The 57,671-nt window shown below is 37.9% G+C and carries 53 protein-coding genes, 5 tRNA genes and 1 pseudogene (1 of these 59 running past the window's edge); 26 read left to right on the forward strand and 33 right to left on the reverse strand.

The features are described from left to right. Positions 1-582 (reverse strand): cation:dicarboxylase symporter family transporter (locus FJ218_01570; GenBank protein ID MBM4165608.1); only part of this gene is annotated, 582 nt, incomplete at its 3' end. Positions 583-740: 158 nt separating this feature from the next. Here FJ218_01570 and FJ218_01575 point away from each other — a divergent pair. The 8 genes from FJ218_01575 (at position 741) to FJ218_01610 (ending at position 8,379) form a co-directional block, all read left to right on the forward strand. Then, positions 741-1,097 (forward strand): NADH-quinone oxidoreductase subunit A, encoded by a 357-nt coding sequence (locus FJ218_01575; protein ID MBM4165609.1) that lies wholly within the window; start codon positions 741-743, stop codon positions 1,095-1,097. Continuing rightward, positions 1,088-1,585 carry an NADH-quinone oxidoreductase subunit B gene (locus FJ218_01580; protein MBM4165610.1) on the forward strand — a complete coding sequence of 166 codons (498 nt, stop codon included), beginning with the start codon at positions 1,088-1,090 and terminating at the stop codon, positions 1,583-1,585. The genes FJ218_01575 and FJ218_01580 overlap by 10 nt, the downstream gene beginning before the upstream one ends. Before the next feature lie 12 nt (positions 1,586-1,597). Next, complete coding sequence (locus FJ218_01585; protein ID MBM4165611.1) at positions 1,598-2,149, forward strand: NADH-quinone oxidoreductase subunit C; 552 nt, start codon at positions 1,598-1,600, stop codon at positions 2,147-2,149. After that, entirely contained in the window at positions 2,149-3,402 is a 1,254-nt protein-coding gene (gene nuoD, locus FJ218_01590; GenBank protein MBM4165612.1) for an NADH dehydrogenase (quinone) subunit D, read from the forward strand. The genes FJ218_01585 and nuoD overlap by 1 nt, the downstream gene beginning before the upstream one ends. A 50-nt stretch (positions 3,403-3,452) precedes the next feature. After that, positions 3,453-3,917, forward strand: coding sequence for an NAD(P)H-dependent oxidoreductase subunit E (locus FJ218_01595; GenBank protein ID MBM4165613.1), 465 nt, complete (start codon positions 3,453-3,455; stop codon positions 3,915-3,917). Positions 3,918-3,992: 75 nt separating this feature from the next. Further along, a complete protein-coding gene (nuoF, locus tag FJ218_01600; protein MBM4165614.1) occupies positions 3,993-5,324 on the forward strand; it encodes an NADH-quinone oxidoreductase subunit NuoF in 1,332 nt (443 codons plus the stop codon). 57 nt (positions 5,325-5,381) lie between these two features. After that, a complete protein-coding gene (locus FJ218_01605; GenBank protein ID MBM4165615.1) occupies positions 5,382-7,028 on the forward strand; it encodes a PAS domain S-box protein in 1,647 nt (548 codons plus the stop codon). Then, positions 6,991-8,379 carry a sigma-54-dependent Fis family transcriptional regulator gene (locus tag FJ218_01610; GenBank protein ID MBM4165616.1) on the forward strand — a complete coding sequence of 463 codons (1,389 nt, stop codon included), beginning with the start codon at positions 6,991-6,993 and terminating at the stop codon, positions 8,377-8,379. Before FJ218_01605 ends, FJ218_01610 begins: the two co-directional genes overlap by 38 nt. 10 nt (positions 8,380-8,389) lie before the next feature. On the opposite strand, the gene FJ218_01615 is transcribed toward FJ218_01610, so the two are convergent. The 8 genes from FJ218_01615 to FJ218_01650 form a co-directional block, all read right to left on the reverse strand. Beyond that, complete coding sequence (locus FJ218_01615) at positions 8,390-9,358, reverse strand: polyprenyl synthetase family protein (protein MBM4165617.1); 969 nt, start codon at positions 9,356-9,358, stop codon at positions 8,390-8,392. 57 nt (positions 9,359-9,415) lie between these two features. Beyond that, a tRNA-Asn gene (locus tag FJ218_01620) sits at positions 9,416-9,490 on the reverse strand. Positions 9,491-9,911: 421 nt separating this feature from the next. Continuing rightward, a complete protein-coding gene (gene pyk / locus FJ218_01625; GenBank protein ID MBM4165618.1) occupies positions 9,912-11,342 on the reverse strand; it encodes a pyruvate kinase in 1,431 nt (476 codons plus the stop codon). Next, positions 11,339-12,103, reverse strand: a complete 765-nt coding sequence (locus tag FJ218_01630; protein MBM4165619.1) for an NAD-dependent deacylase — start codon at positions 12,101-12,103, stop codon at positions 11,339-11,341. Before FJ218_01630 ends, pyk begins: the two co-directional genes overlap by 4 nt. Further along, positions 12,100-14,295, reverse strand: coding sequence for a penicillin acylase family protein (locus FJ218_01635; GenBank protein ID MBM4165620.1), 2,196 nt, complete (start codon positions 14,293-14,295; stop codon positions 12,100-12,102). Before FJ218_01635 ends, FJ218_01630 begins: the two co-directional genes overlap by 4 nt. Positions 14,296-14,327: 32 nt before the next feature. Then, the gene (locus FJ218_01640) at positions 14,328-15,809 is read right to left on the reverse strand and encodes a hypothetical protein (protein MBM4165621.1); all 1,482 of its coding nucleotides are present in this window, start codon (positions 15,807-15,809) and stop codon (positions 14,328-14,330) included. Between the two features lie 41 nt (positions 15,810-15,850). After that, complete coding sequence (locus FJ218_01645; protein ID MBM4165622.1) at positions 15,851-16,828, reverse strand: hypothetical protein; 978 nt, start codon at positions 16,826-16,828, stop codon at positions 15,851-15,853. A gap of 74 nt (positions 16,829-16,902) precedes the next feature. After that, positions 16,903-17,793: a YjbH domain-containing protein gene (locus tag FJ218_01650; protein MBM4165623.1), complete on the reverse strand. Its 891-nt coding sequence runs from the start codon at positions 17,791-17,793 to the stop codon at positions 16,903-16,905. A gap of 61 nt (positions 17,794-17,854) precedes the next feature. Here FJ218_01650 and FJ218_01655 point away from each other — a divergent pair, with 61 nt between their 5' ends. The 8 genes from FJ218_01655 to FJ218_01690 all read left to right on the forward strand — a co-directional run bounded on the left by FJ218_01655 (position 17,855) and on the right by FJ218_01690 (position 27,604). After that, on the forward strand, positions 17,855-20,278 hold the full coding sequence (locus tag FJ218_01655) for a tetratricopeptide repeat protein (protein ID MBM4165624.1): 2,424 nt from the start codon (positions 17,855-17,857) through the stop codon (positions 20,276-20,278). Between the two features lie 20 nt (positions 20,279-20,298). Continuing rightward, positions 20,299-21,588, forward strand: coding sequence for a bifunctional folylpolyglutamate synthase/dihydrofolate synthase (locus FJ218_01660; protein MBM4165625.1), 1,290 nt, complete (start codon positions 20,299-20,301; stop codon positions 21,586-21,588). 190 nt (positions 21,589-21,778) lie between these two features. Continuing rightward, positions 21,779-23,032, forward strand: a complete 1,254-nt coding sequence (locus FJ218_01665; protein ID MBM4165626.1) for a transcription termination factor Rho — start codon at positions 21,779-21,781, stop codon at positions 23,030-23,032. Positions 23,033-23,188: 156 nt separating this feature from the next. Then, the gene (locus tag FJ218_01670; GenBank protein MBM4165627.1) at positions 23,189-23,785 is read left to right on the forward strand and encodes a methylated-DNA--[protein]-cysteine S-methyltransferase; all 597 of its coding nucleotides are present in this window, start codon (positions 23,189-23,191) and stop codon (positions 23,783-23,785) included. A gap of 95 nt (positions 23,786-23,880) precedes the next feature. Beyond that, entirely contained in the window at positions 23,881-25,548 is a 1,668-nt protein-coding gene (locus FJ218_01675; GenBank protein ID MBM4165628.1) for a choice-of-anchor B family protein, read from the forward strand. 11 nt (positions 25,549-25,559) lie between these two features. After that, complete coding sequence (locus FJ218_01680) at positions 25,560-26,183, forward strand: endonuclease III (GenBank protein ID MBM4165629.1); 624 nt, start codon at positions 25,560-25,562, stop codon at positions 26,181-26,183. A 45-nt stretch (positions 26,184-26,228) separates the two neighbouring features. Beyond that, positions 26,229-27,077, forward strand: coding sequence for an SDR family oxidoreductase (locus tag FJ218_01685; GenBank protein MBM4165630.1), 849 nt, complete (start codon positions 26,229-26,231; stop codon positions 27,075-27,077). Next, positions 27,077-27,604 carry a DNA-3-methyladenine glycosylase I gene (locus tag FJ218_01690; protein MBM4165631.1) on the forward strand — a complete coding sequence of 176 codons (528 nt, stop codon included), beginning with the start codon at positions 27,077-27,079 and terminating at the stop codon, positions 27,602-27,604. Before FJ218_01685 ends, FJ218_01690 begins: the two co-directional genes overlap by 1 nt. Positions 27,605-27,617: 13 nt before the next feature. Here the strand turns inward: FJ218_01690 and FJ218_01695 are convergent, their stop codons facing one another. The 6 genes from FJ218_01695 to FJ218_01720 all read right to left on the reverse strand — a co-directional run bounded on the left by FJ218_01695 (position 27,618) and on the right by FJ218_01720 (position 32,741). Beyond that, a complete protein-coding gene (locus tag FJ218_01695) occupies positions 27,618-28,295 on the reverse strand; it encodes a ribulose-phosphate 3-epimerase (protein ID MBM4165632.1) in 678 nt (225 codons plus the stop codon). Position 28,296: 1 nt separating this feature from the next. Then, the gene (locus FJ218_01700) at positions 28,297-29,052 is read right to left on the reverse strand and encodes a PASTA domain-containing protein (GenBank protein MBM4165633.1); all 756 of its coding nucleotides are present in this window, start codon (positions 29,050-29,052) and stop codon (positions 28,297-28,299) included. A 418-nt stretch (positions 29,053-29,470) separates the two neighbouring features. Continuing rightward, positions 29,471-29,659: a hypothetical protein gene (locus tag FJ218_01705; protein MBM4165634.1), complete on the reverse strand. Its 189-nt coding sequence runs from the start codon at positions 29,657-29,659 to the stop codon at positions 29,471-29,473. A gap of 131 nt (positions 29,660-29,790) precedes the next feature. Further along, positions 29,791-30,525 (reverse strand): sulfite exporter TauE/SafE family protein, encoded by a 735-nt coding sequence (locus FJ218_01710; protein MBM4165635.1) that lies wholly within the window; start codon positions 30,523-30,525, stop codon positions 29,791-29,793. Between the two features lie 52 nt (positions 30,526-30,577). Further along, complete coding sequence (locus FJ218_01715; protein MBM4165636.1) at positions 30,578-32,332, reverse strand: T9SS type A sorting domain-containing protein; 1,755 nt, start codon at positions 32,330-32,332, stop codon at positions 30,578-30,580. 97 nt (positions 32,333-32,429) lie between these two features. After that, positions 32,430-32,741: a hypothetical protein gene (locus tag FJ218_01720; protein MBM4165637.1), complete on the reverse strand. Its 312-nt coding sequence runs from the start codon at positions 32,739-32,741 to the stop codon at positions 32,430-32,432. 234 nt (positions 32,742-32,975) lie between these two features. Here FJ218_01720 and FJ218_01725 point away from each other — a divergent pair, with 234 nt between their 5' ends. From FJ218_01725 to gcvP, 10 genes are all read left to right on the forward strand, one after another. After that, positions 32,976-33,413 (forward strand): GatB/YqeY domain-containing protein, encoded by a 438-nt coding sequence (locus FJ218_01725; GenBank protein MBM4165638.1) that lies wholly within the window; start codon positions 32,976-32,978, stop codon positions 33,411-33,413. 128 nt (positions 33,414-33,541) lie between these two features. Beyond that, positions 33,542-34,093, forward strand: a complete 552-nt coding sequence (locus FJ218_01730; GenBank protein ID MBM4165639.1) for a hypothetical protein — start codon at positions 33,542-33,544, stop codon at positions 34,091-34,093. Continuing rightward, positions 34,063-36,447 carry an endonuclease MutS2 gene (locus FJ218_01735; GenBank protein MBM4165640.1) on the forward strand — a complete coding sequence of 795 codons (2,385 nt, stop codon included), beginning with the start codon at positions 34,063-34,065 and terminating at the stop codon, positions 36,445-36,447. The genes FJ218_01730 and FJ218_01735 overlap by 31 nt, the downstream gene beginning before the upstream one ends. Before the next feature lie 86 nt (positions 36,448-36,533). Then, complete coding sequence (locus FJ218_01740; GenBank protein ID MBM4165641.1) at positions 36,534-36,737, forward strand: heavy-metal-associated domain-containing protein; 204 nt, start codon at positions 36,534-36,536, stop codon at positions 36,735-36,737. 264 nt (positions 36,738-37,001) lie between these two features. Further along, positions 37,002-37,562 (forward strand): elongation factor P, encoded by a 561-nt coding sequence (gene efp, locus FJ218_01745; GenBank protein MBM4165642.1) that lies wholly within the window; start codon positions 37,002-37,004, stop codon positions 37,560-37,562. A gap of 62 nt (positions 37,563-37,624) precedes the next feature. Then, positions 37,625-38,074 carry an acetyl-CoA carboxylase biotin carboxyl carrier protein gene (accB, locus tag FJ218_01750; GenBank protein MBM4165643.1) on the forward strand — a complete coding sequence of 150 codons (450 nt, stop codon included), beginning with the start codon at positions 37,625-37,627 and terminating at the stop codon, positions 38,072-38,074. Between the two features lie 204 nt (positions 38,075-38,278). Continuing rightward, positions 38,279-39,619, forward strand: coding sequence for an acetyl-CoA carboxylase biotin carboxylase subunit (accC, locus tag FJ218_01755; GenBank protein ID MBM4165644.1), 1,341 nt, complete (start codon positions 38,279-38,281; stop codon positions 39,617-39,619). An 89-nt stretch (positions 39,620-39,708) separates the two neighbouring features. Beyond that, the gene (gene gcvH, locus FJ218_01760) at positions 39,709-40,089 is read left to right on the forward strand and encodes a glycine cleavage system protein GcvH (protein MBM4165645.1); all 381 of its coding nucleotides are present in this window, start codon (positions 39,709-39,711) and stop codon (positions 40,087-40,089) included. Next, entirely contained in the window at positions 40,086-40,583 is a 498-nt protein-coding gene (locus FJ218_01765) for a DUF3667 domain-containing protein (GenBank protein MBM4165646.1), read from the forward strand. The genes gcvH and FJ218_01765 overlap by 4 nt, the downstream gene beginning before the upstream one ends. 225 nt (positions 40,584-40,808) lie before the next feature. Continuing rightward, a complete protein-coding gene (gcvP, locus tag FJ218_01770) occupies positions 40,809-43,697 on the forward strand; it encodes an aminomethyl-transferring glycine dehydrogenase (protein MBM4165647.1) in 2,889 nt (962 codons plus the stop codon). Between the two features lie 32 nt (positions 43,698-43,729). Here the strand turns inward: gcvP and ispH are convergent, their stop codons facing one another. The 18 genes and pseudogenes from ispH to FJ218_01860 form a co-directional block, all read right to left on the reverse strand. Next, the gene (gene ispH / locus FJ218_01775; protein ID MBM4165648.1) at positions 43,730-44,647 is read right to left on the reverse strand and encodes a 4-hydroxy-3-methylbut-2-enyl diphosphate reductase; all 918 of its coding nucleotides are present in this window, start codon (positions 44,645-44,647) and stop codon (positions 43,730-43,732) included. Positions 44,648-44,749: 102 nt separating this feature from the next. Next, complete coding sequence (gene trxA, locus FJ218_01780; protein MBM4165649.1) at positions 44,750-45,073, reverse strand: thioredoxin; 324 nt, start codon at positions 45,071-45,073, stop codon at positions 44,750-44,752. A 124-nt stretch (positions 45,074-45,197) separates the two neighbouring features. Continuing rightward, positions 45,198-48,677 carry a DNA polymerase III subunit alpha gene (gene dnaE / locus FJ218_01785; GenBank protein ID MBM4165650.1) on the reverse strand — a complete coding sequence of 1,160 codons (3,480 nt, stop codon included), beginning with the start codon at positions 48,675-48,677 and terminating at the stop codon, positions 45,198-45,200. A gap of 149 nt (positions 48,678-48,826) precedes the next feature. Further along, positions 48,827-49,210, reverse strand: a complete 384-nt coding sequence (locus FJ218_01790) for a type II toxin-antitoxin system VapC family toxin (protein ID MBM4165651.1) — start codon at positions 49,208-49,210, stop codon at positions 48,827-48,829. Then, a complete protein-coding gene (locus FJ218_01795) occupies positions 49,210-49,464 on the reverse strand; it encodes a hypothetical protein (protein ID MBM4165652.1) in 255 nt (84 codons plus the stop codon). The genes FJ218_01790 and FJ218_01795 overlap by 1 nt, the downstream gene beginning before the upstream one ends. A gap of 78 nt (positions 49,465-49,542) precedes the next feature. Beyond that, the gene (locus FJ218_01800; protein MBM4165653.1) at positions 49,543-50,487 is read right to left on the reverse strand and encodes an ADP-ribosylglycohydrolase family protein; all 945 of its coding nucleotides are present in this window, start codon (positions 50,485-50,487) and stop codon (positions 49,543-49,545) included. Between the two features lie 80 nt (positions 50,488-50,567). Next, positions 50,568-51,230 (reverse strand): hypothetical protein, encoded by a 663-nt coding sequence (locus tag FJ218_01805; GenBank protein ID MBM4165654.1) that lies wholly within the window; start codon positions 51,228-51,230, stop codon positions 50,568-50,570. 80 nt (positions 51,231-51,310) lie between these two features. After that, positions 51,311-52,585: an AAA family ATPase gene (locus FJ218_01810; GenBank protein MBM4165655.1), complete on the reverse strand. Its 1,275-nt coding sequence runs from the start codon at positions 52,583-52,585 to the stop codon at positions 51,311-51,313. Between the two features lie 40 nt (positions 52,586-52,625). Beyond that, positions 52,626-53,168 carry a hypothetical protein gene (locus FJ218_01815; protein ID MBM4165656.1) on the reverse strand — a complete coding sequence of 181 codons (543 nt, stop codon included), beginning with the start codon at positions 53,166-53,168 and terminating at the stop codon, positions 52,626-52,628. A gap of 136 nt (positions 53,169-53,304) precedes the next feature. Then, positions 53,305-54,165, reverse strand: a complete 861-nt coding sequence (locus tag FJ218_01820) for a WYL domain-containing protein (GenBank protein MBM4165657.1) — start codon at positions 54,163-54,165, stop codon at positions 53,305-53,307. 97 nt (positions 54,166-54,262) lie between these two features. Beyond that, positions 54,263-54,546 (reverse strand): annotated as a pseudogene (locus FJ218_01825) (PHP domain-containing protein). Positions 54,547-54,659: 113 nt separating this feature from the next. After that, positions 54,660-55,403, reverse strand: a complete 744-nt coding sequence (locus FJ218_01830) for a queuosine precursor transporter (GenBank protein ID MBM4165658.1) — start codon at positions 55,401-55,403, stop codon at positions 54,660-54,662. Positions 55,404-55,456: 53 nt separating this feature from the next. Further along, positions 55,457-55,533, reverse strand: a tRNA-Val gene (locus tag FJ218_01835). Between the two features lie 28 nt (positions 55,534-55,561). Beyond that, positions 55,562-55,653, reverse strand: a tRNA-Leu gene (locus FJ218_01840). 35 nt (positions 55,654-55,688) lie between these two features. Then, a tRNA-Cys gene (locus FJ218_01845) sits at positions 55,689-55,760 on the reverse strand. 117 nt (positions 55,761-55,877) lie between these two features. Next, positions 55,878-55,953, reverse strand: a tRNA-Gly gene (locus tag FJ218_01850). Between the two features lie 70 nt (positions 55,954-56,023). Further along, entirely contained in the window at positions 56,024-56,509 is a 486-nt protein-coding gene (gene greA / locus FJ218_01855) for a transcription elongation factor GreA (protein MBM4165659.1), read from the reverse strand. Positions 56,510-56,660: 151 nt separating this feature from the next. Beyond that, on the reverse strand, positions 56,661-57,671 hold the 3' portion of the coding sequence (locus FJ218_01860; GenBank protein ID MBM4165660.1) for a bifunctional 3,4-dihydroxy-2-butanone-4-phosphate synthase/GTP cyclohydrolase II. It continues 222 nt past the right edge of the window; only the last 1,011 of its 1,233 coding nucleotides appear in the window; its start codon lies beyond the right edge, outside the window; its stop codon occupies positions 56,661-56,663.

The raw sequence follows: 57,671 nt of genomic DNA on the forward strand, positions 1-57,671 counted from the left end.
TTTTTCTTCTGCAATTTTTGTCAGCGCAGTTCCGAATAACAATGAGAATACAATGAGCGGAATCATTTCCATATTAACGATTGATTTTATAATGTTGCGCGGAACAAACATATCGAGAATTTGATTAACGATACCGAGTGTTCCCGATGCAACAGCAGTTCCGGTTTTTGCGCCGATTTCTTTTGTTTGCGATGCGTAAGAATTCATCAATGTTTCGCGGGCGGTTTGATCAAATCCTGCGCCGGGTTTTACTAATTCGAGCAACGTGATTCCGACAAACGCCGCGAAGGCAGACGTTATCAGAAAAAACAACAACGTTCGTCCGCCAATTTTTCCCAGTTTAGAAATATCGCCAAGTCCTGCAACGCCCGAAGTAAGCGATGCAAAAACGAGTGGAACAACAACGATAAAAAGCAAGCGAAGAAAGATTTGTCCGATGGGATGAGCAATCGAATCAATGAGCGTGTTTAATACTTGTTGCGCATTCGGATTTCCCGCGGCGGAAATATTTACAAGAGTGCCGACCAATGCTCCGAACGCAAGAGCGATGATGATGAGAGTGTGCGAAGAAAATTTTTTCATTTATGTTAGTGAAAAAGAATTGAAATACTCGTAAAAAAATCGCGTAGAAACTACAAATAATTTTTTTCTACTTCAAGCGAAATTGAAAAAGTTTAAATGAAAACTCTGTTTGTAAATGCTTCATTTTTCAATAGATTTACCGCACAATTTTTTTACTAATGCTCGAACTTTATCTTCCAATATTTATACTCTTCTTTTTCGCTGCTGCGTTTGGAATAATAATGTCCAACGTGAACAATTGGTTTGGTCCAAATCAGCCGACAGAAATTAAACTTACCACGTATGAAAGCGGAATGAAACCTATTCGCACTGCGCGAGAACGAGTTTCCGTAAAATATTATATGGTTGCAATGTTGTTCATCGTATTTGATATTGAAGTGGTGTTTCTTTATCCGTGGGCTGTGAATTTCAAATCGCTTGGAATGTTTGGCTTCGTTGAAATGTTCGTGTTCATTACAATTTTATTCATCGGCTATATTTACATTTTTAAAAAAGGAGCATTAAGATGGGATTAGAAATTGCAAAAGAAAGTTTTTTCACAACAACTATTGATGCAATGGTGAATTGGTCGCGGAAAAATTCTCTTTGGCCAATGCCGATGGGAATTTCATGCTGCGCAATTGAAATGATGGCGATGGCAAGTCCACGATTTGATGTTTCTCGTTTCGGAACGGAAGTGTTTCGTTTTTCTCCGCGTCAATCCGATTTGATGATTGTTGCTGGAACGGTAACGTATAAAATGGCGCATGTCGTGAGAAAAATTTATGACCAAATGCCCGAACCGAAGTGGGTAATTGCAATGGGCGCATGTTCTTCTTCCGGTGGAATGTATCGTTCGTATTCCGTTGTGCAAGGGATTGACCAATTTATTCCTGTTGATGTTTTTGTTGCCGGTTGTCCTCCTCGTCCCGATAATGTTTTGAATGCGTTGATTCATATTCAGAAAAAAGTTCAACTTGGAAAATCAGCGGGAGAGCGAGAAAAGATTTTTATTGGTGAGTAAAGTATATCTTCAATGAACAACATCCGCGAACTTCTTTTGAAAAAACTCAACGAACAATTTTCATCTGCGATTGAATCACTTAATAATTTTCGTGATGAAACAACAATAATTATCAAGAAAGAATACCTGATTTCCGTTTGTACATTTCTACGCGATGATACTGAACTTGCTTTTGATTCTCTGCGCGACGTTACTGCTGTAGATTATTCCGGATTTTTACAAAATCAACCACCGCACGACCACGATATTTCTGTTCCGGAAAAAATTCAACAGCAACTCGACACACGATTTCAAATCGTGTATAATGTGTATTCGATGAAAAATAATTTTCGAATTCGTTTGAAAGTAAAATTGAACGAAGATGAAAAAATTGCAACTGTTTCAACTGTTTGGAAATCTGCAAACTGGTACGAACGCGAAGTGTACGATATGTTCGGAATTACATTTGACGGACATCCCGATATGCGAAGAATGTATTTGCCTGAAGAATTTCAATTTCATCCGCTCAGAAAAGAATTTCCATTGATGGGAATTCCCGGTTCGCTTCCACTTCCAAAACACTAATGAGAAAAGTTCATTTCACAGAACCTTCTGAGCGCATCATTCAAGCCCTCAATGACCAAGACACAAGTTTTACAATTGATGACCCGCTTGAACATACGATGGTCCTCAATATGGGACCACAACACCCTGCAACACATGGCGTTTTGCGTTTGCTTGTTCGACTCGATGGAGAAACAGTTATTTCTTGCATTCCTGATTTAGGGTATCTTCATCGCGGGTATGAAAAATTGGGAGAGAATTGTTCTTATCACGAATTCATTACGCACACGGACCGACTCGATTATCTTTCTCCGCTTGCTAATAATGTAGCATACACACTTGCAGTAGAAAAATTAGCGAGGATAGAAGTTACAAAGCGCGTTCAATTCATTCGTGTTATTTGTGCAGAAATGGCGCGTCTTGCTTCGCATTTTGTTTTTCTCGGAACGATGTGTATGGATGTTGGCGCACTGACAATTTTGTTGTGGAGTTTTCGCGAAAGAGAAAAACTGCAAGACATAATGGATGTACTCACAGGAGTTCGTTTCACCAATAGTTTCGCCCGTATTGGCGGTGTTGCAAACGATATGAGCGACGAAGTGAAAAAAATGATTTCTGATTACGTTGAACAATTTCCAGAAAAAATTTATGAATGTGAAAAATTAGTTTTATCGAATAGAATTTTTATAGACCGTTGCGAAGGAGTTGGTTATATTTCTAAAGAAGATGCCATTTCTATGGGTGCAACGGGACCGATTTTACGCGGCAGTGGAATTGCGCATGACTTACGCCGCGACCATCCATATTTAGTGTACAACGAACTTGATTTCGATATTCCCGCTTTCAATGAAGGCGATGTGCTTGCGCGGTTTTATGTTCGCTTGAATGAAATGAAAGAGAGCATAAAAATTTTGAGGCAATGTTTGGAAAAAATTCCGCAAGGAAATGTGAAACCACCCGCGCCGAAAAAAGTTCTTCCTGATAAAGAAAAAATTTATTCGAAAATGGAAGAACTCATAAACGATTTTATGCTCATCAATTTCGGAATCAATCCGCCAATCGGAGAAGTGTACAATGCAATTGAAGGTTCAAAAGGCGAACTTGGATTTTATATAGTGAGTGATGGCGATGGAACTCCGTGGCGTTTGAAAATTCGCTCACCATCATTTTGTAATTTACAAGTTATGCCGCAAATGATAAAAGGAAATATGATTTCTGATATTGTTGCAATCATCGGCAGTGTTGACCCGGTGATGGGAGAAGCGGATAAATAAATGAGAGATTTTATGCAAAGCGTTTGGAAAGCCAATTCATAATTACATATATGCTTTCACAGGAAAACTTACAACAATTTGAACGACTTCAAAAATTTTATCCAACAAAAAAAGCGCTGACCCTTCCCGTGTTGTGGATGATTCAAGAACAAGAAGGATGGATCTCCGTAGAAGCAATGATGTATGTTTCTTCATTGTTAGAAATTCCCGTTGGCGATGTGTACGGCGTTGTTACGTTTTATACAATGTACAACCAACAACAGAGAGGGAAATATCATTTGCAGATTTGCACGAATATCTCTTGCCAATTGCGCGGTGCAGATAAACTTGTTGAACACGCTTGCAAAACCTTGAACGTGCAAACAGAAGAAAATACGAAAGACGGAAGATTTACCATTTCAAAAGTCGAATGTCTCGGAAGTTGCGGCACTGCACCAATGATGCAAATGAATAATGATTTTGTTGAAAATTTATCTGTTGAACAATTAGATATACTTTTGAACGAATTGAAATAATACCTCACGCAAAGAAGCAAAGATGCAAAGAAAATTTTTTTCAGCGACTTCGCGTCTTTGCGTGAGAAAAAAAATATGCAATTAGATTTTACAGAAAAACTTATTCTTCCAAACATTTCGAATCTTCACCAACTTTCTGTGTATGAAGAAAACGGCGGCTATCAAGCAATTCGGAAAGCATTTACAATGCAACCCGATGCTGTTACGAATGAAGTGAAACAATCCAATCTGCGCGGAAGGGGAGGAGCGTGTTTTCCCACCGGTTTGAAATGGACATTTATGCCGAAGTCCACTACAGCGGACAAGCAAACCGAAAAACCAAAATATCTTTGTTGCAACGCTGATGAAAGTGAACCGGGAACATTTAAAGACAGACAAATTATTGAGTTCAATCCGCATTTACTCATCGAAGGAATTTTATGCGCAGCGTATGCAATGGGAATAAAATCAACATACATTTATATTCGCGGAGAATATTACAAGTGGTATAAAATTTTACAAAACGCAGTTGAAGAAGCGTACGCGAAAAACTATATCGGTGAAAAAATTTTTGGAACAGAATTTTCAACTGACATCGTTGTTCACCGTGGAGCCGGAGCATACATTTGCGGAGAAGAATCTGCGTTGATGAATTCTGTAGAAGGAAAGCGTGGTTATCCGAGAGTGAAACCGCCATTTCCCGCAGCGTTTGGTTTGTGGGGATGTCCAACGACTATTAACAATGTTGAAACACTTTGCAACGTTCCACATATAATTAATCGTGGTTGGGAATGGTTTTCAAAAATTGGTTCACCAAAACATCCTGGAACAATTTTACTCGGTGTTAGTGGACATGTGAATAAACCCGGTGTATATGAATTTCCCACGGGAATTTTACTTTCCGATTTGATTTACGAAGTCTGCGGTGGTATTCCTGGAAATAAAAAAATCAAAGCAGTTATTCCTGGCGGTTCTTCGACAATGTGGATTCGCGGTGAAGAAATTGATGGTGTTCGAATGGATGCAGAATCATTGAAAACAGTTGGAACATCAATCGGGACGGGCGGTGTGATCGTGATGGATGAAGATACAGATGTTATCAAAGTTCTCTCGCGCATTGCTCATTTTTATCATCACGAAAGTTGCGGACAGTGTACACCATGTCGCGAAGGAACTGGGTGGATGGAAAAAATTCTTCACAATTTTGAAAGTAGTGAAGCAACACTTGAAGATATTGATTTACTTCTCGATGTTGCAAACAACATTGAAGGAAACACGATATGTGCTTTGGGAGATGCAGCAGCGTGGCCCGTGCAAAGTGTGATTAAAAAATTTCGCGGAGAGTTCGAACGACGTGTAAGAAAATCTCCAAAAGTTTCATCGTCTATAAAACCTCCACATCTGGTTTTTGCGCACGCAACTCCATAACTATTTCATTTCATTGAACACAGTAATTCTGTGACTTCTATACAATCCAGAGAAAAAATGAAATCTCCAAAAAAATTTACAAAATCTCAGTTGCGCAGTGGAATCATTTTTTTTGAACAGGATGAAAATCTTCAAAAAAAAATTTTCGAGTTAGAACTTGCCGTACCACTGAGACATTCTGCATCATTCGAGACAACAACGAAATTTCTTAACAATTTTCCCGAAGATATACTTTTAGCAAATGTCTTTTTGTTTCCCAATGACGGATTTGAATTGTCGCGTAAATTTCACAGCGAAGATTCATCGCGTTGTATCATTTTATATTCTTCCCTAAAAGTTTCTGAGGAAGAACACCGCCGTGCGTATCAATGCGGTGCATTTCAAATTGTAAGCGTCAATGACGGTTTTGCCGAATTATATCAGGCGATTCAGGAAGCACAATTATTGCTGCAAAAATATTCTCAATATTCGAATACGAAAAACGCAACTTCGCATTCGATGCTCATGTATTCAACGAAGAAAGAGCAAAATCTTTTAAGAGAAATCGAGCAACTTCGCGCAAGTGAAATCCGTTACAAGAATTATTTTGAGAATGCAAGTTTTCCGATTTTTGTTCTTGATCCGAAAAAAGATATTGTGTTGGAAATGAATGAACAAGCGGAACAGTTTCTTGGTTATTCTCGAGGCGAATTGAAACAAATGGGAAAACTTCCGTTCGTTTCTCCATCAACGCGTCTTCGAGACATTGTAAATTGGGGAATTCAACTAACAAATACTGCTACAATGCGCACAAAAAACGGAGAGTTCGTTGATGTTGAATTAACAGCAGGGTTGATTGACCAATCGTTGAACAACAACGTCAATTCTTCATTTCTGATATTATATGTCAAAGACGTTACGGAACAAAAAAGATTGCGTGAACAATTAGTGCAAGTGGAAAAAATGAGTTTGCTTGGAAGATTATCTGCGGGCATCGCTCACGAAATCCGCAATCCTTTGACAGCAGTAAAAATAAATTTGCAAGAGTTTGATTTACAAATTACTGAAGACCATCCGCTTCGCGATTCCCTTGCGTTAGCGTTAGAAGGCGTAAAACAAATTGAACAAATAATAGAAAACACGCTTGAGTTTGCACGCCCCACAAAACCGGAGCATGAAAAAGCAAACATCAATGAAGTATTAGAAAAGTCACTTTCATTTGCAAAAATTGCGTTACAAAAAAAACGAATTCAACTTCGTTTCAACTTTGCAACTTCGTTACCGTTTGTTCACATTGATACGCAACAAATTCAGCAAGTATTTTTAAACTTGTTAACCAATTCGATTGAAGCGTCAGAAAGCGGCGGTATCATTGAAGTACGTACATTTCTTGAAAAAAATTTTACTCCTTTCGTCATCTCAGCATATACAATAATCACCGAAAGCGAAAACTATCTTGCGCCCGAAGAAAACGATTATGCTGTTGTTGAATTTAAGGACTACGGTTCCGGAATTCCTAAAGAACATCTTGAGCACGTGTTCGAACCTTTTTTTACAACAAAGGCAAAGGGAACAGGATTAGGTCTTGCAATTAGTAAACAAATATTGGAGTTGCACAATGCCTTCGTTGCGATTTCAACAAATGAGGCCGGTACATCTTTCTTATGCTATTTCCCGATTTTAAAAAATGGAGAAACGAAAACTAAAAATTCTCGTCGCCGATGATGAAGTCCTTTTGACGAATTCGCTCAAAAGTATACTTTCCAGAATGGGATACGAAGTGCGTGTTTGTTACCATGGAGGAGAAGTATATGCGCTTGTCAAAGAATTTCAACCAGATGCAGTTTTGTTGGATATATTTTTGGGCGATGTCAACGGTATAGAATTGATGAAACGTCTGCGGGAAGAATTTGCAGAAATTCCTGTCGTGATGATAACGGCAAATTCCGATGTTTCGATGGCGGTTCGCGCAATGAAAGAAGGGGCAATGGATTATGTTGTCAAACCGTTTGATTTGGATATTCTCAACATTATCATTCAAAAAGCAGTTGAAAATGCAGCGTTGCGTACTTCCTATCGTCCTCAATCCCTTGGGAAAAAATCGTTATTTCTTCCTACCATCATTGCTGAAAGCGAAGAAATGAAATTGATTATGAACTTGGCTCGTCAGTTTGCATACAGTAATTCAACCACAGTGCTTATCCAAGGAGAAAGCGGAACTGGAAAAGAACTTGTGGCGCGTGCAATTCATCAGTTAAGTAATCGAACAAACGGTCCATTTATTTCACTTAATTGCGGTGCAATTCCACGTGACCTTGCAGAGAGCGAATTTTTTGGATATGAAAAAGGTGCCTTCACCGGAGCAACGGAAAAATTGAAACAAGGAAAATTTGAACTTGCGCATTATGGAACATTGTTACTTGATGAAGTTGGAGAATTAAGTTTAGATATGCAAGTAAAATTATTACGCATCTTGGAAGAAAAACGATTTTACCGATTGGGTGGAACGAAAGAAATCGAAGTAGATGTGAGAGTACTTGCTTCTTCCAATAGAGATTTAATTCAGGAAGTTGCCGCACATCGGTTTCGTGAAGATTTGTTCTATCGTTTGAATGTTGCAACAATCACGATACCTCCACTACGGGAGAGAAAAAGAGATATAATTCCGATGGCAGAAACGTTCTTAAAAGAATTTTCACAAAAATTCAACAAAGCCGAATTCATATTGTCCGCGGAATCGAAAATATTTTTAGAGAATTATCTTTGGCGCGGTAACGTACGAGAATTGAGAAATGCACTCGAAAGAATCGTGCTCCTTCACTCGCCGTGCGAAATTACCGTATCACAATTTTCTTTCCTCAAAACTCCTGATAACGGATTCAGTACAATGAAGAATTTTTATTATAATGCTCTTCCGATTGCACAAGAAACAAATTCTGTTCGCGACTCAATTATGAAAGCGTTGGAGCAATCGAAAGGTAATCAATTAAAAGCCGCAAAAATTCTCGGACTCACGCGTTCCAAACTTCGTTACAGAATAGAACAACTGCATATAGATATTTCGCAGTACAAATAGAATCATTGCACTACGAACTTCTTGCAATTAAATGACGGGAAAAATTCACCAGTAATTGTTTTTCATGTGAGGAAGGAAAGACATCGAGTTCGTTTAACGCTTCATCGGTGTATTGCTTGACAAGATTCGATGCTTCGGTATGCAAATTCATATCGCGGAATTTTTTTATTACAGCGGAAATCTGACTGCTCGAAATTTTTCGTGAAGCAAGACGAAGTATCATCTCATCGCGCGGATTTATTTCTAATGAGCGAACTAAAAAAAAGGTTCGTTTCCCTTCCAGAATATCGCCTCCGATTTTTTTCCCGAACGTTTTTTCGTCGCCGAAATTATCTAAATAATCGTCCTGAATTTGAAATGCTATCCCTATGTTTTTCCCAAATAATTCTAACGCGCGCAGTTTGCGTTTCGTACAATGTGAAGAAATTCCTCCTAACATCGCCGCAGTTGCGCACAATGCCCCCGTTTTTTTTTCAATCATCGAAATATATTCTTGAAGAGAAATATCCAATCGCGCTTCAAATTGTTTATCTAATGCTTGCCCTTCGCACACATCGGAAAATCCTTTTGTGAATACAGTAACGTAAGCAATGTTGTTTTTGAAATTAGTTTTGCTGAAAATATTGTAGGCAAAAGAAAGAAGCAAATCTCCGGTAAGTATTGCAGTTCCTACGTCCCATTTTTCATGAAGCGTTTCTCTTCCGCGCCGGAAACTTGCATTATCCATGATGTCGTCGTGAACAAGAGTGAACAAATGCAATAGTTCTATCGCAGTGGCAACTCCGAGTGTATTTTCAAGTTTCCCTCCACACATAGAACTCGATAGAAACGTAAGAATCGGTCGAACCCGTTTTCCGCTTTGGAGTAATTCATACGAGATGAATTCCTTGAATGCAGAATTGTTTTTTTTCATCACTAATGTTAATTCTTTCTCAATGGTATTTTTCAATGCTTGCACTCGAGATTGCAAAGATTTCATCAACGTTAAATAAACAATTCTGAAAAAAAATGAAAAGCCAATTTTTCAATTGGCTTGTTGCTCCACAGGCGGGACTCGAACCTGCAACCCTCCGGTTAACAGCCGGATGCTCTGCCATTGAGCTACTGTGGAATGATATATTGTAATTTTTTTTAAAAAAATTCGGGGAAAAGATACAAATTTTTCTTTTTTAATATAGAGATACAATAAATTATTTTTTTGGAAAAATTTCCAGCAGTGTTATTTTTTCAGTAATGCTTCAGAAAAGTTGATAAAGGGAAAATAGAGAATAAAAAGAGAATTTTTTCACAGTCATCAATGGTCGTGCTGAAATGCAACAACTCTTGTGAACCACGGCAAAATTTTTCAGTAAATCGTCAAGCAGTGGATGTTTCCCGCGTTTGCATAACGCACAACGCAGAGACATAAATTTTCAATCTAACTTTCTTTTAATTTGTTCCATATTCTACTTTCATCTCCGCTCTAAGTTTTATAGCCATCCAAATTTTATGTGTTTCATCATTTAAGACAATATGTATAATGAACTAGATTTCTATTCTAATTTTTCTATTTTAATGGTATCGGTATTTCTCGATTCAAAAAAAGGGATTCCGGAAACTTCAACGATAAAATCTCCGCGGTATGCGAAGCCGTCTTCAACTAAAGATTTTCTTATGATGCGAAATCCTTCCTCTGCATGTTCTGGTGTACGTTCGAGAACAAATCCGTGAACACCCCAAACGAGATTTAATTGTCTGAGCGTTTGTTCATTGTCGGTAATAGCAATGATACGTGCTTTCGGTCGGAATGAAGAAATTTTTCGCGCAATTTCTCCATCGTGCGTTAGAACAGCGATTCCACTTGCATTTACTTTTTTTGCAAGAACACACGCCGCTTTTCCGATTGCATCGTTAATGTCAGAATATTTTTCGTCCGAAGTTCTTATGTCTCGAACGGGAAGAATCTCTTCTGCTTTGCGCACTATTTTATCCATCATTGCTACTGTTTGTACGGGAAATTTTCCAATGGAAGTTTCTCCGCTCAACATTACAGCATCTGCGCCATCAAGTACTGCATTAGCAACGTCATTTGTCTCTGCACGTGTTGGGAAAGGATTTTCTGTCATCGTCTCCAACATTTGTGTTGCAACGATAAGTAATTTTTCTTTTGCCGCCGTTTGATATGCAATCATTTTTTGTAATACAGGAACTTGTTCCATCGGCATTTCAACTCCCAAATCTCCACGTGCAACCATTATTCCATCAGCAACGTCAATGATATTTCCAATTTCGTTAATCGCTTCCGGTTTTTCTATCTTTGCTATAATCGGAATGTTGAAACCGTTTTTCAGCATAAATTTTCTAAAATACTGAACATCGGATGCTCGCCGAACAAACGATAATGCCATATAATCTACACCATTATGCAATCCGAATAATGCATCTTCTTCATCTTTTTCCGTTAATGATGGAGAACTGACGTTGACACCTGGCAAATTTATTCCTTTGTTGGGTTTTAAAATTCCTCCGACTATAGTTTCGCACAACACTTCCGTTGGTTTCGTAGAGATTGCACGAAGTTCTAACTTTCCATCGTCTATCAAAATTTTGTCTCCCGGTTTCACATCTTCGGCAAAACGTTGATACGTCGTTGACACGATTTCTTTTGTTCCGAGACGTTCGTTGATGGAAATAGTAATTGCATCTCCAGCACGTAATTCAATTTTTTCGGCAACAAGTTTTCCAATACGGATTTTTGGACCTTGCAAATCCTGAAGAATTGCAATTGACTCGCCAACATTTCGCGCAGCTGTTCGAACGGTTTGCAAGCGTATCAAATGGTCGTTATGATTTCCGTGCGAAAAGTTTAAACGCGCAACGTCCATTCCTGCGTTCATCATTTTTTCTAATGTTTCTACGGAACTGGAAGAAGGACCAAGGGTGCAAATTATTTTTGTTTTACTATACGAACGAAGAATATTCATACTTGTGTTTGGGATAATTGATGGATAAGTTCGGGAAATACTTCACCTGATTTCAACGAAAAATTTTCGTCCATTATGGATGTTAACGGTGTTTGTTCAATATTTATTTCTACGAGATATGCAGAAAATTGTTTTGCCAGTTCTATTAGTGACGCTGCTGGATATACAATTGAAGACGTGCCGACAGAAAAAAATACAGTGCATTTCTTCACTGCTGTAATTGCCAAATCCCATACTTGCGTTGAAAGATTTTCACCAAACCAAACGACATCGGGACGTATAAGTGCGTTACAGAGATTGCAGCGCGGGGTACAAAACTTTCTTGCTCTTTCAATACGTGAATATATTTCTTCGTTTGAAAAAAACGTTTTACACTGAATGCAATAGTTGCGTTCAATATTTCCGTGTAATTCCAATACGTGCGTACTTCCGGCGCGCTTGTGTAAATTATCAATGTTTTGTGTAATAACAACAACATTTTTTACATACGATTCCAGCTGAGCGATTGCATAATGTCCTGCATTTGGTTGAATTGATGACATTATCTTTTTTCTGTGCAGATACCATTCCCAAACTAATTCAGGATTTTTTAAGAACGAATCAAAGTTTGCGAGTTCTTCCGCTTTAAATTTTTTCCAAATGCCATCTTCTCCGCGAAATGTGGGAACGCCGCTTTCTGACGATACACCGGCACCGGTAAAAACGACAACACATTCTGATTGCTTTAAGTGCAGTAATAATTGATGTGATAGTCGAATCATTGAGGTAATAGTGTTACAGAATTATCACCGAGGTTTGATTTTTTTTGAACGTTAATTTTGTGATAGTCATTATTGAGCAAAAGCGGCATAAAATTTTTATAGTTTGCACTTAATGGATGCCCCGATTCACCTGCGAAAATCGTTACAAATATTTCCTGCGGAGAAGAAAAATCAATCATCAATTTTGCTGAAGTAAGTTGCGGTTCGAGATAGAAGTATTTCAAAAAAATCTGTTCTGTTCTTTTTTGTGAAATACGTGTAATCGTTGTCGGCTGAGTTAAAAAAAATGTTTTGAATAATTCACTTCGTTCACCAAGAGGATGATAATAGGAAAGCGAATGAACATATTTCCATTGCCATAGTTTCATTTCTGTTCCATAATACTTCTCTAAATCGAATATAGCGGCTCGATAACTTGTACGAAGTATTTCATCGCGAGTTTCTTTTTTTTCGGTATGAATGTTATCGAACCATTCTTCGTTATTATGAAGGAGAATGTTATCCATCATTATTGACACAAGATATTCTTGCTGAATTAACGCTTGAAGCATTTCTTTTCCAATTTCATCTTCAAGCGTACATTCGAGAAGTTTATAAAAGAATGCGTTGAAAAGAGTTGGTGCAATTTCTTCCGACAGCGAACGATTATCCCAGTTGCGAAGGTGTTGCAACGACAATTGAATAGTTTCGGAGAGTTGAGTTTCATTTTCAAATGACGATAGAATCATCGGAATTATTTTATTCGCGCGAAGCGATATGATAGTATTCTGAATATCACGACAGGTAAAGAGATTGAAATTATTGATGGTATCCAGTATTGACCGAAGTCGAATATATTCCCACGATGTATGTTCTTCCGTTAATATCGAATAAGGAGATTTGCTACTGTCGTTAGGTGATACCAAGATGGATTTTTCGTTCACCAATAATATTTTATTCTTGAAGTGATGTTTTTCGATGTTGTGTTGTACTTCATCAAGAGTTGTTGATGTATGCAGTGTAAAATAAAAATCAAGAGTAAACTGAATGCTATCTGCAAATTTTCTGAGAATAACAGGACGACGAGTAGATGATGTTTGTCTAACGTCGTCTCGCAACACCGTATTGATAATTGTTCCCCATTGTGTTTCCTGAATTTTTATTGTTACAACATCGTTGCGTTTTTTTACTTTTATGTTCTCGTTGCGTAAAAAAAACTGTGGATACGAGTTTTGAGAGTGTAAAAAATTTTTTGATGCTGAATAATTAGGATAACAAGTCCACGCAATCGAATTATTTTTCCCGGAAAAAATAATTGGAATACCGGGAATAGTAACACCAACGATACTGTTGTTTTCAAATGTCGTCTGCAGAATAAACCAGCGAAAGAGAATTGAAGTAGAAGTGTAATATGTTGTTGCTGTTAATGGTTTGGAACGCTTCGGAGGAAGTATAGCAAAGGAAGTGATTCGTTCATTTTGTTGCAGTTGAAATTTTTCGTTAAAAGCAAGAAACGTGGTGAAGAAAAAAGAAGGAAATGATGTCGAGTCTGTTTTTAAAACTGTATTTTCATTTTGAAAAGGAAAGAGAGGGAGAACTTTTTGATTGTCATTATATTGACAGATGCGAGAAATAAGTAATTCGTGCGCCAAAGAATTATTGTTGAGCAAATCAAATAACAGTAGGGTAAGAATACAATCCTTCGCACTCCACTTTTCATGAGCATAATTAAGTATTGAAAATTCAAGAGGAAGCGAAGATGAATATGATGAGATAAACGAATTGATTCCTAATGAATAAGCATCAAGTAACTCGAGTGTATGCGGAGAACATTGCTGAACGAGCAAAGAACTCTTTTCTGTTAAGTTTAAAGTTCTGAACAAAATATCGAAATCGAGCATTTGTTCGCCGAAAAATTCTGAAAGTTTTCCTTGTGCAATGAGTCGTTGAATATCCATTTGCCACAATCGTTCCTCTGCGTGAATGTATCCCATTGCAAAATAAGCGTCGTGTTCGTTCGAGGCAATACTATGGGGAACGCCTAATTCATCGCGTTCAATATTGATAGCTGCAGAAATTCCACCGAATGTTTTTTTGTCGTGGTACTTTGGAAGAGATTTTGTAAGGATATGAGAGAAGAAAAGAATTCCGCTTGCTACCAAAAAGAGTAATGCAAAAATGCTTCCAATTGTTACTGTCGTGGTTTTGTGCAAGCAAAAATTAAAATAAGTATCGGAGAAAAGCTCTAATAGCGATACGTAATTGTTGCAAAAATTGTATGGGTAGTAATTTTTTCTTGAATGGTAAACCCTTTATCAGGTGCATTTGAAAATGAATCCCAAAAACCGTTTGCATACGCGATATCAACCGCAATCGCGTCTTGCAAAACATAGCCAGCGCCAACGGTGATATATTTTTTTGCAAAGGAATTTGGATCATTTTTGTATGCAGAAGGGAAAAACATCAATCCACTTCGGAGAGAAATAGGAAATTTCTGGAACTCATAATCTACTCCTACTCTGTATGAAAGAGTTGTTCGAAATCGTTCTTTGATTTCCGTGTTGAGATATTCGAGTTGTGGGGGAACATCAGAAAAATTCATTTGTGTCCAGTCAGAAAATTCGGAAGATGCGCTTAATAATAAATTTTCGATATAGAGTGAACCTCCAACAGAAAGTTGAAAAGGAGAAGTAACGTCGAAACTTGTTTTATCGGGAGGCTCATTTCTCTCTGGTTCGTCGAAAAAAACACGGCTATCGCGTTCAACGGTTTGTGCTGTAAAATTACTTTCTCGTAGTATTCTAAACTCTTCTTCGATAGAAAGAATTGTTGGTGTTTGAATTTTTATTCCAATAGTTGAGATGTTGTTAAAATTGTATAACAATCCAATTTGTGCGTCAAATCCTCCAATATCTTCTGAAATAGTTTCTTCGACATTGAGGTGCGTAAAATCAAATGGAGAAGCCTGATAAAGATTTTGTGCATCGTATTCTGAATAGTTTTGGATGTATTTATAATCACCACGAATGATATTGAGCGTTCCGCCTAAAAATAATTGCGGTGCTGCTTCCACTGATACGGATAGAGTCCATCGGCTCATTCCTCCATCTTCAAAAAGCGAGCCTGATTGTTGGACATTATTTTTTATAGGACTATCAAAAAAATAAGTTGTATCATTTCCAATAATGCTTGTATTGATGTTTGCAAGGTACAACTGGTACGCAAGACTTTGATAGCCATCATTTTTTAGAGGGAATGTTAATCCGTCTTTTGCCCAATTTTGAATGATTGAACTCTTTGTATTGAATCCGGAAAATTTCAAACCAGTGGTGAAATTTTTTGTTTGTGAAAATCCAAGACCAACGACAAAACTTCCTTGATACGTTGGTAGGGGAAAAACAAAGCCAACGCTGTTCACATTGGTTGAGGAATTAGAAAATTCCTCTTGCGATGTTAGATATGTGCTTTTATCAGAAAAAATAAAATTCGAAAAGTTAAAAGATATTTCTGAATGTTGTAATAATCCAAGTCCTGCTGGGTTCCAGAATGATGCCGAAAAATCGTTTGCAACACCAACAAATGCATTTCCCATTCCCAAACTTCTTGCGCTTATTCCTTCTCCGGAAGAAGCAAGACGATACGCATCTTCAACAAATTGCGCGCGCGAAATATTAAATGCAATAAAAAAAAATAAGAAGAAAAGAATTGTTTGTTTTTTTTCAAACATAATTTTGGGTCGTCGAGAATACAAGAAAATATTTTTAGAAACTATTCATCCTTTTTTCTGCTCGTATTACCCTTGTTTTGTTGTGGTGGAGGAGAAGCAGTTCGTTGTTGCGGCGTGTTTGATGGCTTATCGAAATTTCTTTGAGTACGTTCATCTCTTTTCACTGAAGGATTTTCATTTTGTCGCGGTTGAACATCATTGCGGGGAGATTGCGATTCAACATCTACTTTAGGTTGGTTTGCTTGATTGGGACGATAATCTCTTCCGGAACGTGGAGAACGTGCTCTGCTATCGCGAGGACCTCTTCTTCCGGAATTATCGCGAACAGTTCGACCGCTTCGTGTATCTCTGTCGTTAGAATTTTTTTTGAATGAATTTCCGTCAATTCTCCCGCCGGTAATTACTCCAGAAGGTAAATCAACTGAACCGGGATGAGACTCTGAAGCTCTTTCATAAGAATTTCTGTCTTCTCTGCTAATTCCGTCCGCTCGCGTTCGTCCAAAATTTCGAACTGACTTAACTGTTTGAGTAGGACTATCGTACCAATATCCATAATAATATGGATAGTATGAATAGTGTCCCGGATAATAATGCCAACTCCATGGATTGTACGTAGCATATCGTGTTCCGCACCATCCGTACGAATAGTAATAGGGTTGATAGTACCACGAATAATTCCAATCATCATACCATGGATCGTTATAGGCAAACCAAAACGAACTTGAAGGCCAATAGTAACTATAAGAAAGTCTGGGATGAGGCCACCAATCATTGTTGCCAAAATAATAATTATTAATTACTGGATAATTATCATTGTATTCATAGTCGTACGATGTATTATCCTCATTATTCTGGATTGCAGAATTGTCATTTATATCTTCGTTCGACTGCGAATTTTCAGAAAAATTTTTTTCACGATACGTCGGACGTTCGTTTTCCAATGCTAATTTTGTATAGCATCCACTGATGACGAAAGAAATGATAAAAAGAAAAGCAGAAGTTTTTATGAATGTACTCATAATAGTATTCCTTATTATTTTTTGAAGTTCGCTATGTATAACAAATATGATGTAGAAAAAGTTTAACGTTAGTTTTAAAAAATGTTTATATACTCAACAAAAATAGTTCGATTGCCTATACTAAAAACCTTATCTTCTCTATGGATTTCTTTTAAATTAATTCCCAAAGTAATTCCTCTACCAAAATTCCATCGAAAGCCGGAATGCAATCTGCTTTTTTGTTCAATATCCAAAGGAGGTTTCGAATCATTGTTTCCAAAATCGTACTCAACAATAAAAGATGCGTCTCTTCCTATTGTTTTTTCCGCGCCAATAAAAAAATTCAAGTCTTTGTCATTATCATTTGTTTCAAGCGTACGGTTTATTCCTGCATGTAAACTGAGATATCCCATTATCTCGATATTTTTGCTTCCTGTTGCATAAAATCCTAACGACTTGACACGATAGCGATTCAACGAATCAATGAAAGTTTCTTTTCCTTGGGAATCAAAACCGAAACAAATTGCAGGGAAAGAGTTTTCTTCATCAAACAAACGGAATTTGAGATTCACTCCCGGCGATTTATTCCAAGCAACTTGATTTGAGCCGATGATATTCGTACCGCCGTACGAAATTCCAAAACTTAGTCGTTCCATCACTCCTGCATTCAAGTTGAAAAGCACACCGCCCGTTTGAAAAAAATCTATGCTCATACCAAAACTTCCGTGCTTCATCATTCCAGCGGTCGGTTTATCTATTAATGTGCGTGGTTCAATATCGCCTGTACTTCCTGCGGTGATTTGTGCTTGACTTTTTGAAAAAAGAAGCGACACGACGATGATGGAAAAAAATATTTTTTTAAAATCGTAGAACTCTATGTTTCGCATACGTGTTATAAGACGTGAAAAATATACCGATAACTCAAATGAAAACAAAGCATTCATCAAAAACAAATAATTTAAAAATATCAATAGAATAATACTCATCAGAAATTGCACTGTTTGTAATTTTGGAATTCACTTTATCTCTCTGTATCTTTTCCCGCAAATGAATTCAATGTTCCGCAAATTTTCAACGAGATTACATCTTTTCTATAAATATTCGCAACTGTTTGTGATACTGTTCGTATTTACAGGATGCGGTAATTTCTTTACTTCTCGAATGCAAGATATCAATGCGTATTTTAATACATATTACAATGCCTCTCATATTTACGATAAAAATGTTGCAAAACTTGAACAAAGCGCTTCGAAAGAGAGAAATCCCAATAGATTTTTACGAATTAATGTGTCGCAAGACATAAAAGATAAGTTTGCCGATGTAGTTGAGAAGTGTTCAAAAATATTACAATATTATCCCGAAAGCGTTTTTTTTGACGATGCGATGTTTATGATTGGTAACGCATATTATCTTTCCGGTGAATATTTTCGCGCCGAGAGAAAATATGTGGAGTTGCGTCAGAATTATCCGAACGGCGATTTATTTGCTGAAGCAACTCTTGCACTCGCAAAAACATATTACCAAATGAGGAAATATCCGAAGTCATTAGAAATATTAGGAGATAGCGCAGCATTGGCGTTGATGGAAAACAACGATTTTATAGCAGAAGGATTTTGTTTGAAAGGTCAAATTTTTTTAGAAAAACGAGACTATGAAAAAGCTATTCAGAATTTTTTATTAGCAACAGAATTTGCAGATAATAATCTCTTGCAAATGCAATCTGCGCTTCAACTTGGGCAAACATACGAACTTATGAATAACTTCGAAGGTGCGTTATCCGCGTATAAAATTCTTGTTGATGATGCCAGCGATTATTTATTGGAAGTGCGTGGAAAAATTCGTTATACAGTGATGTTAAGTAAATTAGAAAAAAACATTGATGCGATTGAAATCCTCGAAGAAATGCGTGATGATAGACGCAACAAAGAATTTTTTCCCGAAATTGATTTTCATATAGGAAACGTGTTAAAAAATAACGGTGATTTCGATTTGGCGGAAGAGCAATTTTTCTTCGTGGATACTACGTACGCACGAACTGATGCGTCCGCCAAATCAAATTTTCAGTTAGGCGTAATGAATGAATATATATATTCGGATTTTAATTCTGCACTGAAATATTATTCCAAAGCAAAAGGTGAATTCCTTACGTCAGAAATCACTGATTCTGCAAAAAAGAAATTTGATGTAATCACAAGTTATGTTTCTCTTTCACAGACTATTTCAAAATTCGACTCGTTGGTTTTTCTCAAAGAACATCCCGAAGAAATCGGAAGACAAGATAGTATTCGCCGCATTGAATTAGCACGAGAAGACAGCATTGCGAAATTTCGGAGAGATTCTCTAACCGCGTATATTGCTGATTCGCTGCTGGCAATTGGAATTGATGTAAACGATACTTCAAAAAATGAATTTACTTCGGAAAGTAAAAATGATAGCATACAACTTCCGACTTCATTCTATGATTCTTCGATTGTTGCGAGCGATTCAATGCTAAAGTTGATTCCAGGAAAAAAAGAAAAAAACTTTTGGGATGAAGCAGAAGAATCCGAAGAAGTAAATAACGTGTTTTCAGCAACTGATTCTCTGACAATTTCAGATTCGCTTTCCGTGCAAAATAGTATTATAGATTCAATACCAGTTGCTTCCGGTCCCGAATGGTTAAAAGATACGATAAAAACTCCGCTATACGATTTGCTCGATAGTCTCGCATTCAATCAATATGAAATGGGACTCTTAATGCTTGCCAAATTGCAATTGGAAGATTCTGCACATTATTATTTTCAACAATCGCTATACAACGCTCCCGAATCATATCAAGCGCCTAAAGTACTGTTTTCAATCGCTGAATATTATCGAACGAAAGACGATTCCTTAAAAAAAATCGCTGATACACTTTATCAACAAATACTTGACAAATTTCCTCATCATCCATACGCAAATGTAGTTCGAAGAATGTTCGGATTATCTGTTGCGGATTCGACAGTAATTGATTCATTGCAAATGCAATATGATGAAGTAGAAAAAATAATTCTCTCCGGCAACGCACAACTTGCACTGAATAAATTGCTCGTGTTATCCGAATGCGATTCAACTTCTTTCGTTATGCCGAAAATATTCTATGCAATCGGATGGATTTGTGAGAACGCATTGAACTTACCAGATTCTGCATTTAATATGTACAAACGAATACTACAAAAATATCCTACATCGGTATTTTCGAAAGAAATACAGCGGCGTGTCTCTGGTGCGGAAGACATAGACCTTCCGTTTGCTGGAACCAAAAAATACCGAACAGATCCATTGCAAATTTCTATAACGTTTGACCGTGTGAATACTTTATCGCAAAATCGCGGCGATGAAAGCAGAAATGAACCGCTTGAGCAGATTGACTCATCGCTTCCGGATGAAGAGCCGGATACAGATTTAGAAGAAACAGATAAAGATGCAGAGCAAGATGAACCTCCATTTTAAATGTTGAACGTTTAGTTTCGATGATTTCAACTGCAGTTGAATTTCTCTACGGATTAGAACGCTCCGGAATTAAATTTGGACTTGAAAATATTTCCTCGCTGTTACAATGTTGCAATAATCCTCAAAAAAAATTTTATTCAGTTCACATAGCGGGAACAAATGGTAAAGGCTCAACGGCGGCTCTTCTTGCTTCAGTATTCACTACTGCTGGATACATAACAGGATTGTACACTTCACCGCACATATCAGAAATTTACGAGCGAATAAAAATAAACGGGGTTCCAATTTCTCCAGAACGATTTTCATTTTATGTTGAACAATTTCGGAATGAGATTATACGATTACGAGCAACGTTTTTTGAATCTCTCACTGCGATTGCATTTCAATATTTTGCTGAATGTAACGCTGATATTGCAATAGTCGAAACAGGTCTTGGAGGAAGATTAGATGCTACGAATATCATCACTCCGTTAATTTCTGTTATAACCAACATAAGTTTGGAACATACAGAATATCTTGGAAATACAATTGAAAAAATTGCGTTTGAAAAAGCAGGAATAATAAAAGATACAGTTCCTGTCGTTTCAGGAATAGAAAATAACGACGCGAATACTGTTTTGAAAAAAGTTGCAAAGTTGAAAAAATCACGCATATTTTTTTCGAACAAAGAAATTTCCCTGCAAACTCTTCGAACGTCGATTGAGGATAATGCGTATTCAGCAACTACTCATAACTTTACAAGAGAACATTTTGAACTAGGATTCGGTGGTTTTGCACAAAAACAAAATTGTGCAACAGCATTACTGACTCTGGAAGTGTTGAAGAAAACATGCAACAATAATTTTCATATTACCGTCAACCACATAAAAAATGGATTCAAAAATGTCAAAAAATATACGAACACGTTTGGCAGATTGGAGTTATTGCAACATAAACCACTCATGGTGCTTGATGTAGCGCATAATCCCGGTGCATTTGAAAAACTTGTAAAGACGGTAAGATTACTCTTTCCCAAAAGAGGCGTAATTGTATTGGGAATGATGAAAGATAAAGATGTGAAACAGAGTTTACATTATCTTTCTTCACTTCATGTTCCGGTTATCGCAGTTCAACCGAACGTAGTACGCGCGCGCTCATCGGAAGAAATTACAAAGGAATGTCATCGAATCGGAATGTATAGTGTTAATGGAACAATGGTTTCGGAAGGAATACGACATGCATATTCCTTAGTAACGGAAGAAGATTATATACTTGTGTGTGGTTCATTTTTTGTAGCAGATGAAGCAATGAAATTTTTGAAAAGTGTTTGACTTCCAAAACATTTATTGTATATTTTCCGCACATTAATTGCAAAGAGGTTTGTTCTTTTTCGACGTGAAAATTGAACGACATTTTCCCAAAAGAATCTCCCTTCATTTGATTTCATATTTTTTACAACACTTCAAAATCAAAGAAGTGAATTATATTATTTTTCTCCACATTTAAATTTCACTGTTTTAAATGCCTCTCGATATTTCAGCATTAAAAGCGAAAAAGATTACTGAGTTGACGAAAATTGCAAAAGAATTTGCAATCAACGGATTCAGTGATATGCGTAAACAAGATTTAATTTTCAAAATTCTCGAATCGCAAGCGGAAAAAGACGGACTCAATTTCAGCGCAGGCGTACTCGAAATAATGCCCGATGGTTATGGTTTTTTGCGTTCTGCAAATTACAATTATCTTCCTTCGCCGGACGATATTTATGTTTCGCCTTCACAAATAAAAAAATTTTTACTGCGCACGGGTGATACCGTGAGCGGACAAGTACGACCTCCGAAAGAAGGCGAACGTTTTTTTGCTTTACTTCGTGTTGAGTCGGTGAATACCATCGGTCCCGAAGAAATGAAAGAGCGCACACTTTTTGATAACTTAACACCGTTGTATCCGCGCGAGCGTATTAAATTGGAATCTGTTCCCGGCGAATATTCTATGCGAATTTTAGATATGCTCTCACCAATCGGCAAGGGACAACGCGCGCTTATCACTTCTCCTCCGAAAGCAGGCAAAACAGTTCTCCTTCAAAAAATCGCAAACTCCATCACACGAAACCATCCTGAAATTATTCTCATAGTTTTACTTATCGACGAGCGTCCTGAAGAAGTTACCGATATGGAGCGTTCTGTTCAAGCAGAAGTAGTTTCTTCAACATTTGATGAGCCGCAAGAACGACATGTGCAAGTTGCAGATATGGTGTTAGAAAAAGCTAAACGACTTGTTGAAGCAAAACGGGATGTTGTGATACTTCTCGATTCCATAACACGACTTGCGCGCGCACATAATACCGTTGTTCCTCATTCGGGAAAAGTTCTTTCGGGAGGAGTGGATGCGAATGCATTGCATAAACCGAAGCGATTTTTTGGTTCTGCACGCGCTATTGAAGAAGGAGGAAGTCTTACCATTTTAGCTACAGCATTGATTGAAACCGGTAGCAGAATGGATGAAGTAATTTTTGAAGAGTTTAAAGGAACAGGAAATTCGGAAATTGTTCTCGATAGAAAATTAAGCGACAGAAGAATATTTCCTGCAATTGATGTTCAGCGTTCAGGCACACGCAAAGAAGAATTGCTGATGGAATCAGATGAACTAAATCGTGTGTGGGTATTACGAAAATTTTTAAGCGAACAAACAACAGTTGAAGCAATGGAATTCATGATAGAAAAACTTCGCGGAACGAAAACCAATAAAGATTTCCTCCGCGCAATGAATAGTTAATGAAAAAATATTTTTCTCTTTCACTTGCAAGAGAAAAAAATTTTTGATAGATATTGCCCGCTTTTTTATACAAGGGAGTAAAAACGTTACCGATACACGTTTCATTTATTTATCAACTTTATTATTCAAAACAATTTTACAGCGTTTTTTACTATAATGGAAGAACACGTTCGTTTGGTTACCAAACCACATATAATGTCGCGACGAAGATGGAAAACGGAAATCATAGGAGAGCAAGCGGCGGATGTCAGAGTATTTTGCACCTCATTTGAAACTAAAATTGGTTCTGTGTATATCGCATCCACCGAAAAGGGAGTTTGTAAAATCAGCATTCCGCGAGAAAGTAAAAAAGAATTTATTAAATGGATTAAACAGTATTTTGATTACGATGCTGTTGTTGAAAACAAATCGCGAAACAAAGAAACGATTGACCAAGTAAGCAGATATTTCAACGGAAAGTTAGTTTCATTTACATGCGATATAGATTTACGCGGAACACCGTTTCAACTTCGCGTATGGAAAGAAATATCTAAAATTCCGTACGGTGCAATTTCTGCATACAAACAAATTGCGAAAAAAGTTGGCGTTCATTCCGGTTATCAAGCAGTTGGTCGCGCAGTAGGTTCAAATCCGCTACCAATTGTTATTCCTTGTCACCGCATAATGGGAACAGATGGCTCACTCACAGGATATGCGGGTGGAATTAAAACGAAGGAATTTTTACTGCGCTTGGAAGGGGCATTACTTATTTAGTCATAGATTGTCTTTCACGGAAAATGGAGTTCTCTTTCCAAATAAATAAGTGAACTCCATTTTTCTTATTTACAACAAAAATATTTACAACCACAATGCAATATTTTCTTGCTCTCATTTTGTGTTTCACGGTTTCATATTCGCAAAACGGTGTAACACTCCTTTCTCACAAAAATATTCCTCACGGAACTTCACCTCAAGGAACATATTTTTCCAGTTGTTGGGGATGGACTTCTCCCGAAGGAGAAGAATTTGCGTTTATAGGGACCGCATTAGGAACGGGGATTTATTCTCTTGCGGGGGATACACTTCGGGAAATTCAATTCATTTCTGGTCCGCAGGCAAGTTATGCGTACCGCGAATTTAAAACATACAAGCACTATCTCTACATTGTTTCTGAGGGAGGAAGCGGTGTTCAAATTGTCAATCTCGAATTTCTTCCCGATACTGCATTACTCGTTAAAAATTTCAACTATACTTCCGGTGGAAAAAATATTTCTCGCTCTCATACGGTAACGCTTGCCGACGGATATTTGTATCTCAACGGTTGCGCAAACTGGAGTCCAGGAGGAATGGTGATTTTTTCGTTACTGAATGACCCAACAACTCCACAATATGTGGGTCAATATCAACCCGAGTATATTCACGATTCCTATGTTCGAAACGATACAATTTTTGCTGCCGCAATTTACGGCAATGGCGGATTATACATTGCTAACGCTCAAAACAAAGCGAATCCTACGTTGATAAAAAAAGTTTCTTATACAGGAAGCGGAACACATCACGCGTGGGAATCCATTGACGGAAATTATGCTTTCACAACAGATGAAATTGGAACGGTGAATAATTTGAAAATATGGAAGTTTAAAAATCTTGGAGCAGGACCACCTTATACTCCCATTGCACAATACGCCGCAAATGCTATGGATATTATTCATAATGTTCACGGAAGAGGAAATTACGTATACGTTTCTCATTACGGAGCAGGTGCACGTGTAGTTAATGCTCAATATCCTGAAACGCCGAATGAAGTTGGTTACTATGATACATATCCCGGTTCAGTTTCCGATTATGTGGGATGTTGGGCAGTATATCCATATTTCTTTTCCGGAAAATGGATCGCATCTGATATGCAAAGCGGTTTGTATTTAATGAACTTTAACGAATTGAAACCACGTAATCGTCCTTCCTTGCTGTATCCGAATGATGGCGATAGTGTTGGAAATTCTCCTACGATTTTTCGTTGGACTAAAAGTACAGATAACGTAGAAGACCCCCATTGGTACGAGTTGCGAATTTCAAATGCAAATTTTTCTAAACGCTGGAAAACAAACGATACGTCGTTTACTATTTCTGATTTTACTGGAATGCAATTTGGGCAGCTCTATCAATGGGAAGTATGGGTTGTTGATGAATATTCTGAAGTTAAATGTAACCAACGAAATGTGTTTGTTTTCAATGGAGTTTCTGTTGGCATAAACAACGAAAGAACAATTCCACAAGAAATATCTCTTTCACAAAATTACCCGAATCCGTTTAATCCCGAAACGAAAATTTCTTTTACACTTTCGAAAGAAGAACAAGTAACATTGAAAATTTTCAATCTCATCGGTGAAGAAGTTACAACGCTTATTGATGGAATACAACCCAAAGGGAATTTTGAAATTGTTTGGAATGCAAACGAACATACAAGCGGTATCTATCTTTATCGTTTAACAGTCGGGAACACTACCGAAACAAAAAAAATGTTACTGACGAAATAAAGAAAGCACGTATGGAATGGATTGAATCGTTCAAACCGCTATTAAAGATTTACAAGAATAAAAAACATCCGCTCGAATACAAAAATACATATCAATTGTTGGTAATGACAATTCTTTCTGCGCGGGATTCTGATAAACATATCAATCAAGTAGCTGTAAAATTATTTGAAGCATTTCCTTCAATGAAACAACTTTCGACGGCACGTGCGGAAGATTTGTACCCGTACATAAATTCTGTAACGAACTTTGCGAACAAAGCAAAATGGCTTATATCAATTGGACAAACAATAAAAAACGATAACAACATCCCTACAACGTTGGAAGGTTTGACATCACTTTCCGGCATAGGTCGAAAATCTGCTAATGTGATGTTACGCGAAATGGGAAAATCTGCAGAAGGAATAATTGTAGATTTGCACGTGCTTCGAGTTGCTCCGCGTATTGGAATTGCAACTGGAGCAAATCCTGAAAAAATAGAAAAACAATTGATGGAAAAAATTCCCAAGAAATATTGGAGTGAAATCGGAATGAGTTTTTCATTTCTTGGAAGAGAAACTTGTCGTCCTACAAATCCACGATGCAATGAATGTGCAGTACACAACGTTTGTCATTATTATTTGTCGCAACATTCATAGTTCATCAATACAAACATTTTCACAGTACAGTCTAGAGATACAATTATGAATACACAATTTCGATTTCCACCGACACATTGGGCATTAATTCTCGGAGCATCGAGTGGATTTGGCGGAGCGACGGCAATTGAACTTGCGAAGCACGGAATGAATATTTTTGGAATTCATCTTGACCGCGCTGCAACATTGCCAAACGTACAAAAAATTATTTCTGAAATCGAGAGATACGGAAGCAAAGCAATTTTTTTTAATGTGAACGCTTCCGATGCTACGAAAAGAAACGAAGTGTTGGATGGAATAGAAAAAATATTTTCAGAAAATGCTGAAAACACTATTAAGATTATGTTACACTCGCTCGCATTTGGAACGCTGAAGCCGTACATTTCACACAATCCCGATGAAATGATTACGCAGGCGCAAATGGAAATGACAGTTGATGTGATGGGAAATTCGTTAGTGTACTGGACGCAGGGAATCGTTTCCAAGAAACTTATGAAAAGCGGAGGTCGCATTTTTGCAATGACGAGTTCAGGAGGTCATTCTGTATTGCCATTTTACGGCGCAGTATCTGCAGCAAAATCAACCCTCGAATCGCATATACGCCAACTTGCGATGGAACTTGGCGAATACGGAATTACTGCAACTGCATTGCTCGCAGGAGTTACCGATACTCCCGCGTTGCGGAAAATTCCTAACGCTGAATCTATGTTGAATATTTCGCTTGCTAAAAATCCGCAGGGAAAATTAACGACACCAGAAAACGTTGCCAAAACAATTGCTATGTTGTGCTTAGAACATGCAGATTTTATTTCTGGCGGTATTATTCACGTAGATGGGGGAGAAGATAAAGTTCAATTTGTTGGACAGAAAAAAATTGAGACAGTAAAAAAATAGTGAAAATCGAGATTAAGAAACGCTGTCAATGGGCGGACGATGATGAAATGTTGCAGTTGTATCACGACAACTACTGGGGAGTTCCACCAAGAAATGACAACGAACTATTTGAACGAATGACACAGCAGATTTTTCAAGCGGGATTGAGTTGGAAAATCATTTGGAGTAAACACAAGAACTTTCACAAAGCGTTCTCAAAGTTTTCTGTTCAAAAAGTAGCGAATTATGATAAGAAAGAATTAAAGCGATTGTTGAACGATGCTACGATTGTTCGCAACAGAACAAAAATAAATGCAACGCTTGAAAACGCAAAACGAATAATAAAACTGAAGAAAGAATTCGGAAGTTTTCGAAAATTTCTTAACACTATTCCAAATGAACTTCTCGCTTGTCAAAAAGCAATGAAAGAACATTTTGTTTTTATGGGACCGGAAATAACTAGGATGTTCGTGTTCAATATTGGAAAAATTCCGTTTCCTCACGAAAAGCAATGTTGGAAAAATACCAACACAAGGTTCGCGAAATAGATATACGAGAAATTTATTTTCGCATTCTCCGAACATTCTGATTAGCAATTCGTAAGAGGTTTTGCGTTGCTTGAATAATATTTTTATTCTTGAAAATGGAATATCCAGCAACGAATGCTGTCGCTCCTGCATCCACAACGGATTTCACGTTTTGTTCTGTAATTCCTCCATCAACAACTAATTCTGCTTGCGACGGCTCAATCATTTCAGCAATTGTTTCTACTTTTAAAATTTGCGACGAAATAAATTCTTGCCCACCAAATCCTGGTTCAACAGTCATTACGAGTACAATATCAACATCGTGCAGCACTTCGGAAATTGCATAAGCAGGCGTTGCAGGATTTAGCGACACTCCTGCTTTCATTCCCATTTTTTTGATTGTTTGAATTGTTCGATACAAATGTTTGCACGCTTCAACGTGAACGGTAATGTGATTGCATCCCGCTTGAGCAAACGAATCTAATAAATCGTCTGGGCGCTCGAGCATCAGATGCGCATCGAGAGGAAGATTGGTAATTTTTTTTATTGAAGAAATAATCATAGGACCAAACGTAATGTTTGGAACAAAATGTCCATCCATAATATCAAGATGTAACCAATCTGCGCCGCCACGTTCAAGTTGCTGTACGCTGTTTCTCAATGAAGAAAAATCTGCATTTAAAATTGATGGGGCGATTTTTATTTTTTTCATATTAGTGTTCAGTTACTTTTACTTTTTCCCGTGATACGAATAAATCAATTGTTGCGCCAAATGGAACAAAATCTCCCGGTATGGGATATTGGTCGAGAACGGTGTTCGGAGGGAATTCGATTGTATGTTCAAACGAAATTTTACCGATGGTAAAGTTCTTCGACTTGAGAAATGCAATTGCTTCGTTCAATGTTTTGTTTGTTACATCGGGAACACGAACTCTATCAGTGCTTTTTCCTTGGCTCACGACAACAGAAACTTGCGTTCCTTTGCTTACTGTACTCCCACTTGCTATTTCTTGGATAAACACTGTTCCCGCAGGATAATCGTCAGAAACAGAATATGATGGTTCGCCCATTAATAAACCGATGCGCTCAAGAGCGAATAGCGCATCTCGTAACGATTTTCCTTTTAATGAAGGAACGGAAACTTTTTCTTCGCCTCCACTCATAACAAGATAGATTCTTCTTCCTTTTCTGACGGCAGAGCCAGCAAACGGCGTTTGAAGCGAAATTCTTCCCGGCTTGATTTTCTGGTCTTTTCTTATTCCTCCGTCTAAGGGTTTTAAACCGAGCGAATCAAGCAATCGTGTGGCATCATCTTTTTTCATATTAATCACAGATGGAACAAGTAATGTTTCTTTGCTATGTACCAACGCAGGGATGAGGAAGTAATTGAATGAAGTGAACAACAAGATTAACGCAACAACGATGAAGAGAGGAATGCGAAATATTTTTTCTCGGAAATTATGTTTCATTCTGAAAAAAATATATGAAAATCACGTACACAATTTCAGCAACTTGTTTATTCTGTAAAAAAATTAAATGTAGATAAATAGCGACAACGTCGATGTTTTTGCCGTTGCGACTGGTTATCAAAATCCGCATTTCGTTGACCCGAAACCGGGAATTCCTCAAATGCCTTCACAACTTGCAAAAGTGACCAGCGAAATGGAACGCGATACTATGAAGTTCATTATTTCATCGCCGTATTTCAAAACCGAATCAACAATCATGGTTCGCCTCGTCCTTCACCAATCCATTTCCCTATAAATAGTTTGAGGGGAAGCCACAAACTATCTTTCTTTGTCGTTTTGAAAAAAAGTAAAAGAGGAAAGAAGAGCGTGAGGAAAATATATTTTTTCATAAATGTATAGTGTGTATTGTTTTTCTACTTTAGTTGAATTTTCTATAAAAGATAACTTTATGATATTGTGATTCAACGTTTTTTGCTGAATCGAAAACCAGCCACTTTCCGTCCGAACTCCAATCGCAGCAACCTCCAGATATTTGGTTATCAGTAAGTTTCCATTGTTTTATTCCATCGGGAGTAACTGCATAAATATTGTGCTGTCCGTTTTGCATTGAGATATATGTAATGAAATTTTCTGTTGGATGCCAACGAACACAACCTGCTTTATAGCCGCTGACATTTTTTGAAATATAATTTAAGACAGAGTATACTAAATGTTCCTTTTTAACATACGGAAAATGTTCTACGTGAACATCAACTTCATTCCCGCAATAGTTAAAACGACAGCGAGAAATTTTTTGATGAAGAGAGGAGAAAATTTTCTGCTACCATAATATGAACCGATTGCTCCGCCGCATAATGCTGCAAGCATCATCGGAAGTAATTGCAATGGTAATGATTGATTATTAGAAAGCGAGCCGACTATTCCCGCAACTGAATTAACGAGTATAAATACCGCTGAAACCGCCGCGGCAGTTTTTGTTTTTGCCCATTTCATCAAGAGTAGCAATGGTGTAAGAAAAATTCCTCCGCCAACTCCGGTAATTCCAGAAATTAATCCAATAATAGCACCGAATGAAAGTGCGATTGGCTTTGATGGAGACACCGTTACGTTTTCAAATTGAAAACGAAACATGAAACGTAAAGCAGAGTAGAGCAGCACAACACCGAGAATAATTTTTAAAATAAGTGTTGGAAGTGTAATATAACCTCCGAGAAATGCAAACGGAACAGATGTCATTGCAAACGGAAAAAATAATTTCCACGAGAAATGTCCCGCTTTCCAAAACTGATACGAAGTAAGACAAGCGACGGCGATGTTTAACACAAGGGCAGAAGGTTTTATCACTGCGACGGATAATCCAAACAATGTCATCACTGCAATGTATCCCGATGCGCCTGCGTGTCCCACAGAAGAATACAAAAATGCTACGGTGAAAATTGCAACAAAGAGAATAAGAAAAGAATCCAAGGACATCTAAAAAATTTTAAACATAAATTGCAAAGAAAGATCTGATATTTGAATGTGCTTACTTTGCCACCACAAGTTTTTTTGTACTCACAACATTTTCTTTTCCATTATTTATTTGCAACCGATAAAAATAAATTCCGCTTGTTAAATTTGCTGCATCAAATGTTACTTCGTGAGTTCCTTTTTCCATTCGTTCGTTGTTAATCAACGTTGCAATTTCTCTTCCAAGAATATCATACACTTTCAACGTAACGTTACCGGAAGTGGATAGTGCATAGTGGATAGTGGTGAGTGGATTGAACGGATTGGGGTAGTTTTGGGAAAGGAAAAAAGTAGTTGTGTTGTTTTCAAAACTTGGAACGCTCACAGTACTATCGTTGGGAACGAAGCCGTATAGAGACGTTCTATATCTATCGTGTCCATACATTGGCCATGGAAAATTTTCATACGCGGATGAAATGCCGGGGAGCGTCCACGCATAGAGGAGGTTGAGGGAGTGTTCTGTGGTTGTAATAGTTATCATATCGATGCTGCCGTTTTCATCAATATCTGCGAGGACGGGTGCGAAATACGGAATGCCTTTTGTTTTCAGGGGTGACCATTCAACGTGGGTACCGTCGAAGTTGTAGACGTAAATTTCGCTCGTATCAATACCAACGATTGAACTATTGTCTTTTGTAACAATGTTGAGGAAAGGAGACGAAGCAGTCAATTTACCAATGGTAGGATTATCGGGACCGCCAATGAAGCCGGACATCGGTTGGGTCGGGAGGATTTTGCCTTCTAATGTGGAAATGAGTAAGCGATAACCAGGGTACGTTTGCGTAACTATTTCAACTGTTCCATCGCCATTGAAGTCTCCAAGAGAAATACCTCCGCCTATGAAACCCACGCTACTTACTTGCCACTTTCGGAGAATCTGTGCTGCCGGCGTATATATGGCAACGTAGGAACTTTCAACGAACGGTGAAATAAATTTATTATGTGCTGTAATGATAAGGGGTCCGTATGGTGATTGAGGAAGTAGAGTAGCATGTAATGGTGGACCAAAGGAATAATTATCGATAGAATCCATTACTACAGGCCATCCAGGAAGTTGAGAACCATCGGGACGGAAAACATAAATAAAACTGGAATCATATAAATAGACTCCAGGTTGCGGGTTTTTCCACAGTAATGATGTAGTAACAATCTCGACAATGCCGTCGCCAGTTATATCTCCTACAGCAGGTTTCGCGGGAGGATAACCACTTACTACTTGTGGCCAACCTTGGCGAAGTTGTCCATTAGAATTGAATACCAGAACACTGCTTCCATTTTGTGTTATTATTTCTAACGTCCCGTCGTTATCTAAATCGTAAAGAACGACATCGTACGTAGCAATGTACGAGTCGTCGTGGAAATAGGCGGGAAAACCATTCATCAGTATTCCATCGGAACGGAACGCATAGACATTATGAGTAGCAAGGACCACTAAATCAACGGCACCATCGCCGTCAATGTCTCCCGCTGCTGTAGCATACGGAGGGTCGTTTGCCGGGAGTTGTTTGGGCCAACCGGGATAACGACTTCCATCGGAACGGAAAATAAAAATCATCCTCTTGTTTATTCCATTTATCCCAGTCGTAGTAACGATTTCGAGTTTTCCGTCGTTGTCGAAATCTGCAAGTGTCGGCGGCGAGATGATTGTGAACCCTGAATCGAACTGGAGTGGAAACCCGGGCAAAAGTAACGGTGCATTATTGCCTGCAACGGCAATGTTTGTGCTAAACATTGAAATACAGAGAAAGAAAAGGAAACGATAATTGAACATAGGATATAACAATTTTTAGAATAAGAAAAACTAAAGAGTAAGTGCAAAAATGTTTTTCTGTTCTCACTCCCGTTCGTTTAATAGATTGAGACTTTACTTAATGTAATATTGGCGCTTGCTGAAAACCACCACCATAGTTAAACGTCACGTATCCTACCCTTCCGCCGTTGTTAGCAACAACTTGTTGTTGAGTATTCGGGGGAAAAGGTGGGTCATTTGGTCCGGGTGTGATTTTGTAACTACCTGCCCCATTCCAATTATCTACATTTACTCGAAACGTTTTTGTATGATTCCCATAATCAATTTGTGTTGTTACAATACAAGTCGTATTCGTAGGAGTTCCGTTCCATTCATATACATAACCCCATATTCCATTAGCAGGGGTCAATGCAATAGTTGGAGTTGCCAAGAAGGCAAATGTCGCAGCAATACATACTGCAAAAAAATATTTTTTCATGAAATTGCTTGATAAAAAATTGTTATTAAAATTTACCGATAATTTAGTAATGTTTTTATGAAACGAAAAATGATGTTGTTAAGATAGTCACCATTTTATTCTCGAAAGTGTTCCTTGTATATTTTCATCACATTTTTTTGAACGTGATAATATTCCACATCTATAATCTCAACCACTAACTTCATTATGGCTCTAAAAGAAACAATAACACAACAAATGACTGCGGCGATAAAAAGCGGCGACAAAGTGCGATTAGAAACCATTCGTTCCGTTCGCGCGGGAATTTTGGAATATGAAAAATCCGGTAAAGGAGAAATCGCCGATGTGAACGTTTTGCAAATCATTAGCAATCAAGTGAAGAAACGAAAAGAGACGATCGAAATTGCACAAAAGGCAAATCGAATGGAAATAGTTGAAGAAGAAGAAGCGCAATTGAAAATACTGCAAGAGTTTTTGCCGAAACAAATGAGCGCGGAGGAAGTGCGAACGGAAGTACTCCGCATCGCAGAACAAGCCGGCTCGAAAGAATTTTCTAACGTAATGCCAATGGTTATGAAAGAACTCAAAGGCAAAGCAGATGGAAAGATGGTGCAGGAGATAGTGAAAGAAGTGATTCAGCCATAATTTTTAGTGAAGAATTTCCAATGTCAATGCAGAACGGAGAATAGCCAATTAAGTTCAATTCCCAACCAATTGAACATTGAATATTCTGCATTACAATTACTCATTTCTATGAACAAATAAGAATACCAATGCTCGATTTCATTCTTTCCATTTTTCTCATCCTCGGATTTCTTCTTGGTTTGAAAGAAGGTATGATAAAAAAAATATTTTCATTCCTTGGAGTATTCATAGGTTTATTTGTAGCGTATAAATATTTTCGTTTTGTTAATTTGTTTGTAATAAAACAGTTTCATTTGTCTCCGCAATTTTCTGCATTGCTGAGTTTTATTATTATTTTTCTCATCATCTATATCGTATTCAAAATTTTCTCTAAAATTTTTGAACCGAAGTCAGCATCACTTTCCGTTGCAAACAGAATTATCGGAGGAATCATTGGTATAGCACAAGCGGCTATCGTTTTAAGTTTTTTGCTCATAGGAGTAACTTTTTTTCAACTTATTTCCGATGAAATGAAATCGTCATCCGTCCTTTATTCAAACGTCGTTAACATTGCTCCTCGCATCATTGATATTTTTTCTACGTTCCTTTCACAACCGTACGAGCGAAAACCGCTTGATTCGCTTCAACAAAATTCACTTCCTATTGTTCTATGTTGTTTCCTTTGGAACAAGAAAAGATGAACGAATACTTGCAAGCATTTTCAAAGTTAGAATTTGACGCAGTCAAATCTCACGTTGCAACGTATGTCCATTCTTCGTTAGCCGTTTCACTCTTAAAACAAACAACTCCATTTGCATCGTTGCGCGATATTCGCTACGAATTGGACCTTGTTTCTGAAATGAAACAAGTCATAGTGAGTGAGGGTGAAATAAACATACGATTTTCAGATAATTGTCCGTTATATCTTTCAAAACTTTCCATTGATGGAGCGTATCTTTTTGCAGGAGAATTGCGTGAAATTTTTGAATTGCTCAACATAAGCAGAGTAAGTGAACAGTTTTTCGCAAAAAGAGAAAAGGTGTACATTTTGTTAGGTCAGAAATCATCGCAACTCTTCACGAATAAAATACTTGAATTCAATATCGAGCAAGCGATTGACGAAAATGGAAATGTGCGAGACAATGCAACCAAAGTTTTACGGGATATTCGTCGTCGCATTGCAGAACATTCCAATCAGTTGAGAAAAAAATTAGAAACGTTACTTAAGAAATGTATTGAAGACGGCGTTGCGCAAGATGAAATCATTACGACACGCGAAGGCCGAATGGTTATTCCCATCAAAGCAGAATATAAAAACAGCGTTGATGGATTTATTCATTCGTCTTCTTCGAGTGGATTGACCGTATTCATCGAACCATCGGAAACATTGCAACTCAACAATGAAATACGTTCATTGCATTTTGAAGAATATCGAGAAGTAGAAAAAATACTTCGTGACTTATCAAAACAAATTGCTGAACATCGCGATTCGCTACAACGGAACGTCGAAATTCTTGCTCAACTTGAAGTTTTACAAGCAAAAGCAAAATACTCGCGAGAAATACACGGAACGTCGATTCATGTTCGAGAAGAAGGTAGTATATTGTTGCAAGATGCGTATCACCCGCTGTTGTTCAATAAACATAAACGTAGCGAACTTGTTCCGCTCACCATAGAAATTGGTAATGGCTGGAATACGTTGCTTATTACTGGCCCAAATGCAGGAGGAAAAACAGTAGCATTAAAAACGATCGGACTTTTACAGACAATGATTCAAGCAGGTTTTCATATTCCTGCTTCTTCCAATTCGCATTGCAGAATTATCAAAAAATTATTTGTAGATATTGGCGATGAACAATCCATTGAAAATGATTTGAGTACGTTCAGTTCCCATCTTAACAATTTGAAAACAATTATCGAACATGCGGATAATGAAAGTTTAATTTTACTTGACGAACTCGGAAGCGGAACCGATCCATCGGAAGGAAGCGCAATTGCGGCATCGGTACTTGAGCATTTGACAGCGATGCATAGTTTTACAATTGCAACAACACACAACGGCGAATTGAAAGCGTTTGCTCAAAACACTAACGGAATTGAGAACGCCGGAATGGAATTCGACCAAAGAACATTGATGCCGACGTATCGTTTGTGTGTTGGGATTCCAGGAAGCAGTTATGCTTTGGAAATAGCACAACGTTTGGATTTTCCTAACTTCATTTTGCAGCAAGCAAAGAAGTATCGTGGAGAAATTCCGAATTATTTGGAAAATCTTTTAAATGAAGTGGAAAACCGTTCGCAATTGTTAAAAAGCGAATTAGAATCTCTCAGATTAGAAAGAAATACATTACATAATACGATTCAGGAGTACAAAACAAAACAAGATTCGCTTCAACGTGAATTGAAAGAAATACGCAGGAAAGCAATAGATGATGCGAATGAAATTATACTTTCTGCAAGGAAAACTATTGAACAAGCAGTACGGGAAATAAAAGAAACTGCCGCTGATAAACATATTCTCAAAAAACAATTCGATGCTGTTGAACAAGTGAAAAACGATTTTCGCCAATCACTTCAAGAATTAATAGATCCTTCAACTGAACCATCTGCATTGTTTCGTATCGGTGATTCGGTAAAAATGAAAAATGGAAATGAATTAGGAAAAATTGTTTCCAAAACAAATGCAGAAAACGAATATGTAGTTTCATTTTCTTCAGTAAAGATGAAAGCGAAAGGAAGCGATTTACAGTTGGTAAAAGAAAGTGAACAACAAAAGAAAAAAAATCTTCCTTCATCGTTTTTGCCGCGAGAATACAAACGCGAAATAGATTTGAGAGGATTATACGGAGATGAAGCAATTGTAGTAGTTGATAAATTTCTCGACGAATCGAAAGTTGCAGGGATGGAAAGAGTACATCTGATTCACGGAAAGGGAACAGGTGCGCTACGAAAACGAATTACAGAATTTCTTTCAACGCATCCGTTGGTGCAAAATTTTCAAATTGCAGAATGGAATGAAGGAGGAACGGGTGTAACGGTTGTAGAATTGGGATGATAACTATTGCTTGAAGTAGCAATTCATCAAAAAATATTTATCTTTACAAAAATTTTATTTACATATTTATATCACAAAAAAATTACATGAAAACACAAGATTTTGAAATTGAAGGAATGACATGCCATCATTGCATATTGACTGTAAGAAATGCATTATCAGAACTTCCTTTTGTATACGTGGAAGATGTACAACTTGGTAGAGTAACTGTTCGTTATGATGAAACAAAATTCTCACCATTAGATTTTCTGTTTGCTCTTGATAAAGTTGGATACAAAGTAATTCTCTAAATATCATTTACTGATATGAAGAAATACGAACTGAAATACTCATTCAAACATTTCCATAACGCGTGTAGAATAACGTTTTGAAAAAAATTTACAAAGCAATTTTTTCCTGAAATTATTTGTATTGCATTATTCGAAAAAATAGTTTTTTCAAATTCTAAATGAGAACTTTTCCGTTGTTCCGTTGGTTTTTTACTTTCCTTCTGACTATATTTTCCCGCAATTTTAAAAAATAAATACACGTAAAAGAGAAGTAAACATCATTTTATGGCAACAACTGCTGATTTTCGACCGGGAATGGTAATAAAATTCGACGGCGAACTATACGAATTAATAGAATTTCAACACGTTAATCCTGGGAACTGGCGTGCGTTTGTTCGTGCAAAGTTGAAAGGAATAAAAAGTGGAAAGACATTTGAAAATAGATTTCGCGCTGGCGAAGCAATTGAACAAGTTCGCGTTGAACGAAAACAAATGCAATATTTATACCACGACGGTGCAGGTTATGTATGTATGGATCAAGAAACGTATGATCAGATTTCTGTTCCTGAAGAAGCAATAGGAGAACAATCGCAATTCCTCAAAGAAAACACAGAAGTAGAAGTTCTTTTTGATGGTTCAAACATACTTGGATTCGAATTACCTGTTACCGTAGATCTCATCGTAACGAATACGGTTCCTGGTGTTAAAGGAGATACTGCAACAGGAGGAACAAAACCGGCGACGATGGATACAGGAGCAACAGTCAATGTTCCGCTGTTCATTAACGAAGGGGATAAAATTCGCATTGACACGCGTACCGGAATTTATATTGAACGTGTTAAATAATTTACAACGTGAAAGCCAACAAACACACTGAAGTTCCCATTCAAAAAAATATTGAGGAAGTAATGGACCTTACTTATATTCGCAATCTTGTAACCCTCATTTCGGAAAGTAACATTGACGAAATTGAAATCGAAGAAGCGGGAAAAAAAATACGCATTGCAAAAGGAAAAAATAATACTGTTGCAAGCGCAATTGTTCCGCAGCAAGTTTCAATTCTTCAACCGCCATCCGTTTCAGAAATCAAACCACTTGCCGCTCATACCCCATCAACAACGAAGGAAATTCGTTCACCGATTGTCGGAACATTTTATCATTCTCCCGCTCCTGATGCCGATGCGTATGTCGAAGTAGGAGCGCACATAAAAGTTGGAACAGTTCTCTGCATCATCGAAGCAATGAAACTGATGAACGAAATCGAATCCGACATTGAAGGGAAGATTTTAAAAATATTGGTCGAAAATGGAAAACCGGTGGAGTTCAATCAACCGTTGTTTTTGGTGGAGCCGGTGTAATTCATTTTAGATATACAAATTACAATTGAATTTTATTTCAACTTCTTGTTAAAAATTCAAATGCCAATATCCAAATCTCAAATAAAACACACATCCGAAATTTCAAATCTTTAGAATTTGTTATTTGAAATTTGTTTTGGATTAGTTTTTTGTCATTTGGAATTTTAACAAGAAAAATTGAAAATTATTTTCGAGTTTAAAAGATTGTTTAAAAAAATCCTCATCGCTAACCGCGGAGAAATTGCTCTTCGCACCATTCGAGTATGCCGCGAACTCGGCGTAAAAACCGTAGCTGTTTATTCCGAGGCAGATCGAGATTCGCTTCACGTTAAATTCGCCGATGAAGCCGTGTGCATCGGTCCTCCTTTCAGCAAAGAAAGTTATCTTAACATTCCACGCATTATCGCTGCCGCAGAAATTACCGGCGCAGACGCAATTCATCCTGGATATGGTTTTCTTGCAGAGAAAGCAGACTTTGCAGAAATTTGCGCAACGTCGGGAATAAAATTTATCGGACCGCCGATTGATGCAATTATTGCAATGGGCGACAAAGCAGTTGCAAAAGAAACTGCGCGTAAAGCCGGAGTTCCGGTTGTGCCGGGAAGTGATGGAGTTATTACCAATGTGAATGACGCACTGAAAATTGCAGACGACGTTGGTTATCCCATAATGTTAAAAGCAGTAGCCGGCGGCGGTGGAAAAGGAATGAGAATTGTTCGTCAATCTGATGAATTGGAAAAAGCGTTTCAAATGGCGAGCGCAGAAGCATCAGCGGCATTTAACAACGGCGATATGTACATTGAAAAATTTATCGAAAATCCGCGCCACATCGAAATACAAGTGTTCGGTGATAAATTTGGAAACGTCGTTGCAATGAATGAGCGCGATTGTTCCATTCAACGCCGACATCAAAAACTTGTGGAAGAATCACCATCGCCGTTTGTGGGTTCTGCATTGAGAAAAAAAATGGAAGCCGCCGCAGTAAAAGCCGCAAAAGCAGTGAAGTACGAAGGAGCGGGAACTATTGAATGTCTCGTGGACAAAGACGAAAATTTTTATTTTATGGAAATGAACACGCGCATTCAAGTGGAACACACGGTAACCGAAGAAGTGATTGACCACGATTTACTGAAAATGCAAATCAAAATTGCGGCGGGAATGCGTCTTCCGAAAAAAGCATTTCCGATTCGCGGACACGCAATCGAATGCCGCATCAATGCAGAAGACCCATACAAAGATTTTCGTCCGTCTCCGGGAACAATTACCGGATTTCATTTGCCCGGCGGTTTCGGAGTTCGAGTTGATACTCACGCATACAGCGGTTATCAAATTCCGCCATATTACGATTCGCTTATTGCAAAACTGATTTGTTTTGCTCCTACTCGTACCGGTGCAATCGAAAAAATGGTGGGAGCGTTGGAAGAATTTACGATTGAAGGCGTTGCAACTACAATTCCGTTTCATAAAAAAGTTATGCAGAACAAAAAATTCCAAGATGGCGATTTTGATACGAGTTTTCTTGAAACGTTTGAGTTTAAAGATTGATTTACTCACTTGAAATTTTTTTTCGATGATAACACGCTGAAACTTTTTAAAAACTTGAAACTCGCAACTCGTAACTAAAAAAAATTAAAATGAATTTCCCTAACAATTTAAAATACACCAAAGACCACGAATGGATTTGCGTGGATGGAAATATCGGAACAATCGGAATTACGGATTTTGCACAAAGCGAACTTGGCGATATTGTCTTTGTCGAACTTCCCTCGAAAGGAAAAAAACTTAAAGAACACGAAACATTTGGCACGATTGAAGCAGTGAAAACCGTTTCCGATTTATATGCACCCATCAGTGGAGAAATTGTTGAAGTAAATTCCTCTCTCGAATCTTCTGCCGAAGTAATCAACAAAGATCCATACAACGCTGGATGGATTGTGAAAATGAAAATCGCAGACGCAAAAGAATTGAACGCGCTTCTCACTTCAAATCAATACCGTGAGTTAATTGGAAAATGAACACGCTATCTTCGCACGAACATTGTCTTAACTGCGGAGAAAAACTTGTCGGAAAATTTTGCTCAAAGTGCGGACAAGAACTAACGCATCTCAATGTTCCGTTCTCGCATATTGTCAAAGAATTTTTAGGCAATTATCTTCATTTCGATTCGTATGTAATTTCCAGCATAAAACTTCTTCTCTTCAAACCTGGTTTTCTCACCAAAGAATTTATCGAAGGAAAACGTGTTCGACACATTCCACCGCTACGAATGTATTTCTTCATCAGCGTTCTCTATTTTCTTTTCGCTCCAACGGAAAACCAAATCCGTTTTGCCGACAAAAATGACGTAAAAGAAACGGGTGGAGTTTCCTTCAACAAAAACTATGGAAATAATGTAAAACTTTTTGTTGCTGATGATTCATCACGACAAGATTCGCTTGCCTTCCAAATATCACCTAAAGAAAAAACCGGTTTTGAAAAATTTCACTTGGAAAAACTATCGCGAAAATGAGTTTGTTGCTTTTGAGCGAGATATTTCTACTCGGAATTGCATTTATGGTAACAATAGTTATTACTGCGTTATTATTTTAAAATGAACTCCAACTTTATTTACATTTTTTGCTTTGCGATTAAAAGAGAATTGTATTTAACCGCGAAGGAACGCAAAGTTTAGCGCAGAGTTTCGCGAAGTAATTTTTTCTTCGCGCAATAATTCTTTTACTAAATAAAACTCATAATGTCAATCAATTTTTTTTCCAAAGAAAATTTTTCTTCGCGCCACATCGGTCCCGATGAAAACGAAATTCAACAAATGCTCGAAGTCGTTGGCGCAAACTCGCTTGATGAATTTATTGCAAACGTTATTCCTCAGCAACTTCGCACAACGTCGCCGCTCAAACTTCATCGCACACAAAGCGAACAAGAAACGCTTTCGGAAATTTATTCTATCGCATCGAAGAATAAAATTTTTCGCTCGCTGATTGGAATGGGATACAACGACACGTTCACGCCAACAGTAATTCAGCGCAACGTGTTGGAAAATCCCGCATGGTACACTGCGTACACTCCGTATCAGGCGGAAATCGCGCAAGGACGATTGGAAGCGTTACTCAATTTTCAAACAATGGTGATAGATTTAACGGGGCTTCCGATTGCCAACGCTTCGCTTCTCGATGAATCCACAGCAGCAGCAGAAGCGATGACAATGTTTTTGCGAATGAAAACAGAAATCACCAATCCGACATTTTTTGTTTCGGAACAATGTCATCCGCAAACGATTGACGTAATTCACACACGCGCAAAACCCTTGGGAATAAACGTCATCGTCGGAAATCATTACGAGTTTCAATTTTCGGAAAATGTTTTTGGTGCGCTTCTGCAATATCCGACTACTGATGGAGCAGTGAATGATTATAGTTCGTTCTGCGAACTTGCGCATAAAAATAATTCGTACGTTGTTGTTGCGGCAGATTTATTGAGTTTGGCGTTGCTCACTCCTCCGGGAGAATTTGGCGCGGATTGTTGCGTGGGAAATTCACAGCGATTCGGCATTCCAATGGGATATGGCGGACCACACGCGGCATTCTTTACAATCAAAGATGAATTTAAACGACAAATGCCGGGAAGAATTATCGGCGTTTCAATTGACTCGCGTGGAAAAACTGCGTTGCGAATGTCGTTGCAAACTCGCGAGCAACACATTCGCAGAGAAAAAGCAACATCGAATATTTGCACAGCACAAGTTCTTCTCGCAGTAATGGCAAGTATGTACGCCGTGTATCACGGTGAAAATGGAATTCGCAATATCGCTTCTCGAATTCATCATCTCACAAAAATTTTTGCAAATGGATTGAAACAACTTGGTTACGAAATTTTCTACGAAGAATTTTTCGATACGATTCGTGTGAATGTTGAAAATAAATCGCGGACAAAAATTCTTTATTCTTTAAAAGAAAACGAAATCAATCTTCGACAGTATGATGATGGTTCGCTTGGAATTTCTTTCGACGAAACGTGCGACGAAAATATTGTCAATACACTTCTCGAAATTTTTAGCACAAATTCTTCTCGAAAAATTTCATTGAACGAAATCACAAAAAATATTTCATACAATTATGATGGAACAATGAAACGCACGAGTCGGTATCTCATGCATATTGTATTCAATAAATTTCATTCGGAAACGGAAATGCTCCGCTACATTCGCTCGCTCGAAGAAAAAGATTTGTCGCTTGTACATAGTATGATTTCACTCGGCTCTTGCACGATGAAACTCAACGCAACAACAGAAATGATTCCTGTAACGTGGAGCGAGTTTGGAAAATTGCATCCATTTGCACCACTCGAACAAACACAAGGTTATCAAGAATTATTTTCACAATTAGAAGCGATGTTGAAAGAGATAACCGGATTTTCCATTTGCTCGTTGCAGCCAAATTCAGGAGCGCAAGGAGAATACGCGGGACTACTTGCGATTCATCGTTATCACGAAAGTAAAAATGAATCGCATCGCAACGTGTGTTTAATTCCGTCATCGGCACACGGAACAAATCCTGCGAGCGCAGTAATGGCAGGAATGAATGTTGTCGTTGTTCGAGCGAATGACGATGGAACAATTGACGTTGATGATTTAGAAGTGAAAGCAAACGAACATGAAAAAAATCTTGCCGCGCTTATGGTAACGTATCCATCAACACACGGCGTGTTTGAGGAAAGCATAAAAGAAATTTGCGCAATTGTTCACAACCACGGCGGACTTGTGTATATGGATGGCGCAAACTTAAATGCTCAAGTTGGTTTGTGTTGTCCCGCAGAACTTGGCGCAGATGTGTGTCATATCAATTTGCACAAAACGTTTTGCATTCCTCACGGCGGCGGCGGTCCGGGAATGGGTCCTATTTGTGTGAACGAAAAACTTGCCAAGTTTCTTCCATCGAATGTAAATTTATTTTCGGAAGATAGCAATTGTAACGCGGTTTCCTCAGCGATGTGGGGAAGCGCAAGTATTCTCGTTATTTCGTGGGCGTATATAAAAATGATGGGAGGCGATGGACTAACACGCGCAACGCAACTTGCAATTCTCAACGCGAATTATATGGCGAAACGCTTGGAAAAATTTTATCCAATTTTATATAAAGGTATAAATGCTCGCAACGCGCACGAATTTATTTTGGATTGCCGAGAATTTAAACTGAGTGCGGGAATTGAAGTAGAAGACATTGCAAAGCGTTTAATTGATTACGGATTTCACGCGCCAACTGTTTCATTTCCCGTTGTCGGAACAATGATGATTGAACCAACAGAAAGCGAACAGAAAGATGAACTCGATAGATTTTGTGATGCGTTGATTTCGATAAGAAGAGAAATTGAGGAAATTGAAAACGGAATGTATCCGAAAGAAAATAACGTTTTGAAAAATGCGCCGCACACCGCTGATGTTGTTACCATTGATAATTGGAATTTTCCGTACACACGCGAGAAAGCCGCATATCCAACGAAACACATGCGCGAACGAAAATTTTGGCCCAGTGTCGGTCGAGTGAACAGCGCATACGGTGATAGGAATTTAGTGTGCAGTTGTGTGCCGATGGAGAAGTATTTATATGAAGAAAAAATTTTGCCTTAAAAATCAAAACTCACATTTTTCATTTGATAATCTCAATTCAACTCCCTCGGCAAAGCAAACTCAATCTTCTCATCTACACGTTCGAGGTTTTCTATGCCAATATTGCCAAATTGTTTTATCACTTCATCAATCACATCGCGCACTAAAAATTCCGGAACCGACGCGCCGGAAGTTAAGCCAACTGTTTTCACATTTTCAAACCAATCAAAATTGATTTTCGTTTTGTCTTCAATCAAAAACGATTGTATGCCGAAACGTTTTGACGTTTCCACAAGGCGATTAGAATTAGAACTATTCGCTGAACCAACAACCAAAATCAATTGACATTCATTTGCAAGTTCTTTCACAGAATCTTGTCGGTTTTGTGTTGCGTAACAAATGTCATCCACTTTCGGTGATTCGATTGCGGGAAATTTTTTCTTCAACGCTTCAACAATTTCTTTTGTATCATCGAGCGAAAGCGTTGTTTGAGTGAGATACACAATTTTTCCATCGTTGATCTGTAATTTCTCAACATCATTAACAGTTTGCACAAGCGTCATCTGCGCGTACCCCATTGTTCCCAATGTTTCCTGATGATTTTCGTGGCCGATTAAAATTATGGTGTAACCTTTGCGAAAAAAATCTTGTGCTTCGATATGCACTTTTGTTACGAGCGGACACGTTGCATCAATCGGCAACAATTTGAAATTATTTGCATTCGATTTTACGAGCGGTGAAACTCCGTGCGCACTGAACACAAGATAACTTCCGTTCGGCACATCTTCCACACGTTCGACAAACACTGCGCCTTTGTTTTCCAAATCTTTTACAACGTGCGTGTTGTGCACAATTTGATGATACACGTACACCGTTCCGAATCGCTGCAGACATTCTTCGACGGCAAAAATTGCTCTATCAACACCAGCGCAAAATCCGCGAAAGGGAGCGAGAATAATTTTTTGTAACACGTTCTTTTCGGTATTAGTTAATTGTTATTGGTTAATCGAGCTCGAGAATAAACTAATTATCTATTCACAATTAGCGAATAACCAATAACAAACAACGATTCACTAATTCAGTTGCGCACTCACTCTATCCACCAATGTTCGTTTCGGAACTGCGCCGATGATTTGGTCAACGACTTTTCCACCTTTGAAAATCATCAACGTTGGAATACTGCGAATCCCAAAGTCCATCGAGATTTGCGGATTGGAATCCACATCTACTTTTCCGACTTTGAGTTTGCCGTCGTATTCTTTTGCAAGTTCTTCGACAATCGGCGCAATCATTCTGCATGGACCGCACCACTCTGCCCAAAAATCTACGAGTACCGGAGTTTGTGAATTTATTACTTCTGTTTGAAATGTACTGTCTGTTAATTGTAAAGGTTTCATTTTTGTTGGTTCGTTTGTTGGTTAGTTAGTTAGTTTGTTTAATAAGTAATTGAGTATATGAGATAATGAGAAGTTGAGAATATTGTGTTACGCATATCTCACATCCCACATCTCAAACCGAAAATCATTTCATAATTGAAATCGTATCTTTGCCAAAGAATTGTTGCACTTGTGAAAACAATTCGTGCGAAGGCGTTACGGAATATTTCGTCGCGCGAAATCGTTTTACTCCGTTTCCGTTCAATCCTTTCACATTAATATAACAAGAGCAAGTTCCTGAAAATTGTTCGAGAATTTTTTTCAAATCAAGAATGGATTTTTCCTGCGTTTCATTTGCATCGAGTGAAATCGAAATTCCTTTTGCAAATTTTGTCATTACCTGTTCGATGGGAATTATTTCGTCTACAAGTATTTTCAACGTTTCACCATTCGTATCAGCTTTGCCAATCACCATCACGATATAATCTTCACGAATAAATTGCGAAACTTTCTCGTACGTTTTAGAAAACACGATGCACTCACCTTTCCCCGAAAAATCTTCCAACGTCATAAACGCCATTTGTCCGCCTTTTTTATCAATCTTCTTTTTGATGTCAACGATAATTCCGCAAACGCGAATCGTTGTTCCATTTTGTGCTGAACTCACATCAGAAAATTTCGCCGTTGAAAAATTATTGGCTTCAATTTCGTACTGCTGCAACGGATGTCCCGAAACATAAAACCCAAGAACAGATTTTTCTCTCGCCAATGTTTCACGCTGACTCCAGTGAAGTTTATCATCGAGCGGAGGAAATTTTATATGCTCATCATTTTTTGATGCGCCGCCAAAAAGTCCCGATTGATTGCGCGAATAATGTTCTTGCACCGATTGTCCGAAAATTATCAATCGCTCGACAGAAGCAAACAACGACGCGCGATTTTTATTCAAAGAATCAAATGCTCCGGCGCAAATCAATCCTTCGAGTGTACGTTTATTCACAAGACGCAAATCAACATTCTTCACAAACTCAAAGATGTTAGAAAATTTCTTTAACTCTTTTTTTGCGCGCAAAATATTTTCAACGGCAGTTTCGCCAACGCCTTTTATAGCGCTCATTCCGAATCGAATTCCATCATTCGTTACGGTGAAATCAACATCGCTTTCGTTCACATCAGGCGGAAGAATTTTTATTCCGAGTTGTCGGCAATCGTCAATAATTTCTGCAATGCGTTTGTTATCATCTAATTCCGTTGAAAGCGATGCGGCGATAAATTCATTCGGATAGTACGTTTTCAAATACGCAGTTTGATACGCAATCATAGCATACGCAACGCTATGCGATTTGTTGAATCCGTACGATGCAAACTTATCAATCAAATCAAAAATCTCTTTCGCAGTTTTTTCTTTCACTCCATTTTCTACTGCGCCTTTCACGAATTCTTTTTGCTGCTTCGCCATCAACTCTTTATCTTTTTTTCCCATCGCGCGCCGCAACAAATCTGCTTGTGCAAGCGTGAATCCCGCTATCTCACTCGCCATTTTCACCACTTGCTCTTGATACACAATAACGCCGTACGTTTCTTTTAAAACCGGCTCGAGTTTCGGATGCAAATATTCGATTGTTTGTTTTCCGTGTTTGCGCAAAATAAAATCGTCAATCATTTCCATTGGACCGGGACGATACAGCGCGTTCATTGCAACTAAATCAGTGAACGCATTCGGTTTCAACTTGCGAAGCGAATCTCTCATTCCAGCACTTTCAAACTGAAACACGCCAGTTGTCAATCCTTTTGCAAATAATTCAAAAACTTTTTCATCTCCTTCAGGAATTTTTTCCACATCAATATCAACGTTATGATTTTGTCGAATCATCTTCACGGCAATTTCCAACACGCGCAATGTTTTCAACCCGAGAAAATCCATTTTCAGCAAACCGACTTTCTCCAAATCGCCCATTGGATATTGCGTTATGTTCACTTCGCTGTTCGGTGCTTTGCACAACGGAACGTATTCATCAATTGGTCCCGGCGCAATCACCACTCCCGCCGCGTGAACACTCGCGTTGCGATTCATTCCTTCCAGCACAAGCGAAACATCAAGCCACTCCTGAATTTTTTCATCGGTGTTTTTTCGTATTTCTTTCAACTCAGGGATTTCTTTGAACGCTTTAGATAGCGGCATCACTTCGCCTTGAATTGTCGGAATCTGTTTAGTCAGCGGTTCAATCGTTGAAAGTGGAATTCCCATCACTCTGCCGACATCTTTCAACACTGCTTTCGATTGCAATGTGTTGAACGTAATAATTTGTGAAACTGCTTTCTCTCCGTATTTTCTTTTCACATATTGAATAACCAACTCGCGTTTCGTATCAGTAAAATCAATATCAATATCGGGCATCGAAACTCTATCGGGATTTAAAAATCTTTCGAAGAGTAAATCATATTTCAGCGGGTCAATTGTTGTAATGTCAAGCGAATATGAAACAATACTTCCCGCCGCGCTTCCTCTTCCCGGACCAACCCACACGCCCATCTTTCGCGCTTCGCGAATAAAATCCTGCACGATGAGAAAATATCCTGCGTATCCCATTTTCTTAATAGTAGTGAGTTCGTGTTTCAAACGTGATTCAATGTCGTTATCAAAGTTGGGATATCTTTTTCTTACGCCATCGTATGCAAGTTTTGCCAAATATTCATCGAGTGTTTTTCCTCCGGCGTCTGAAGGCAACAGAAAATTCGGAAAGTGATTTTCTTTTTCTTTAAATGTAACATTGCATTTGTCCGCAACCTCCATTGTTGAAGTAATCGCTTGAGGAAATTGTTTGAACAGTTTCTGCATTTCCTCCGCACTCTTGAAATAAATCTGGTCGGTTCCGTATTTCAAATCCTTGTAATTGAGCGGCGCGCCATTTTGACTCGCTTCGGGAATAAGCAGCATTACATTATGTGCAAGCGAGTGTTCCTGTTTGATGTAATGATTATCGTTCGAGCAAATCAATTTCAAACCAAACTCTTTTGCAAACTTCGGAAGAAATTCGAGAATAGGTTTTTCAACTTCTAATCCGTGGTCTTGCAACTCTAAATAAAAATCTTGCCCGAATAAATCCGTATAATCTTTGCATACCGCTTTTGCTTTATCATAATTTTTCATCACGAGATAATCTGCAATCACACCGACGGGACAAGCAGAAAGACAAACAATTCCTTCGTAATATTGTTTCAGAATTTCAAAATCAATGCGCGGCTTGTAATAAAATCCTTCCGCGTGCGCGATGGAAGAAAGTTTGATGAGGTTTTTGTAGCCGAGTTCGTTTTTCGCAAGCAGTACGAGATGATTATACACACCGCGGCCTTTGTCTTTGTCCTTGCCTTCCACGCGAGCGGATTTATCGAAACGGGAAGTTCCGTGTGGCGCAATATAAAACTCGCTTCCGATAATCGGTTTTATTCCTGCTTTCTTCGCTTCGAAATAAAACTCAACACAACCATCCATTACGCCGTGGTCTGTGAGCGCGACGGCGGGCATTTTGTTTTCCACTGCGGCGCCAACAATTCCCTCAATCGTAGCCGCGCCGTCGAGCAAACTGTAATGCGAATGATTATGAAGATGAACAAATTCTGACAAGGAAGTTCTTTGTTATGCGTTATTAGTTGATTGATGAATTGAAAAGAAGCGGGACAAAAATACGAAAAAAGAGAAAGGAAAAATTTTCCGTACTTGCAAAAAAAAATCAAGTCGTCAATAGATTTTTTAACTTATTGTTTACGCACTTTTTATCTTTTGTACGGCTGCAAAATTCGGATGCTGGGTATTGCTCTATAATGTTTTGTATTGAACGTGCATAGAGGTACGTTTTGAGAAACTGCAGTTTGCCCAATTAAAGCATCTATAATTCCAAGTCCAGAAGAGAGATAAAATTTAGAAAAGATTTGAAAGGCAATTTCGCAATCGTCAAGGGTGGGCGAAACTATTACAAATTTTGAAATTTCTTGCTCGACGATAAGTTGCTCACGTCTATTAACACATCCTTGAATTTCTTCCATCGCGACAAAACCACTGATGACAAGTTCTTCATCATCAAGAGAGTCGAGCCATTCAATTGCGGAGGGATGCTTTCGTAAAATATCTACAAGGATATCAGTATCAAGAGAAAGCATTATGCCCGTACTCTTTTTTGAGATTGTTCCCGAAGTTCACGAGCAAATGCAACGCTATCGTGAATATCTTTTCTGTTCCGCCATAACCCCACAAGCTTGGAGTGTAAAAGTTTCTTTGCCGTCAGCCGTTGTTTATTTTTTGGTTTCTCAAAAAGGAGAATCATCTCAACACGTTCGCCCTTCTTATAAGGCAAGTCGCTAAGAATAACTACTCCATCTTTTTCAAGAGTAGTTTGTAATCGTATTGCATTCATAACAGTAGGATTTTTTTCGGAACAAAAATACGAAAAAAGAGTTTTGAAATTTTTATTGAAATAATGGTAAGTGTTCTGTTACTCCAGTTTCTCACTTAATCGTTCACTCACTTTAACGATGTCATCCTTTCTTGCAAGAAGTTCGAGCCAGTTACTCGGGATATGTTCCACTCCGTATAATATTCCTGCCAAACCACCAGCAACTGCACCCGTTGTATCAGTATCATCACCAAGATTTACAGCGCATAAAACTGTTTCTGTGAATGAATTGCATTTTAACAAACACCATAGACTTGCTTCAAGTGTATGAAGAACATAACCGGTAGAGGATATTTCCTTTTCTTTGAACTTATTTATATCAACACTTAAAATTCTCTTGAACAAGAGTATTTCCTCTGAATGAATTTTATACGACTTAAGAAATTCAGGAACGTGAATTTTCACTTGCTTGTAGGCAGAGACTTTATCTCTCGTTTTCAAAAGTTGAATCGCATATTCAACATAAATAAAACAAGCAATGACCGAACGAATATGTGCGTGCGTAATAGATGAAACTTCTCTCACAACCCGAAATCGTTCTTCAATGGGTTTATCAAATAAATAAAATGCAAGCGGAAGTGTTCTCATCAACGAACCATTGCCATTTGAGTTAATATCATCTTGACCAGAATGATAAGGTCTAATTCCTTGATGTAATCTTTGAATTGCAATTTCTGTCGTTCCGCCTTTGTCAAATACTTCACCGTGCGGAGTCCAAAAATTTTCATACATCCATTTCTCAAAATTATGAGCAATATCCTGTAAATCATATCCCTTGCATAAACTTTCTGCAAGACAAAACGTGAGAGAACTGTCATCCGACCAAGTTCCCGGCGTTTGGTTATGTGTTCCAAATCCTATCATTTCTGTGATAGGATTCTCGCTCAATGTTTTTCGAGTATTAAACTCTACTGGAACGCCTAATGCATCTCCAACCGCAATGCCCAATAACGCTGATTTTATTTTACTGTGTTCAATTTTCATATGTGTATAATTGTGTTATGTGTTATATCTCCAAATGCTTTCCAACGAGCATTACATTCTATTTTATTTCTTGAATAACGTTATTCCAATAAAAAGACTTCTACATTAAGTTTCAATGTCTCCTTAAGTAATTGCATATAATCTTCTTCAAAATCTACATAAACATCTTCCTCCCCGCCGTTTTTATCAAAGATGTATTGGCACAATAATCCGGGTAAGATACTTTCGCTATCAATTTCCTCTTCTGCATCTTCACCAAAACAATCAACTACTTGTGGTTTTGTGCTTTCAAGATATTCAAGAAATTCTTCCGATTCGTAAATCTTGTTCAACTCTCTGCAAATCTCATACGTTTCTACTGTCTTCTCAAGATGAATTGCATAATTATTTGCAATGAACATTACTTGATGTGCATTATTCACAAGAAAGACAAGTACTGCTAATGATGAAGGAACTAATCTTGTTGGCTCCGAAGGTAAGTTATACGTCGCGAATGAAAACCACTTTGATGTGTTGCTTCCGTAATCCACTTCTTCCGATTTGTGAAAATATACCGTATCATTCGCAATATAACCGCTAATATCTGTTCCATTACTTGTGGAATAAATTTCTCTCGCAATTTTTTGAGGAGATGCATCGGGTGGTAATGTGATTTCTTCGTAAGGCGGAATAATAACATCATCGTTATAGTGTGATAACGTTATTAATTCAGAAGCATTTTTGTGTTGTGAAATGGGAAACATAGTTTTATGAAGTTTTTTTAGTGATTGATTAAATTTGTTCCGAATAAATACAATGATAAAAAATTGCCGATCCTTTTAAACTACGCCAACACAAATCCCGTTCTTCCGTTTGTCGGTTCTGGTTCTTTGTAAAAACCACGAAACGATTCACCTATCATTTGCAAAACATATTCTTGTGTGAGTTTTTCACGTTCAAATGCTGCAACAATTTCTAAATGTTTCACCAAGTTTGCAATAAAAGCGCCGGTAACTTTCTTTCTTTTCATTTCGGAAAGAACTTCGTCATCAAATAAGGAAATGATTTCCTCACTTTTCGTTTTACTTTCCACAAGCGAAAGGTATAGGTTAGAATCAATAACGTTTACATCAATAATCAAATCAAATCTTCCGGGACGACTTGCCGCTAAATCAACTAATCGTTTGTCATTTGTCGTCGCCAACAAAAAAAAATCGCGTTTTACAAATCCATCCATCTTCTGTAAAAAATTTGCAAGTTGTTTGGTGTATAATCCCTCCTCACGCGATCCCGTCATTAAATCAATATCGTCCACACATAACACAACGGGAGAAAATAAATCAATAAACTGAAACAGAGATTCAATGCGATGTTCATTTCCGTTGGTAAAAACAAATGTTGCTTTTCCTTTACACGCATTAGCAATAGCGCGAATGATTTTTGTCTTTGCCGTTCCTGGTTTTCCTGCAAACAAATATCGCAGTGGTTTCTGAAGAACGTGATGCTGCGATAATGCTTGAATGAACAACGAAATATGGCTCAGAATATTTTCCGGAAGAAATATGTGGGAAAGATGTTCTTCTCCAAAATTTATTGGACGAACAAACACATCATCGCTATCCTCAGTCCATTGATTCGTACACATTTCCACCTCCAAAAACGCATTTCGATACGGTGAATGTTGTACAGATTCACGAATAATGTACTGCAGTAATTCTTCGGAAAGCTTCGATTGCATCTCAAGTCCCAAACAAAAAATTTTGTTGATAATATCTCCGTGTTCCCGAATACGGCGAAGAGCGACGTCATATAAGGCGTTATGATAGCGCAGGGTAATATCAACATTTGCATTGGAAACGCGTTCATCGTTCTTCCCAAACTCATCGCTCACTGAAACGAGGTGGGGTTTTACAAAATGGTCATCGGTTATCCCTATCATCCGGAGCACTTCGATTGTTTCCGACTCTTCCTTGCGTGAGTACATACGATATAAGTATGATTTTATAAACTCGTATAAATATAAATGCACATCTTTCTCGGAAGAAGTTGGCGTATGTTTTGTACTCTGTTGATTTTCAAAGAGATGACTTTTTCTCCCGATATCGAGATTACTTTCCATAATTGTATTGTTGTTTAAAGTGTAAAAAAATAAGATGATTTTAGAAAACCTTTTTATACTTATGTTCGTATTTCCCAGAAAGAATGCTTAAACCAGTCATCACATCTCCAAGATTTCGCAACCCTTCAAAAGCGTTGAGATGAAGAAATTTTTTGGGAAATATTTTATCTATGCCATTCAGTTGATCATCAATAATGAGAAAATTTATGATGTCGTATGATGTTGTGCGAATCCATTGTTCAATTTCCTTTCCTCTATTGTAAGGGCTTGTGAACTGTTTAACATCCGTAAGATCACCATTCCCAAGCATCGGCGTTTTGTCAATGATTTCCCCGCGAACTCCATTCTTCTTGAGAAGGTTCTTGAGTTCTTCGAAATCCCAAAATACTCGTCGTGCAGAAGTGATAACTATTTTTGCATCCGTAATTTCCGTCAATTCATTTAAGTTTGCTACCGCATTTTTGTCAAAGGGAATATTCAATGCATTGGCATACACATATCCGTCTTTTCGATACGGGCAAAGCACACCGTCTATATCGAGAAAAATAATCCTGGCTTTTTGGTAAATTTCTTTCTCTGCCATTATTCTCTTTGTTCGTCTTTTTATTGTTCGATGAGGTTTTGTCTGAAACATTTTTTTTCCAAATTTTATGAAATAAAAATACGATTCCCGTTTCCAGAAATCGTATCATTGAATGATAATTTTTTGTAAAATGCTCTTAAATGTTTGCTTCCTTAATTCCTTTTGCGGCTTTCAAAACCATTGTTCTCAACTCATTCGGTTCTATTATTACGACATCACCTCCCCAACTCATTATCCAACCAAGCATTTCCGATAACTCACTGACTTTGAAAGAAAGCAAGATTCTTCCATCCGGTTGAATCTCCAACATTTGATGTTCATTCCAAATTCTGTTTTTAATAACGTGTGCCACTTTTGAGGAGAAGAGAAGTTTTATGCCTATTGATTCGTCTCCACAATAAGTCTCCCAGGATTCATAATATATCTTCCTAATATCCTTAGATGATGGTTTTGAGAAAATAGTTTTTTTTTCATAAATCTTCACAATATTATCAACATAGAATTGTTTTACACTGCCTTCACTATCCCCAATCAATAACCATTCTTTCATCGTAGGAATAAGTTTAAATGGATTTACAGCTCGTCGAACAAGCACATCATCAAAGACTTTGTAATAATCAATTTCAATTTGTGTTTTTTTCTCTATCGCTTTCACAAGTTGAATGAAGATGTTAAGTGTCTTATCTTGTAATTTTAAGGTTGTCAATGAAATGTTTTTAGGAAATGTTACAACACGATTCGATGAAAGCAGATACTGTGACAGTAGTTTATTATAATCATCACTCTCCAAAACGTTTAACAATCGAAGTTTCTTTTTTATACTATGGACCTTGTACCCCATTTTTCTAATCGCTTGCAAATCACGATTGATAGTAGGAAATTCTACGTTAAATAAATCCGATAAATCCGATTTATCATATTTGTTCGGTTCTTTCTCAATCAAGGAAAGAATTTCAATTTGCCGTTTCAGCATTTCAAGCGGAGAGGATTTTTTCATAAACGTTTACCAAATTCTCAAACAAAGAAAGAAAATTTTTCCATTCGTGAAGATTGGTGAAATTAGTGGCGAAAATTTTTACTCAAATGAAAACCTCTCACGAAGAATATATATCCCTTGCAATACGAGAAGCAGAACGCACGTTTGATGAGAATGAAGTTCCCGTTGGCGCAATATAAAACTCGCTTCCGATAATCGGTTTTATTCCTGCTTTCTTCGCTTCGAAATAAAACTCAACACAACCATCCATTACGCCGTGTCAGTGAGAGCAACTGCAGGCATTTTGTTTTCCACTGCGGCGCCAACAATTCCCTCAATCGTAGCCGCGCCGTCGAGCAAACTGTAATGCGAATGATTATGAAGATGAACAAATTCTGACAAGGAAGTTCTTTGTTATGTGTTATTAGTTGATTGATGAGTTGAAAAGAAGCGGGACAAAAATACGAATTTTTTGTGAAGGAAGATTTTTAATCGGAGCGCAATTCTTTTGCGTCTCATTGTTTTAATTGTATCGCATTTGCATTTTCAAAATATTTATCAATGAGCCAATGTACAGCATATAATACCGGAGTCATTGCGATTGCAACTAAAAATTTATAGATGTAATTCACGATACCAATCGCAATTACAACGTTGAAATCCCATCCTGCGCCAATGTAAAAAGCAATAAACAATACAACAAAACTATCAATGAATTGCGAAACAAGAGTTGAACCAGTTGCACGAAGCCAAATATTTTTACTTCCAGTGAGTTTTCGAATATATTGAAACACCGATACATCAATTATTTGCGAAACTAAAAATGCTACAACAGAACCGATAATAATCCACATTCCTTGTCCAAGAATAGTATTAAATGCATTATCCATATCCAACATACCATTTGGGGTAAAACGTAACAGCCAAAAATCAGCTCCGTGCAATTTTATTGCTATAAAAATGATCACGTAAGCATAAATAATCAAAGCAGCAGTAACAAAAGAAATGAGTCGCACACTTTTTTTTCCATAGTACTCATTGATAATGTCCGTCAAAACAAATACAAATGGCCAAAGTAAAACTCCTGCTGTTAAATTAAACGAGAGTTGTTCTACGCCAAGTATATTAAATCTGTACGGCTCTATTCCAAGTGTTTGTTCAAGCGAAAAAATTTTTACTCCGATAAATTCGGCAAGTAATGCATTGGCAAGAAAAAAAGAACCAAGAATGTAAAAGAGAACTGTTGATTTAGTTTGCATATTTTTTCGATAGTTACAAAACGAAAAAAAGCAATCTCTCACAAGATTGCTTTTTGTGGACTCTATAAGACTCGAACTTATGACCTCTTCCATGTCAAGGAAGCGCTCTAACCAACTGAGCTAAGAGTCCGTTTTATTTTTTGAGTAATATTTTAAAATGGTGCCGGGGATCGGAATCGAACCGACACAGAACGCTTTACGTTCTAATGGATTTTAAGTCCATCGCGTCTACCAGTTCCGCCACCCCGGCGTTTTATTGAAAACATTACTTTACCTCATCAGACGAGGCGCCGAGCGGATTCGAACCGCTGCATAAAAGTTTTGCAGACTTCTCCCTTACCACTTGGGTACGGCGCCTAAAAAAACAAAAAAATAAAATGCAAAAAGGAAAAAAATGAAGATTATCCAGGTCAGTATTCAATCACGATGAGAATTCTTATACACGAACAAATCACATTTTTTCTTTTTGCATTTTTGAGCGGGAAACGGGATTCGGACCCGCGACATTCACCTTGGCAAGGTGACGCTCTACCAGCTGAGCTATTCCCGCAACGGAGTTTAGAAATTTTATGGGCAAATATAAGAGTTCAACAAGAAATGTAAAACTTCTTTTTCAAATACTATCGAGAAATATTTAAAATAATATATTCCATTGTACCTGCGGGAACAAGAACTTTAACGGAATCACCTTTCTTTTTTCCTAAAAGCGCTTTACCAATTGGCGAAGTAACAGATATCTTATGATTTTCAAAATCAGATTCTTCTTGCGATACCAATGTATATTCTAGTTCTCGTCCACGTTTTTTTTCTCTGAGTTTTACTTTAGAAAGTATATACACTTTATCATTCGGAAGGTCTTTTGCAGCGATGATACGCGATCGAGAAAGCGTGAGTTCAAGTTGTACAATACGGTCTTCGAACATTTGTTGCTCTTCTTTTGCTGCGTCATATTCGGCGTTTTCGCTTAAATCGCCATAGGAGCGAGCAGATGCAACTTTTTGTGCAAGTTCTGGTCGTACAACTTTTTTCATTCGCTCGAGTTCTTTTTCCATTTCATGAAATTTTTCACGTGTTAAATAGACGACGCCGTTGTTGCCTTCTTTCATAAATGTTTTTTTTGTCTTCGTAGTAGTATATAATATGTAAGAAAAAAAAACCAAACCCGCATTGAAAACTGATTCAACGCGGGTATGGTTAAATTTTACGGGTAAAATTTACGTTTTTCTTGTGTAATTGTCAATAGAATATCCAAAAAAATTATCGCTGTTGTTTCAATAATATAAAATGTCCTAACTTATCTCGCTTCGTTTGCAAGTATTTTTCGTTGGAAATGTTCGGATGTGTTTCTAAAGGAACACGCTCAACAATTTCTAATCCGTATCCGTGCAAGCCAACTATTTTTTTGGGATTATTCGTCATCAATTTCATTTTTCCAACTCCTAAATCCCGCAATATTTGTGCGCCGATTCCATAGTCGCGCAAATCCGGACGAAAACCAAGTTTTTCATTTGCTTCTACGGTGTCTGCTCCCTCGTCTTGTAATTTATATGCTTTTAATTTATTTGAAAGTCCGATTCCTCTTCCTTCTTGTCTCATATAAACGATGACTCCCGAACCTTCTTTTTCAACAAGTTTCATTGCAGAATGTAACTGTTCATTGCAATCGCATCGCAAAGAATGAAACACATCGCCGGTTAAACATTCCGAATGAACTCGCACAAGCGTTGCTTCATCACGACGAATTTCTCCTTTCGTCAACGCTATATGTTCTTTTGCATCGGTTTCGCTTTTGTAAAGATGAACGTGAAAATCGCCGAACATTGTCGGAAGGTGAGTTGAAACAACACGTTGCACAAGTTTCTCGCGCTGCATTCGATATTCGATGAGCGATTTTACCGTAATCATTTTCAGTTGAAATCGTTCAGCAATTTTTTGTAACTGAGGAACGCGCGCCATCGAACCATCGGGATTGAGAATTTCGCACAACACCGCCGCGGGATAAAGTCCGGCAAGTTTGCACAAATCCACCGATGCTTCCGTATGTCCCGCGCGGCGAAGAACTCCACCATCCATTGCACGCAACGGAAACACGTGTCCCGGTCGCGCTAAATCGCTTGGCTTTGTATTTGCATCAACGAGCGATTTCACTGTTCGCGCTCTATCAAAAACAGAAACACCCGTCGTTGTATCGTGAACGTAATCAATCGAAATTGTGAACGGCGTTTCGTGCAGCGATGTATTGCTCTCGACCATATAACCGAGTTTCAG

The sequence above is a fragment of the Ignavibacteria bacterium genome (genome assembly GCA_016873775.1).
Lineage (GTDB): Bacteria > Bacteroidota > Ignavibacteria > UBA10030 > F1-140-MAGs086 > JAGXRH01.

Bases quoted from the DNA above. Each gene is read 5' to 3' on its own strand.
- FJ218_01575 (MBM4165609.1), top strand. From the start codon at position 741: ATGCTCGAACTTTATCTTCCAATATTTATACTCTTCTTTTTCGCTGCT.
- FJ218_01580 (MBM4165610.1), top strand. From the start codon at position 1,088: ATGGGATTAGAAATTGCAAAAGAAAGTTTTTTCACAACAACTATTGAT.
- FJ218_01585 (MBM4165611.1), top strand. From the start codon at position 1,598: ATGAACAACATCCGCGAACTTCTTTTGAAAAAACTCAACGAACAATTT.
- nuoD (MBM4165612.1), top strand. From the start codon at position 2,149: ATGAGAAAAGTTCATTTCACAGAACCTTCTGAGCGCATCATTCAAGCC.
- FJ218_01595 (MBM4165613.1), top strand. From the start codon at position 3,453: ATGCTTTCACAGGAAAACTTACAACAATTTGAACGACTTCAAAAATTT.
- nuoF (MBM4165614.1), top strand. From the start codon at position 3,993: ATGCAATTAGATTTTACAGAAAAACTTATTCTTCCAAACATTTCGAAT.
- FJ218_01605 (MBM4165615.1), top strand. From the start codon at position 5,382: ATGAAATCTCCAAAAAAATTTACAAAATCTCAGTTGCGCAGTGGAATC.
- FJ218_01610 (MBM4165616.1), top strand. From the start codon at position 6,991: ATGGAGAAACGAAAACTAAAAATTCTCGTCGCCGATGATGAAGTCCTT.
- FJ218_01615 (MBM4165617.1), bottom strand. From the start codon at position 9,358: ATGAAATCTTTGCAATCTCGAGTGCAAGCATTGAAAAATACCATTGAG.
- pyk (MBM4165618.1), bottom strand. From the start codon at position 11,342: ATGAATATTCTTCGTTCGTATAGTAAAACAAAAATAATTTGCACCCTT.
- FJ218_01630 (MBM4165619.1), bottom strand. From the start codon at position 12,103: ATGATTCGACTATCACATCAATTATTACTGCACTTAAAGCAATCAGAA.
- FJ218_01640 (MBM4165621.1), bottom strand. From the start codon at position 15,809: ATGTTTGAAAAAAAACAAACAATTCTTTTCTTCTTATTTTTTTTTATT.
- FJ218_01645 (MBM4165622.1), bottom strand. From the start codon at position 16,828: ATGAGTACATTCATAAAAACTTCTGCTTTTCTTTTTATCATTTCTTTC.
- FJ218_01650 (MBM4165623.1), bottom strand. From the start codon at position 17,793: ATGAGTATTATTCTATTGATATTTTTAAATTATTTGTTTTTGATGAAT.
- FJ218_01655 (MBM4165624.1), top strand. From the start codon at position 17,855: ATGAATTCAATGTTCCGCAAATTTTCAACGAGATTACATCTTTTCTAT.
- FJ218_01660 (MBM4165625.1), top strand. From the start codon at position 20,299: ATGATTTCAACTGCAGTTGAATTTCTCTACGGATTAGAACGCTCCGGA.
- FJ218_01665 (MBM4165626.1), top strand. From the start codon at position 21,779: ATGCCTCTCGATATTTCAGCATTAAAAGCGAAAAAGATTACTGAGTTG.
- FJ218_01670 (MBM4165627.1), top strand. From the start codon at position 23,189: ATGGAAGAACACGTTCGTTTGGTTACCAAACCACATATAATGTCGCGA.
- FJ218_01675 (MBM4165628.1), top strand. From the start codon at position 23,881: ATGCAATATTTTCTTGCTCTCATTTTGTGTTTCACGGTTTCATATTCG.
- FJ218_01680 (MBM4165629.1), top strand. From the start codon at position 25,560: ATGGAATGGATTGAATCGTTCAAACCGCTATTAAAGATTTACAAGAAT.
- FJ218_01685 (MBM4165630.1), top strand. From the start codon at position 26,229: ATGAATACACAATTTCGATTTCCACCGACACATTGGGCATTAATTCTC.
- FJ218_01695 (MBM4165632.1), bottom strand. From the start codon at position 28,295: ATGAAAAAAATAAAAATCGCCCCATCAATTTTAAATGCAGATTTTTCT.
- FJ218_01700 (MBM4165633.1), bottom strand. From the start codon at position 29,052: ATGAAACATAATTTCCGAGAAAAAATATTTCGCATTCCTCTCTTCATC.
- FJ218_01705 (MBM4165634.1), bottom strand. From the start codon at position 29,659: ATGCAAAACGGACAGCACAATATTTATGCAGTTACTCCCGATGGAATA.
- FJ218_01710 (MBM4165635.1), bottom strand. From the start codon at position 30,525: ATGTCCTTGGATTCTTTTCTTATTCTCTTTGTTGCAATTTTCACCGTA.
- FJ218_01715 (MBM4165636.1), bottom strand. From the start codon at position 32,332: ATGTTCAATTATCGTTTCCTTTTCTTTCTCTGTATTTCAATGTTTAGC.
- FJ218_01725 (MBM4165638.1), top strand. From the start codon at position 32,976: ATGGCTCTAAAAGAAACAATAACACAACAAATGACTGCGGCGATAAAA.
- FJ218_01730 (MBM4165639.1), top strand. From the start codon at position 33,542: ATGCTCGATTTCATTCTTTCCATTTTTCTCATCCTCGGATTTCTTCTT.
- FJ218_01735 (MBM4165640.1), top strand. From the start codon at position 34,063: ATGTTGTTTCCTTTGGAACAAGAAAAGATGAACGAATACTTGCAAGCA.
- FJ218_01740 (MBM4165641.1), top strand. From the start codon at position 36,534: ATGAAAACACAAGATTTTGAAATTGAAGGAATGACATGCCATCATTGC.
- efp (MBM4165642.1), top strand. From the start codon at position 37,002: ATGGCAACAACTGCTGATTTTCGACCGGGAATGGTAATAAAATTCGAC.
- accB (MBM4165643.1), top strand. From the start codon at position 37,625: ATGGACCTTACTTATATTCGCAATCTTGTAACCCTCATTTCGGAAAGT.
- gcvH (MBM4165645.1), top strand. From the start codon at position 39,709: ATGAATTTCCCTAACAATTTAAAATACACCAAAGACCACGAATGGATT.
- FJ218_01765 (MBM4165646.1), top strand. From the start codon at position 40,086: ATGAACACGCTATCTTCGCACGAACATTGTCTTAACTGCGGAGAAAAA.
- gcvP (MBM4165647.1), top strand. From the start codon at position 40,809: ATGTCAATCAATTTTTTTTCCAAAGAAAATTTTTCTTCGCGCCACATC.
- trxA (MBM4165649.1), bottom strand. From the start codon at position 45,073: ATGAAACCTTTACAATTAACAGACAGTACATTTCAAACAGAAGTAATA.
- FJ218_01790 (MBM4165651.1), bottom strand. From the start codon at position 49,210: ATGCTTTCTCTTGATACTGATATCCTTGTAGATATTTTACGAAAGCAT.
- FJ218_01795 (MBM4165652.1), bottom strand. From the start codon at position 49,464: ATGAATGCAATACGATTACAAACTACTCTTGAAAAAGATGGAGTAGTT.
- FJ218_01800 (MBM4165653.1), bottom strand. From the start codon at position 50,487: ATGAAAATTGAACACAGTAAAATAAAATCAGCGTTATTGGGCATTGCG.
- FJ218_01805 (MBM4165654.1), bottom strand. From the start codon at position 51,230: ATGTTTCCCATTTCACAACACAAAAATGCTTCTGAATTAATAACGTTA.
- FJ218_01810 (MBM4165655.1), bottom strand. From the start codon at position 52,585: ATGGAAAGTAATCTCGATATCGGGAGAAAAAGTCATCTCTTTGAAAAT.
- FJ218_01815 (MBM4165656.1), bottom strand. From the start codon at position 53,168: ATGGCAGAGAAAGAAATTTACCAAAAAGCCAGGATTATTTTTCTCGAT.
- FJ218_01820 (MBM4165657.1), bottom strand. From the start codon at position 54,165: ATGAAAAAATCCTCTCCGCTTGAAATGCTGAAACGGCAAATTGAAATT.
- FJ218_01830 (MBM4165658.1), bottom strand. From the start codon at position 55,403: ATGCAAACTAAATCAACAGTTCTCTTTTACATTCTTGGTTCTTTTTTT.
- greA (MBM4165659.1), bottom strand. From the start codon at position 56,509: ATGAAAGAAGGCAACAACGGCGTCGTCTATTTAACACGTGAAAAATTT.